The 57671-nt window shown below is 40.6% G+C and carries 51 protein-coding genes, 1 tRNA gene and 1 other annotated feature (1 of these 53 running past the window's edge); of the genes, 3 read left to right on the forward strand and 49 right to left on the reverse strand.

Going from position 1 to position 57671, the window contains the following annotated elements:
* Positions 1-172: 172 nt before the first annotated feature.
* The 16 genes from DWX96_RS02640 to DWX96_RS02715 all read right to left on the reverse strand — a co-directional run bounded on the left by DWX96_RS02640 (position 173) and on the right by DWX96_RS02715 (position 15721).
* Positions 173-946, reverse strand: a complete 774-nt coding sequence (locus DWX96_RS02640; protein ID WP_022243737.1) for a CheR family methyltransferase — start codon at positions 944-946, stop codon at positions 173-175.
* A gap of 20 nt (positions 947-966) precedes the next feature.
* Positions 967-2073 (reverse strand): 30S ribosomal protein S1, encoded by a 1107-nt coding sequence (gene rpsA, locus DWX96_RS02645; RefSeq protein ID WP_118056731.1) that lies wholly within the window; start codon positions 2071-2073, stop codon positions 967-969.
* Complete coding sequence (gene ispH, locus DWX96_RS02650) at positions 2054-2932, reverse strand: 4-hydroxy-3-methylbut-2-enyl diphosphate reductase (RefSeq protein ID WP_118056732.1); 879 nt, start codon at positions 2930-2932, stop codon at positions 2054-2056. The genes rpsA and ispH overlap by 20 nt, the downstream gene beginning before the upstream one ends.
* A gap of 1 nt (position 2933) precedes the next feature.
* Positions 2934-3599 (reverse strand): (d)CMP kinase, encoded by a 666-nt coding sequence (gene cmk, locus DWX96_RS02655; protein WP_118056733.1) that lies wholly within the window; start codon positions 3597-3599, stop codon positions 2934-2936.
* Between the two features lie 36 nt (positions 3600-3635).
* Complete coding sequence (locus tag DWX96_RS02660; RefSeq protein ID WP_117697191.1) at positions 3636-4871, reverse strand: NAD(P)/FAD-dependent oxidoreductase; 1236 nt, start codon at positions 4869-4871, stop codon at positions 3636-3638.
* On the reverse strand, positions 4864-5793 hold the full coding sequence (locus DWX96_RS02665) for a MurR/RpiR family transcriptional regulator (RefSeq protein WP_022243732.1): 930 nt from the start codon (positions 5791-5793) through the stop codon (positions 4864-4866). Before DWX96_RS02665 ends, DWX96_RS02660 begins: the two co-directional genes overlap by 8 nt.
* Positions 5794-5866: 73 nt before the next feature.
* Entirely contained in the window at positions 5867-6508 is a 642-nt protein-coding gene (locus tag DWX96_RS02670) for a hypothetical protein (protein WP_118056734.1), read from the reverse strand.
* 240 nt (positions 6509-6748) lie between these two features.
* Positions 6749-8167 (reverse strand): oxaloacetate decarboxylase subunit alpha, encoded by a 1419-nt coding sequence (locus DWX96_RS02675; protein ID WP_022243730.1) that lies wholly within the window; start codon positions 8165-8167, stop codon positions 6749-6751.
* A gap of 10 nt (positions 8168-8177) precedes the next feature.
* Positions 8178-9329 carry a sodium ion-translocating decarboxylase subunit beta gene (locus tag DWX96_RS02680; protein ID WP_022243729.1) on the reverse strand — a complete coding sequence of 384 codons (1152 nt, stop codon included), beginning with the start codon at positions 9327-9329 and terminating at the stop codon, positions 8178-8180.
* Positions 9330-9339: 10 nt separating this feature from the next.
* The gene (locus DWX96_RS02685) at positions 9340-9705 is read right to left on the reverse strand and encodes a biotin/lipoyl-containing protein (RefSeq protein WP_022243728.1); all 366 of its coding nucleotides are present in this window, start codon (positions 9703-9705) and stop codon (positions 9340-9342) included.
* 28 nt (positions 9706-9733) lie between these two features.
* Positions 9734-10468 (reverse strand): OadG family protein, encoded by a 735-nt coding sequence (locus DWX96_RS02690; protein WP_117697185.1) that lies wholly within the window; start codon positions 10466-10468, stop codon positions 9734-9736.
* A 13-nt stretch (positions 10469-10481) separates the two neighbouring features.
* Positions 10482-11918: an acyl-CoA carboxylase subunit beta gene (locus DWX96_RS02695; protein ID WP_117697184.1), complete on the reverse strand. Its 1437-nt coding sequence runs from the start codon at positions 11916-11918 to the stop codon at positions 10482-10484.
* A 141-nt stretch (positions 11919-12059) separates the two neighbouring features.
* The gene (locus DWX96_RS02700) at positions 12060-13322 is read right to left on the reverse strand and encodes a D-alanyl-D-alanine carboxypeptidase family protein (protein WP_242988714.1); all 1263 of its coding nucleotides are present in this window, start codon (positions 13320-13322) and stop codon (positions 12060-12062) included.
* Positions 13323-13413: 91 nt separating this feature from the next.
* Positions 13414-13983, reverse strand: a complete 570-nt coding sequence (gene scpB / locus DWX96_RS02705) for an SMC-Scp complex subunit ScpB (protein ID WP_022243724.1) — start codon at positions 13981-13983, stop codon at positions 13414-13416.
* Between the two features lie 23 nt (positions 13984-14006).
* A complete protein-coding gene (locus tag DWX96_RS02710) occupies positions 14007-14756 on the reverse strand; it encodes a segregation and condensation protein A (protein WP_118056735.1) in 750 nt (249 codons plus the stop codon).
* A gap of 107 nt (positions 14757-14863) precedes the next feature.
* Positions 14864-15721: a metallophosphoesterase gene (locus DWX96_RS02715; RefSeq protein WP_118056736.1), complete on the reverse strand. Its 858-nt coding sequence runs from the start codon at positions 15719-15721 to the stop codon at positions 14864-14866.
* 98 nt (positions 15722-15819) lie between these two features.
* Between DWX96_RS02715 and DWX96_RS02720 the strand changes: the two genes are divergently transcribed.
* Positions 15820-17082 carry a D-alanyl-D-alanine carboxypeptidase family protein gene (locus tag DWX96_RS02720; RefSeq protein ID WP_118056737.1) on the forward strand — a complete coding sequence of 421 codons (1263 nt, stop codon included), beginning with the start codon at positions 15820-15822 and terminating at the stop codon, positions 17080-17082.
* Positions 17083-17090: 8 nt separating this feature from the next.
* Here DWX96_RS02720 and cls read toward each other — a convergent pair whose 3' ends face one another.
* The 20 genes from cls to galE all read right to left on the reverse strand — a co-directional run bounded on the left by cls (position 17091) and on the right by galE (position 39980).
* A complete protein-coding gene (cls, locus tag DWX96_RS02725; RefSeq protein ID WP_118056738.1) occupies positions 17091-18626 on the reverse strand; it encodes a cardiolipin synthase in 1536 nt (511 codons plus the stop codon).
* Between the two features lie 153 nt (positions 18627-18779).
* A complete protein-coding gene (locus DWX96_RS02730) occupies positions 18780-19670 on the reverse strand; it encodes a S8 family peptidase (protein ID WP_118056739.1) in 891 nt (296 codons plus the stop codon).
* 239 nt (positions 19671-19909) lie between these two features.
* Positions 19910-22003, reverse strand: coding sequence for a polyribonucleotide nucleotidyltransferase (locus DWX96_RS02735; protein ID WP_117697175.1), 2094 nt, complete (start codon positions 22001-22003; stop codon positions 19910-19912).
* Between the two features lie 293 nt (positions 22004-22296).
* Positions 22297-22563, reverse strand: coding sequence for a 30S ribosomal protein S15 (gene rpsO, locus DWX96_RS02740; protein ID WP_118056740.1), 267 nt, complete (start codon positions 22561-22563; stop codon positions 22297-22299).
* 144 nt (positions 22564-22707) lie between these two features.
* Positions 22708-23826, reverse strand: a complete 1119-nt coding sequence (locus DWX96_RS02745; RefSeq protein WP_117946901.1) for a C40 family peptidase — start codon at positions 23824-23826, stop codon at positions 22708-22710.
* Between the two features lie 174 nt (positions 23827-24000).
* The gene (locus DWX96_RS02750) at positions 24001-24924 is read right to left on the reverse strand and encodes a bifunctional riboflavin kinase/FAD synthetase (protein WP_022242574.1); all 924 of its coding nucleotides are present in this window, start codon (positions 24922-24924) and stop codon (positions 24001-24003) included.
* Positions 24925-24956: 32 nt separating this feature from the next.
* Positions 24957-25889 carry a tRNA pseudouridine(55) synthase TruB gene (truB, locus tag DWX96_RS02755; protein WP_118056741.1) on the reverse strand — a complete coding sequence of 311 codons (933 nt, stop codon included), beginning with the start codon at positions 25887-25889 and terminating at the stop codon, positions 24957-24959.
* A gap of 12 nt (positions 25890-25901) precedes the next feature.
* Complete coding sequence (locus tag DWX96_RS02760; RefSeq protein ID WP_117841001.1) at positions 25902-26852, reverse strand: DHH family phosphoesterase; 951 nt, start codon at positions 26850-26852, stop codon at positions 25902-25904.
* 35 nt (positions 26853-26887) lie between these two features.
* A complete protein-coding gene (gene rbfA, locus DWX96_RS02765; RefSeq protein WP_022242577.1) occupies positions 26888-27250 on the reverse strand; it encodes a 30S ribosome-binding factor RbfA in 363 nt (120 codons plus the stop codon).
* Between the two features lie 23 nt (positions 27251-27273).
* The gene (gene infB / locus DWX96_RS02770) at positions 27274-30195 is read right to left on the reverse strand and encodes a translation initiation factor IF-2 (protein WP_118056742.1); all 2922 of its coding nucleotides are present in this window, start codon (positions 30193-30195) and stop codon (positions 27274-27276) included.
* Between the two features lie 15 nt (positions 30196-30210).
* A complete protein-coding gene (locus tag DWX96_RS02775; protein WP_022242579.1) occupies positions 30211-30528 on the reverse strand; it encodes a L7Ae/L30e/S12e/Gadd45 family ribosomal protein in 318 nt (105 codons plus the stop codon).
* Complete coding sequence (gene rnpM / locus DWX96_RS02780) at positions 30515-30793, reverse strand: RNase P modulator RnpM (RefSeq protein ID WP_022242580.1); 279 nt, start codon at positions 30791-30793, stop codon at positions 30515-30517. The genes DWX96_RS02775 and rnpM overlap by 14 nt, the downstream gene beginning before the upstream one ends.
* Positions 30780-31940 carry a transcription termination factor NusA gene (gene nusA, locus DWX96_RS02785; protein ID WP_117697162.1) on the reverse strand — a complete coding sequence of 387 codons (1161 nt, stop codon included), beginning with the start codon at positions 31938-31940 and terminating at the stop codon, positions 30780-30782. Before nusA ends, rnpM begins: the two co-directional genes overlap by 14 nt.
* Positions 31941-31991: 51 nt before the next feature.
* Complete coding sequence (rimP, locus tag DWX96_RS02790) at positions 31992-32459, reverse strand: ribosome maturation factor RimP (RefSeq protein WP_022242582.1); 468 nt, start codon at positions 32457-32459, stop codon at positions 31992-31994.
* Between the two features lie 144 nt (positions 32460-32603).
* Positions 32604-35321 carry a type I pullulanase gene (pulA, locus tag DWX96_RS02795; protein ID WP_118056743.1) on the reverse strand — a complete coding sequence of 906 codons (2718 nt, stop codon included), beginning with the start codon at positions 35319-35321 and terminating at the stop codon, positions 32604-32606.
* Between the two features lie 186 nt (positions 35322-35507).
* The gene (locus tag DWX96_RS02800; protein ID WP_118056744.1) at positions 35508-35687 is read right to left on the reverse strand and encodes a hypothetical protein; all 180 of its coding nucleotides are present in this window, start codon (positions 35685-35687) and stop codon (positions 35508-35510) included.
* Positions 35688-35690: 3 nt separating this feature from the next.
* Entirely contained in the window at positions 35691-36743 is a 1053-nt protein-coding gene (locus DWX96_RS02805) for a ribonuclease III family protein (RefSeq protein ID WP_118056745.1), read from the reverse strand.
* A 995-nt stretch (positions 36744-37738) separates the two neighbouring features.
* Positions 37739-38389 carry an SLATT domain-containing protein gene (locus DWX96_RS02810; protein WP_117946896.1) on the reverse strand — a complete coding sequence of 217 codons (651 nt, stop codon included), beginning with the start codon at positions 38387-38389 and terminating at the stop codon, positions 37739-37741.
* Positions 38390-38808: 419 nt separating this feature from the next.
* Positions 38809-38880: transfer RNA gene (locus DWX96_RS02815), tRNA-Glu, on the reverse strand.
* 83 nt (positions 38881-38963) lie between these two features.
* A complete protein-coding gene (galE, locus tag DWX96_RS02820; protein ID WP_022242586.1) occupies positions 38964-39980 on the reverse strand; it encodes a UDP-glucose 4-epimerase GalE in 1017 nt (338 codons plus the stop codon).
* Between the two features lie 184 nt (positions 39981-40164).
* On the opposite strand from galE, the gene DWX96_RS02825 reads away from it, so the two are divergent.
* Positions 40165-41007 (forward strand): AraC family transcriptional regulator, encoded by an 843-nt coding sequence (locus tag DWX96_RS02825; protein WP_117840997.1) that lies wholly within the window; start codon positions 40165-40167, stop codon positions 41005-41007.
* Here DWX96_RS02825 and spoIVA read toward each other — a convergent pair.
* From spoIVA to DWX96_RS02870, 9 genes are all read right to left on the reverse strand, one after another.
* A complete protein-coding gene (spoIVA, locus tag DWX96_RS02830; protein ID WP_117840996.1) occupies positions 40987-42474 on the reverse strand; it encodes a stage IV sporulation protein A in 1488 nt (495 codons plus the stop codon). The genes DWX96_RS02825 and spoIVA overlap by 21 nt on opposite strands.
* Before the next feature lie 52 nt (positions 42475-42526).
* Positions 42527-43456 (reverse strand): diacylglycerol/lipid kinase family protein, encoded by a 930-nt coding sequence (locus DWX96_RS02835; RefSeq protein WP_117840995.1) that lies wholly within the window; start codon positions 43454-43456, stop codon positions 42527-42529.
* Position 43457: 1 nt separating this feature from the next.
* Positions 43458-44975 carry a 4-alpha-glucanotransferase gene (malQ, locus tag DWX96_RS02840; protein WP_117840994.1) on the reverse strand — a complete coding sequence of 506 codons (1518 nt, stop codon included), beginning with the start codon at positions 44973-44975 and terminating at the stop codon, positions 43458-43460.
* 25 nt (positions 44976-45000) lie between these two features.
* The gene (locus tag DWX96_RS02845; protein ID WP_117697153.1) at positions 45001-46011 is read right to left on the reverse strand and encodes a LacI family DNA-binding transcriptional regulator; all 1011 of its coding nucleotides are present in this window, start codon (positions 46009-46011) and stop codon (positions 45001-45003) included.
* Between the two features lie 54 nt (positions 46012-46065).
* Positions 46066-46950: a carbohydrate ABC transporter permease gene (locus tag DWX96_RS02850; RefSeq protein ID WP_117840993.1), complete on the reverse strand. Its 885-nt coding sequence runs from the start codon at positions 46948-46950 to the stop codon at positions 46066-46068.
* A complete protein-coding gene (locus DWX96_RS02855) occupies positions 46950-47792 on the reverse strand; it encodes a carbohydrate ABC transporter permease (RefSeq protein ID WP_117697151.1) in 843 nt (280 codons plus the stop codon). Before DWX96_RS02855 ends, DWX96_RS02850 begins: the two co-directional genes overlap by 1 nt.
* 85 nt (positions 47793-47877) lie before the next feature.
* Complete coding sequence (locus tag DWX96_RS02860) at positions 47878-49272, reverse strand: ABC transporter substrate-binding protein (protein ID WP_117840992.1); 1395 nt, start codon at positions 49270-49272, stop codon at positions 47878-47880.
* 230 nt (positions 49273-49502) lie between these two features.
* Positions 49503-49913, reverse strand: a complete 411-nt coding sequence (locus DWX96_RS02865) for a C-GCAxxG-C-C family protein (RefSeq protein ID WP_117840991.1) — start codon at positions 49911-49913, stop codon at positions 49503-49505.
* Between the two features lie 90 nt (positions 49914-50003).
* Complete coding sequence (locus tag DWX96_RS02870) at positions 50004-50741, reverse strand: class II aldolase/adducin family protein (RefSeq protein ID WP_117697145.1); 738 nt, start codon at positions 50739-50741, stop codon at positions 50004-50006.
* A 228-nt stretch (positions 50742-50969) separates the two neighbouring features.
* On the opposite strand from DWX96_RS02870, the gene DWX96_RS02875 reads away from it, so the two are divergent.
* The gene (locus tag DWX96_RS02875) at positions 50970-52244 is read left to right on the forward strand and encodes a chloride channel protein (protein ID WP_117697143.1); all 1275 of its coding nucleotides are present in this window, start codon (positions 50970-50972) and stop codon (positions 52242-52244) included.
* Positions 52245-52415: 171 nt separating this feature from the next.
* Here the strand turns inward: DWX96_RS02875 and DWX96_RS02880 are convergent, their stop codons facing one another.
* The 4 genes from DWX96_RS02880 to DWX96_RS02895 all read right to left on the reverse strand — a co-directional run.
* Positions 52416-54119 carry a proline--tRNA ligase gene (locus DWX96_RS02880; RefSeq protein WP_117840990.1) on the reverse strand — a complete coding sequence of 568 codons (1704 nt, stop codon included), beginning with the start codon at positions 54117-54119 and terminating at the stop codon, positions 52416-52418.
* 72 nt (positions 54120-54191) lie between these two features.
* Positions 54192-54419 (reverse strand) — a binding site (T-box leader).
* A 38-nt stretch (positions 54420-54457) separates the two neighbouring features.
* A complete protein-coding gene (locus DWX96_RS02885) occupies positions 54458-55096 on the reverse strand; it encodes a DUF4340 domain-containing protein (protein ID WP_118056746.1) in 639 nt (212 codons plus the stop codon).
* The gene (locus tag DWX96_RS02890; RefSeq protein ID WP_118056747.1) at positions 55096-57201 is read right to left on the reverse strand and encodes a Gldg family protein; all 2106 of its coding nucleotides are present in this window, start codon (positions 57199-57201) and stop codon (positions 55096-55098) included. Before DWX96_RS02890 ends, DWX96_RS02885 begins: the two co-directional genes overlap by 1 nt.
* On the reverse strand, positions 57201-57671 hold the 3' portion of the coding sequence (locus DWX96_RS02895; protein ID WP_117840987.1) for an ABC transporter ATP-binding protein. The gene runs 471 nt beyond the window's last position; only the last 471 of its 942 coding nucleotides appear in the window; the start codon falls outside the window, past its right edge; the stop codon is at positions 57201-57203. The genes DWX96_RS02890 and DWX96_RS02895 overlap by 1 nt, the downstream gene beginning before the upstream one ends.

Below are 57671 nucleotides of genomic sequence, written 5' to 3' on the forward strand. Positions count from 1 at the left end.
ATTTTCAAGGCTTGAAAGCGGTTTTCATCAACACATTTTGTCCTATAACTCTACATTATACGCCGCAGTGTGCATCCTCGCGGAGCGTTTTTTTTACTTTACAGGAAAGCAATTTCCTGTAAAAAAAGACCTCTTTCCCAATTTTGAGAACGAGGTCTTTACTATGTCATTATTATTTCTGAAAGAAAAATGACTGATGCCTTTTTAAATTCAACTCACGATAATTCATAATCTGCTCTGTACTTCCGATAAATAACATTCCATCTTTTGCCAAAGAATCATAGAACTTGCGATAAATCTCGTCTTTTGCTTCTTCTGTAAAATAAATTACTACATTTCTGCAGACAATCAAATGGCAACCTGATGGATATGGATCCCGCAAAAGATTATGTTCCCGAAATTCTACATGCTTTTTGATTTCATCGGAAATCTTATAGGATTTTCCTACCTGTGTAAAATACTTACGCTTCAAATCATCCGGTACAGATTCAATGCTCTTTTCGTTATAAAGTCCAACTCTTGCTTTCTCAAGTACCTGTTTATCAATATCAGTAGCAATTATATGTATCTGGTTCAGCGGAACATGCTTTGATAAAGCCATTACAAGAGAGTATGGCTCATCTCCGGTAGAACACGCTGCACTCCAGATTTTCAAATTGCTGCCAAACTGTTTTATAAGTGCCGGGAAAACCTCTTCGTCCAAAAACTTCCACTGTTCCGGGTTCCGGTAAAATTCTGAAACATTAATAGTCAGGAAATTAATAAACTGGTCAAACTTCTCTTTATCTGTATGAAGCAGATGTACATACTCATCATAGGACTGAGCCTTATTCTTTACCAAAAGGCTGTCAATCCTACGACGCATCTGTTTCTCTTTGTAAGCATTTAAGTCAATCGTGGTCATTGCATATATATCTTTTTTAAACTTTTCATAGCCTTCAAACATATATGCTACCTCCTACCTTATTATTCTTCTGTAGGAACTTCTTCGCTATATACTTCTTCTGTATCTGTTTCCTCTTCTGGCAGAAGTGCTTTCATGCTTAAGCTGATTTTCTTGTCTTCTTCATTAAAGTCAACTACTTTAGCTTCTACTTCCTGACCTACTTTTAATACATCAGAAGGTTTCTCAACATGCTCTCTAGAAATCTGGGATACATGAAGTAATGCATCTACTCCAGGAGCTAATTCTACGAATGCACCAAAGTCTGTCATTCTTGCAACAACACCTGTTACCACATTACCTACTGCATATTTCTCTGCAGCATTATTCCAAGGATTCTCATCCTCAAATTTCATGCTCAGTGCAATCTTACTCTCATTGATATCTTTGATGAATACTTTTACAGTATCGCCAACTTTGAATACTTTCTTAGGACTTTCAACACGTCCCCAGGACATTTCAGAAATATGTAACAGTCCGTCTGCTCCACCAAGGTCGATGAATGCGCCAAAGTCTGTTACGTTCTTTACTGTACCTTCTACAACATCACCAACATGGATTCTCTCCATGAGTTCTTTCTGTTTTTCAGCTTTCTCTGCTACTAAAAGCTGTTTTCTGTCACCAATAATTCTTCTCTTTCTTGGGTTGAACTCAGTGATTACAAATGAAATTTCCTGTCCTTCATACTTAGATAAATCTTTCTCGTAAGTATCTGATACAAGGCTTGCAGGAATAAATACTCTTGCTTCGTCAACTACAACACTTAATCCACCGGATAATACCTGTGTAACCTTTGCGGTAAGCACTTCCTGATTGTTGAATGCTTCCTCTAAACGCTTGCTTCCTTTTTCAGCAGCAAGACGTTTGTAAGTAAGAAGTACCTGTCCCTCTCCATCATTTACCTTTAAAACTTTGGCTTCCATAGTGTCACCTACGGATACAACGGTGGTCAGGTCTACATTTGCTTCGTTCGTATATTCATTACGTGTAATAATTCCGTCTGACTTATATCCAATATTAAGGATGATCTCATCTGGCTTAACACCGATAACGACGCCTTCGACTACCTCTCCATTTCTTATTGTTTTAAAAGATTCTTCCAACATTTGTTCAAAACTCATTTCTGACATTATTTTGAACCTCCTCAATAATTTTATTTGGGGTAGATGCCCCTGCGGTAATACCTACGTTATCAATGGTCCGAAGTACTGCCGGATCCAAATCATCTATGGTTTGTATATAGTAAGTATTTGCACATTCGTTTTTACATATTTCAAATAACTTCTGTGTGTTGGAACTGCTCTTCCCACCAACCACAATCATTGCTTCAACTTCTTTTGCCAAAGCCCTCGACTGGGTCTGCCGCTCTTCCGTTGCATTACAGATTGTATTTAAAACAATTATATCATAACCTTTTTTATTTATAATTTCAACTAATTCTTGAAATTTATTGTAGTTAATTGTCGTTTGTGATACGATACAAACCTTTTTTCCTGCTGAAACCCGGAAATTTTCTGCTGCTTCCCTCGTTCCAATTACCGTAATTTCCTCTTCATTTCCCCATCCACGGATTCCTTCTACCTCCGGATGGCTGGCATTTCCGATAATTACAACATGATAACCGGCATCTCCATATTCCCGTACATGACGATGTATCTTCTTTACAAAAGGACAGGTGGCATCCACGATATGGTAACCGGCATTTTCTAATGTCTGATATATTTTTTCGCCTACACCATGGGAACGGATGACGATGGTTCCTTTTTCTGATTCTTCTATTTCTGAAATATCATGGATTACGGTTACGCCCTTTGCCTCTAAATCCTTTACCACTTCTTCATTATGAATAATCGGTCCGTAAGTATAAATCGGGTCTTTTATTCCATCCTTTGTTTCATCGTTTGTTTCAAGCTGTGCATAAACCATATCTACTGCACGCTTTACGCCAAAGCAGAAACCTGCACTTTTTGCAACTCTGACATTTTTCATATTAACATTTTTCCCTATAAATATTTTTGATGGTTTCTACCACTTCTTCAATTCCCATATCCGAAGAATCTACAAGAATGGCATCTTCTGCCTGCTTTAATGGTGAAATTTCCCGATGCATATCCTGATAATCACGGTCCGCAATATCTTTTTTAATCACTTCCAAGTCACAGGCAGCACCTTTTTCCTGCAATTCCTGATATCTTCTCTCGGCTCTTGTTTCAACACTTGCAGTAAGATAAATCTTTACCTGGGCATTCGGCAGCACACAGGTTCCGATATCTCTTCCATCCATGATAACATCTTTATCTGCTGCAAGCTTCTGCTGTAATTCAACCAGTTTTGTGCGGACTTCCTTATAAACACTGGTGGCAGATGCCATTTTTCCAACTTCTTCTTTCCGGATTTCTTTGCTGACATTCTCACCGTTTAAAAGCACCTGCTGTTCTCCGTTCTCATAGGCAATAGATACTTCCACGGTTTTACAGGCATCTGAAATTGCTGCCTCATCTTCCTTTGCAATGCCATTTCTCATAAAATACAATGCCATACTCCGATACATGGCTCCTGTATCTACATATATAAAAGAAAGTTCCTTTGCAAGCTGTTTTGCTATAGTGCTTTTTCCGGCTCCTGCCGGTCCGTCAATTGCTATATTAAAGCTCATTTTTTATCCTCCGATTTTTCTGCTTTTTTATTCTCTTTATTCATTTCCAATACTGCTTCCTGCCAGATATCCGGTAGACCAGGCAATCTGCAGATTAAAGCCGCCGGTAAATGCATCCAAATCCAATACCTCTCCGGCAAAATAAAGATGCTTTGTTAATTTTGATTCCATGGTCGATGGATTTACTTCTTTTACAGAAACACCGCCCTTTGTAATAATGGCTTCCGAAAAGCCCCGTAAACCAGTCAGTGTAACCGGGAACTTCTTTGTCAGTTCCACCAGGCGCTGCCGTTCCTCTTTGGTTACTTCATTGACACGCTTTTCTGCTGGAATCTTAGCAAGTCTTAAAATAATCGGCAGGAATTTGGACGGATATAATTTTTCAATTCCATGAATCACCTGCCGGTTCTTTGCCTCTTCAAAGTCCCTTAAAATTCTGTGATCTAACTGTTCTTCTGAAAGTGCGGGTTTCCAGTCAATGTATAATTGCAACGGCTGTTTTCTTACCGCATCATTTACCACGCTGCTGGCGCTTAACATCAGAGGTCCACTTACGCCAAAATGGGTAAATAACATTTCTCCAAAAGCTTCATACAAAAGCTTTTTGCCCTGATAAATGCTCGCCTTTACATTTTTCAACGATAGCCCCTGCAATTCTTTGACATATTCCTCTTCTGCGTTAAAAGGCACAAGGGATGGACTGCAGGTTTTTATGGTATGTCCGCAGGCTTCTGCGAAACGATAACCATCCCCGGTAGAACCGGTAGATGCATAAGAACAGCCGCCTGTTGCAATAACTACTGCATCTGCCGGCATTTTCTTTCCCTCTGCAGTAATTACTCCATGTACACAATTCTCCGATACCATAAGCTTTTCTACCGTTGTATGATACATAATCTTTACTTTATGTGCATCCAGGGAGCGTTTTAAGGCTGCAATGACATCCGACGAATGGTCTGATACCGGAAATACACGGTTTCCCCGTTCCACCTTTACCGGTGTTCCATTCTGTTCAAAGAAATCCATGACCCGGAAATTGTCATAAGAATAGATTGCGCTGTATAAGAACTTGGAATTCCTTGGAATGTTTGAAAATAGTTCTTCCGTATCACATGCATTGGTAAGGTTGCATCTTCCTTTTCCGGTAATGAATAATTTTTTCCCGATTTTCTCATTGCGTTCTAACAATACGACCTGATGTCCCTGTTCTGCTGCAGCAATTGCCGCAAAACAGCCCGCCGGTCCACCGCCGATTACAAGTACCTTACTCATCTGCATCTCCTAATTTGGCATATCTCATTTTGATTTTATCATCAATATAATTAATTTCATCATTTTCATATACCTGGTATTCATTCCAGATATCCTCCAGGGTCTCCAATGTCTTGGCAACCTCACCCTGCTTCTTCATACACAGAGCAACAATCAGTGCGTTGATAACACTAAGCGGTGCCACCAGAGAATCCACAATAGATGCCATATCACTTCTTGCAATCAGATTACAGGAAGAATATAAATTCATTGGGGAATGCACACTATCTGTTAATGTAATTACTTTTGCATTCCGGTTATTGGCAAATTCCATTGCCTTTAAGGTACGCATGGAATATCTTGGAAAACTGATTCCGATAATGACATCATCCTTACTGATTCGCACCATCTGTTCAAATAATTCACTGGAATTATTGGTCTGAAGCAATGTCACATTTTCAAACATCAGATTAAAGTAAAACGCCATAAAAGCTGCCAGTGGAGCGCAGCTTCGTATTCCAACAATATAAATATGTTTTGCTTTGATAATGGTATCTACTGCCAGTTCAAAAGCATGCTCATCAATATGTTCCAAGGTATCCTTAATTTTCTCCTGATCCGACTGCAATACCGTTTCTAATATATGCGACTGGCTGATTCTTCCATAAGTCACTTCCATACGCTGAATGGAGTTGAGCTTATTCCGAACCATCTCCTCTAAAGCCTTCTGAAATTCCGGATAACCCTTATAGCCTAAATGTGTAGCAAATCGTACTACAGTCGATTCGCTCACACCTACTACCTGTCCCATTTTTGCTGCCGTAAGAAATACAGCCTTATCATAATTATCCGTAATATAGGTTGCTAATATTTTCTGTCCTTTGCTTAAACTTCCATAACATTCGTTGATTCGACTGGTCAAATCATTAGTATTCCCATTCATAGTTCCTTCTTCTCGATTCTACAAATATTTTGCATTTTTTATGTCATTTTAACATTTTTTTGCAGGATTTTCGTCAGTTTCCATGTCGTCTGGCAATTTCCTGCTTCTGCTTGGAGGCGACATAAGTCCCCAAGTCGAGATTTGCCTGCTTTACCGTACATCCTACAATCACTTTCGTTTCATCTACCGGCTCCTGACGAACAGCCATACCGGATAACTGCACTTTAAGCCTGCTTGCTTTATCTTCAAACGTCAAATGAAACGGTCCCATGGAAAGATAATTCATATTCGGCTGTCCCACAAAGGACACTCCGGTTGCACTGATATCTTTTACAATCACAGAATAATTTGCTCTTGTACTGTCAATGGACAACATTCCATCCAGTCCCAGATACTGGCGGTATGCCTGTCTGCGGTTCCATCTCATTCCATCACGTTTACATACAATTGCGTGATATTTTTCTTTTCCTGCCTGGACGGTCTGCATTCTGCACCCCTCCCATATCAGCGGTTTGATTCCATCTTCCATATAAATCACACTGATATGCACCTTATCTCCGGAAAAGTTAATAATTTTCCCATCATAACGTATTGGCTCGATTAATAAAATGCCTCCTTTTCCAAAAGCAACTGTACTATCATATTCTGCTGAAGCATTCTCCACTTTCACCAGCACCTGCACCGGCTCCCCTGTCCCCAATTCATACAGTTTCATTGTCCTTCACCTTTTCCCTCTCAAAATACCGTGAAAGAACTGCCACAATATTTTCAAATGCTTTGCAATTAAAATTGTCTACCCCATGACAAATCATGACTTCATCATAGCAATCTTTTGTCCTCTTGTCCATAGAATTTTTATGTAATTCTGATATTCCATTATACCCATCAAAAGGAAAACAGCTACAGACATATTTGTCTGTAGCCGCTTCTTTACTGCTATAGATAGCAAGGTACCCTATACCGGATATGCTCCGTTCTTTGTATCTGCAATTGTTGTATCAACTTTCGTCTGCTGTGCCTGACGATATTTGAAGAACTCAGTAGCAACCTGTGGGAATAATGCATAGGATAATACATCTTCATCCTGCTGTTTGTACTGTTTCATTTCAGCTTCAATCTTATCTAATTCAGGCTCAAGTAAGTCTGCCGGACGGCAGGTAATTGCCTTATCTTTGTCAGCACCGAGAACCTTATCCACAACTTCCGGATTGAAAGGTTTTACAGTCTGACCATATTTTCCAAGAAGAATATCCTTGGTCTCTTTGGTAGCAACTTTGTAACGCTCACCCATTAATACGTTAAATACAGCCTGTGTACCAACAATCTGGGAAGAAGGTGTAACAAGTGGTGGCTCACCAAGGTCTTTACGAACACGAGGTACTTCAGCCAGTACTTCTTCGTATTTATCTTCCTGTCCCTGCTCTTTTAACTGGGAAATCAGGTTGGATAACATTCCACCCGGTACCTGATATAATAAAGTCTTGATATTAACACCAAGTACCTTTGGATTCATCAGACCGCTGTCTAATGCTTCCTCACGCATTGGGCGGAAGTAATCAGCGATTTCAGCCAGTTTGTTCTGGTCAAGACCGGTATCATACTGTGTTCCCTTGAATGCTTCTACCATAACTTCGGTTGCAGGCTGGCTGGTACCAAGTGCAAATGGTGACATTGCAGTATCGATAATATCACATCCAGCTTCTACAGCTTTCATGTATGTCATGGAAGCTACACCGGAAGTATAATGTGTATGCAGTTCGATTGGAAGGCTGGTTGAAGATTTCAGAGCCTGAATCAGTTCGGTTGCTTTCTGAGGAACTAAAAGTCCTGCCATATCCTTAATACATAAGGAATCAGCACCCATGTCTTCTACTCTCTTTGCCATTTCCATCCAGTAATCCAAGGTATAAGCATCTCCTAATGTATAGGATAATGCAACCTGAGCATGTCCTTTTTCTTTGTTACATGCTGTTACTGCTGTCTGAAGGTTACGAACATCATTTAAGCAGTCAAAAATACGGATAATATCAATTCCGTTTGCAATAGATTTCTGTACGAAATACTCAACCACATCATCTGCATATGGACGATATCCTAAGATATTCTGTCCACGAAACAGCATCTGAAGTTTAGTTTTCTTAAATCCATCTCTTAATTTACGAAGTCTCTCCCATGGATCTTCCTTTAAGAAACGAAGGCAGGCATCAAATGTTGCTCCACCCCAGCACTCTACTGCATAATATCCAACTTCATCCATTTTCGGGATAATTGGAAGCATCTGTTCTGTTGTCATTCTGGTTGCAATCAGAGACTGATGTGCATCACGAAGAACAGTTTCTGTAATTTTTAAAGGTTTTTTCATTTCTTCTGACATTTCTATCCTCCTATATACCAAAGATTGCCATAAATACACCGGCAGCTACTGCTGTACCGATAACACCGGCAACGTTTGGTCCCATTGCATGCATAAGTAAAAAGTTTGTCGGGTCTTCTTCTGCACCGACCTTCTGCGATACACGCGCAGCCATAGGCACGGCGGAAACTCCGGCAGAACCAATCAACGGATTAATTTTTCCTTTGGTAATCCAGCAAAGCAGTTTTCCAAAGAGGACTCCGGCTGCAGTACCAAACATAAATGCAATCAGTCCAAGAGCAACAATCTTAAGTGTGCTGACATTTAAGAATGCTTCTGCACTGGTAGATGCACCAACGGAAGTACCCAGAAGAATAACTACGATATACATCAAAGCATTGGATGCTGTATCTGTAAGCTGTCTGACTACACCAGACTCACGGAAGAGGTTACCAAGCATAAGCATACCAACCAACGGAGCGGTTGTCGGAAGAATCAGACATACAATTGTAGTAACTACGATTGGGAACAAAATCTTCTCCAGTTTGGATACCGGACGAAGGTTCTCCATCTTGATTGCACGTTCTTTCTTTGTTGTAAACAGTTTCATAATTGGCGGCTGAATAATCGGAACCAGAGACATATAAGAATATGCTGCCACCGCAATCGGTCCCATCAATGCAGCCTGTCCTAATTTACCGGCAAGGAAGATAGAAGTCGGACCATCTGCTCCACCGATAATAGATACGGCTGCTGCTCCCTTGTCATTGAATCCCATCAGAATTGCAAGCAGGTAAGCTCCGAAAATACCGAACTGTGCTGCTGCTCCTAAAAGGAAGCTGATTGGGTTTGCAATCAAAGGGCCAAAGTCTGTCATCGCACCAACTCCAAGGAAAATCAGAGAAGGTAAGATTGACCACTCATCCAGAGTATAGAAATAATAAAGTAAACCACCGACACCATTGCTGGTCTCTTCCGGACTTGCAATAATGTCCGGATAAATGTTAACCAGAAGCATACCAAATGCAATCGGAACCAAAAGAAGAGGTTCATAACCTTTCTTGATTGCCAGATATAAGAATACGCAGGCAATTACAATCATAAGGTAGTTACCCCAGGTCAGGTTAAAGAATGCAGTCTGATGCAGGAGGTTACTCATTGTGTCTCCAACATAACTTAACATAATTTTCCTCCTAGTTGTTCATTGTAGCAAGTAATGCTCCTGCTTCTACGCTGTCACCAACTGCAACTTCGATGCTTGCAACTGTTCCGTCTTCCGGTGCAACAACAGGAGTCTCCATTTTCATAATTTCAAGAATCAGAACTGCATCACCTTTCTTTACTGCTGTTCCAGGCTGAGCCTCAATCTTGAATACTTTTCCGGCTGCTCCGGCTTCAATCTTAATGCTTCCTGCTCCGGCTGCTGCCTTAGGTGCTGCTGCTTTTGCTGCAGGAGCTGCTGCTGCCTTTCTTGGTGCAGCTACAGGTGCAGATGCTCCGTTCTCTTCTACGGTAACATCATAAACATTTCCATTTACTGTAATTGTATAGTTTTTCATCTTTATATCCTCCTAATTATTCTTCAAACTATCTTCTCTTAATGGAACGTACTACAAATCCATCTGTAGAACTTCCTGTTGCTGCCGCAATTGCAGCAGAGATAACTGCAACAAGTTCCAAATCATCCTGAACCAGCTCTTCTTTCTGAGCAATCTGTTCTACTACTTTATCTTCTTTTGCAGCAGTTGCATCAGCCGCATTCTTTTTCTTATTCTGTAAATAAGGAATAATGCGGAATGCATAAATAATAATACTGATTAAAATTAAGATTACAAATACGGTACCCATGCCCATAAGTGTATTCATTCCGGCTTTGCCCATTTTCTCGCCAAGTGAATATACCTTGTCAAATGTCATACTGGTAAGTTCCGGTGTGTCTGTAGTTGTATCAAATACAACAGTAAAACTCAAATCACGGTTGGTATAATTCAATGTCTGTTCCATTACCATTGTCTTATTTGACTCTGTCATGGTAAAGTCACCAAATCCCTGGAAATCTCCTTCGTCAGCAACAGCTTCTTTCCAACTGCTATAGAAGTTGTAGTTTACTGCATCGCTCTTCTCTGAAATGGAAGAAAGAGCATTATCAATATCAGCTTCTGACACAGTAGTTATCTGCTGTACTGTCTGTTGTACTGTATCCTTCCACTGGTCATAGGTGCCTCCATTGAATGTTATTGAAGTCTGATCTGTCTTACCACAGGCCGTAACAGAAAATGCAAGCAGACAAACACATACAAGCATCCACAATTTTTTCTTCATAAGATTCACCTTTCTATTTTGTTCCATGTTTCTTATATGGAGTATCCATACGTTTTGTAAACAGCATTTCAAAAGCTGCTACAAGATATTTTCTGGTATCAGCAGGCTCAATAATCAAGTCTACATATCCTCTCTTAGCTGCAGTTACAACGTTAGACTGTAATGCCTCATATTCTTTTGCTTTCTCAGCAAGCTTGTCCGCATCAGCGTCTGCATACATAATCTCTGCTGCAAGACGTGCATCCATCATACCGGTCTTAACATCCGGCCATGCGTATACAAGGTCAGCACCGATTGCTTTGGAGTTCATCATTACTGCTGCACTTCCGTAAGCATTACCGGTAAGAAGGCTAACCTTAGGAACGGTAGCATTTGCAAATGCATATGTAAGTTTAGCCAGAGCTTTTGCAAGTCTTCTTTCGCTGCATTTTGTTGCTGTAAATCCAGCCACATTGGTAAGAGATAATACAGGAATATCAAATGCATCACAGAACTGGATGAATTCAGAAGCTTTTTCACAGCCTTTTGCACAAAGTGCTGCATCATGCTCTGCGACTTTCTTTCCTTCTTCATCATATTCTTCTGTGCAGTTAGCAACAGCACCGACAGTCAGTCCGTTTAACTGGATGAATCCGGTTACCATGCTCTTTGCATAATCCTTCTTTGTCTCTAAGAAATTGTGATTATCAGAAATCTCGCTTAATACGAAACGAGGATCGCCTTTCATGGTATCTACATTTTCGCATGCACGGTTCAAATCATCTTCACAGTCTTCCATATAACCATTCTCTGTGTTATCTGCCGGAAGCATGCAGACCAGTTCACGAATCTGTGCAAAGATTTCTTCTTCAGAACCTGCCATATCAATGACGCCGGTCTCTGTGCTCTGGAAATCTGCAGAAGAAGTATCACATTTTCCAACGTAATTTCCTTCGATTGCGTTTGGTGCATTTACAAACATTTTGGCTTTATCAGCTTCCATATATGCAAAATCACATAATCCAGGTACTACGGTAAGTCCGCCGCCACAGTTGCCAAATACAGCACAAATCTGTGGAATTACTCCGGATGCCATAACCTGTTTTTCATAAATCATTCCTAATGCATTCAAAGCATCTACTGATTCCTGAAGACGAACTCCGGCACAATCCAAAAGTCCGATTACCGGTGCACCCATCTTCATCGCCCTGTCATAAACAGCTGCAATTTTCTTTGCATGCATCTCGCCAATTGTTCCATTTAATACGGAAGAATCCTGACTGTAGACAAATACCAGATTACCATCAATCAGACCATGTCCGGTAATGACACCATCTGATGGCGTAGCTTCATCTGCCAGATTAAAATCCGTATTTCTTGCGGTTACCAGAGAACCGATTTCCATAAAGCTGTTTTCATCCAGCAAACGGCAAATTCTCTGTTCTGCTAAGTTATTACTTCTGTTGCTCATCTCTTAGTCCTCCATCTATTTTAGAAAAAATAAAATTTTTCGCTAGGGTAATTGTAGTACATTGACCAAAACTTTTCAATAGCAAATTGTTAATTTTTTCACAGATTTTACATATCGCATTTTATGGCTGATTTTCTGACTTTATAAAGAAAAAAGGTCAACCATTCTGAGGCAGCTGTAGCGGTAATCCCATGCCGGAACACTGTCTTTTAAGACAAGTTCTTCCTCTCTCACCACCTGCCCGTTCAGTATATACTTAAGGGTTCCAACAGTAGTTCCTGCTTCCACCGGAGCCTCAAGTCTCTGCTTTCTCTCCAATTTAAATTCAATGGATTCATCCTTACGAAGCAGTATATTTTCTATCTGTTTTTCCTCTGTCCTGTTCTGAACCTCTGTCATCTTAATTCTGCTACAGTCTTCTGTCTTTGCCCCACTTATCTCAAGGGGACATTCTGCTTCCTTGGGGATTTCCAACTCCAGAAGATTTACCTTTTCAAAAGAATCGATTCCATACTGCATCAGCTGTTTTGTATCTGCCCATTTATAGTTCTTATTGTTTGGCCAGCCGCAGCCCAAAAGTGCCACCACATAGGTACGGTCATCCCGCCGCAATGCTCCCACATAACAGTATCCGGCATTGCCCGTAAAACCGGTTTTACCACTGATTGCTCCGTCCATCATCGTAAGGAAACGGTTATGATTATTGCAGCTGTAGTTTCGTGTTCCTTCTATATTAGAAAAGGAATAGGACGGTGTCTGCGTAATTTCAAGAAAAGTCTCTTTCATGGGAGACTCATTGATGCAATAGCTCATAATCCGGGCAAGGTCGGCTGCTGTCGTTCCATGGAATCCGTTTTCATCTTCCTTATCCAGTCCGTTTGGCGTAAGGAAATAGGTATCCATGCAGCCAAGCTCCGCCGCCTTCTCATTCATCAAGCCAGCAAATGCCTCCACACTTCCTGCCACATGTTCCGCAATTGCCACTGCCGAATCATTGTGGGATTCTAACATCAGAGAGAAACAAAGGTCTTTTAATAAAAACTGTTCCCCACTTGCTCCATTCAGCTGCACATCCGGCTGGGAGGCTGCATAATCAGAAAATGTAACCACGTCATTTAAATCTGCATGCTCTAAGGTTACAATCAATGTCATAATCTTTGTCGTACTGGCATTTGCCCGGCGCACATCCTCTTCTTTTCCAAACAAAATACGCCCTGAATCCGCATCCATTAAGCATGCAGACAGCGCGTACAAATTCTTTGGTTCTTCGATTTCTATTTCATTTTCTTCCTGCGTTTCATCCGGATTATCCTGTGGCAGCGGTTCTGCCGGAATATGATTGGAACTAAAAAATATAAAAAGCAGAGATAATGCTGTCATTTTCTTCCACCGTCTCTTTTTCATGACCGCTCCGAAATACATTTTCTCTGCATTCTATTCATTTCTTTCTATGATTATACTTCGATTATACTTCCGCTTACTACATTCCCTGTTGCTATACTTCAAGCTTCATTTCTGCTTCCTGTTCAGCCTGATGCTTGAATTCTTCCACCTGGTCTTCATTCAGCACCGGGAGTTCATCGATGGAATGCACCCCAAAGCTCCGTAAGAATTCCTCTGTTGTGCCAAATAGCATCGGTCTGCCCGGAGCATCCAATCTTCCCACTTCATTGACCAGATTATATTCCACCAGTTTGCTTACTGCATGGTCGCAGGATACGCCACGGATTTTTTCAATCTCCGCCTTAGTGATTGGCTGCTTATAAGCAATGATGGATAAGGTCTCCAACAGTACGTCTGTAAGGACACGCTTCTTTGGCTGTTTTGCAATCCGAATCAGATATTCATACATTTCATTCTTCGTACACATCTGATAAGCGCCGTCCAGTTCGATAATCTGGATACCTCTTTCTTCCTGCTCATATTTCTGCCGGAGTGCTTCTATTTTCTTTTTGGTTTCCTGTTTGTCTAATTCAATTGCATTGGCAATTTTATCCAATTCTACCGATTCCCCCATGGTAAATAAAATTGCTTCTATAATTGCTTCATAATTCTTTTCTTCCATTACTACCCTCATATAATAAGAGCCTAGGCTGCAACCTTGGACTCTATTCTGATATCATCAAATATTTTATCCTGATAAATGGTTATCTTGCCCATTTTCATCAGCTCAAGCACTGCAAGGAAGGTCACGATAATCTCCATCTTGCCACACTGTGCTTCTAAAAGACTGCGGAAGCTGAAATGTGGATGTGCCATTGCATACTGCTCTAAATATACCATTTTATCGGACAGTGATACTTCTTCTTTCTCAATCTTGCCAAATTTGGAACGAACCGGGTCAATCTTATCTTCCTGCTTACGCATGATGGATTTGAAAATATCATTCAATTTCTTCAATGTGACATCTGCCATCAGTTCCTCTAAATCCACCGGCTCTTCATAGGCAGCTACCTCGTCCGGAATCGTCGGCTCCTTAAACATCACCTTTTCCGCATCCATCTGACGGTCTTTTAATTCATAGGAAATGCATTTATACATCTTATATTCCAAAAGCTGTTCTACCAGTTCTGCTCTCGGGTCTTCTGCTTCCTCTTCTTCTGTCTCTTTTGCCGGAAGAAGCATCTTTGATTTAATATCAATCAGTGTGGCTGCCATGACTAAGAACTCACTCATAACATTTAAATCCTGCCGCTTCATTTCCCGGATATATTCCATATACTGATTGGTAATCTCCACAATTGGGATATCATAGATATTTACTTTATTCTTATCCAGCAGATGAAGGAGCAAATCTAATGGTCCTTCGAACACCTGCAGCTTTACTGTTAATTCCATTTCAAAACCTCTCCATTCTTTCCTAGCACATCTATTTTAACGGTATCTAAGAAAAAACGCAAGTGTTTTCACAAGATTTAGTGTTTTTCACAACTTTATACCACAAATCAAGCAATATCTTGTGGTTTTATAACCATAAACACAAGTTCCGCCCGGTTAAAGATTCTGATATGAAAGGTATGGGTTCCAAGCCCCCGGCTTACGATTACTTTCTTTCCCTCAAAATCAAAGGCTCCTGCATCATATTTCGGGAACCACTGAAACTGCGGAGAAATCAGGCTTCCAACACCCGGAATCCGTATCAGTCCTCCATGATTATGTCCGCAAAGAGTCAAATCCGCTCCCCAGTCTGCATATTCCTTCGCGTATCTTGGATTGTGTGCTAACAGCACCTGAAATGTATCTTCCGTCTGCTCCGGAAGCGTTTTCTCAAGATAATCCTGTGGAAGTGGCACATCCACTCCTTTTTTATAACAGGACAATGGAATTTCAAGCCCGGTAACCGCCAGTTCTCCAAAAGCTTCTGTTTCATTATGCAGTACATGGATGCCAAGCTCTTTTACCTTATTTTCAAAAGCGAAAAATTTCTCCTGATACTTACTTTTTCTTATGTGGGCACGGGATTCATGATTTCCGTAAGAATAATAAACCGGTGCAATCCTGCACAGCTCTTCCAATATCTTTAACGCTGTCTCATAGGTGTCACTTTTCCTGCTGACCACCATATCTCCTGGAATCAGAATCAGATCCGGCTGTCCACTTCTAATTGCATCTAAAAGCGGGATGTTGTCTTTTCCATACTGAAAACCATGCAAATCTGCCAGTACTGCTGCCTTATATTCTCTTTGCACTTTACCACTTTTTATCTCATAATCCGTTCTTGCAAATTTTTTTAATTCCTGCCACTGCCAGATTATGTAAACCAAAATCACACATGCTATTACAATAATGATTTTTAATAACATCTTTCACCTCTTTGCATCAACAAAATAAACCATGCTTTATCTGCATATTTTTTTCTCTTCTCTATTAAAATGTAATAGAACATACCGGAGGTATTCTTATGCATACCATTCTTTCCATTTTCATAAGCCTGTCTCTTCTCAGCCCGGCCTTTTTACCAATGGCATCACAATTTTCTGTTCTTGCAGAAAACGAAAGTTCTACAGAATCCGGCAATCCGTCCCCGGATGCTTCCATGCCAGATTCTTCCAATCCGGATGCTGCTTCCGATGCATCTGCTCCGGTCGCATTGTCCGCTCCCAGCGCTCTTTTAATGGAAGCATCTACCGGAACCATCATCTATGAAAAGGATGCTCATTCCATCCTGCATCCTGCCAGCATTACGAAAATCATGACACTGATTCTGATTTTCGATGCTCTGGACGCACAAAAAATTTCCCTGGATGATGTTGTCACAGTTTCGGAACATGCTGCAAGCATGGGCGGTTCCCAGGTCTTCTTAGAGCCGGGTGAAACCCAGACCGTTGATACCATGATAAAGTGTATCAGTGTTGCCAGTGCCAATGACGCCTGCGTTGCCATGGCAGAATTCATTGCCGGTTCGGAAGATGCCTTCGTTGCCCAGATGAATGAGCGGGCTGCCGGACTTGGTATGAAGGATACCAACTTTGTTAACTGCTGCGGTCTTGACGTTGACAATCATATGACCAGTGCCTATGATGTTGCTCTAATGTCCCGGGAATTAATCACAAAATATCCGCAGATACATAATTATTCCACCATCTGGATGGAAAATATTACCCATGTCACGAAAAAAGGGTCTTCCGAATTTGGTTTAACCAACACCAATAAGCTCATCAAACAATACGCCTATGCCACTGGATTAAAAACCGGTTCCACCGGTCTTGCCAAGTACTGTGTCTCAGCCACTGCTGAAAAAGATAACATTAAACTCATCGCAGTCATTATGGCTGCACCGGATTATAAAGTGCGTTTTGCTGATGCGTCCGCCCTTTTAGACTATGGTTTTTCCGTATGCCGGCTCTATCAGGATACCACACCGCCCGCTCTGCCGGAATTATCAGTACGGGGTGGCACTGATAAAAAGGTCAGTCTTTCCTATGAAGGAACCTTTTCATATCTTGATACTGCAGGAAATGACTTAAATCTTATTGAAAAAAAGCTTTCTCTTCCAGAAGAAATAAAAGCTCCGGTAACACAGGGAAAAGAAGCCGGCACACTTTACTATACATTAAATGAAAAAGAAATCGGCTCCATCCGTGTCTTATATGATACTACAATTCCAAAAGCTACCTATCAGGATTATTTTCGTAAGACGCTTACTTATTTCTTCTCCCTGTAAAACCTTTTCTACAAAAGCGGGGCCAGCAGACGCAGACAGGTCTGTATCATCCGTACTCCTACAAATCTGTGTTTGCAGAATTCCAGATCAATCTGCTGTGACTGTCCGATTACCGCAAGTGCATCTTCTTTTAACTGCAGCACTGCCTCGGTCTTATAGCACCAGACTCCGCATTCAAAATGCAGATACATACTGCGGTAATCCAGATTGATACTGCCTACGGTAGCAATTTTATCATCACAGACAAAACTCTTTGCATGAATAAATCCCGGTGTATACTGATAAATCTTTACACCACTTTCAATAAGAACACCATAATCTGCCTGTGTCAGAAGATAAACAAATTTCTTATCCGGAATTCCAGGTGTTACAATCCGCACATCCACACCACGTTTTGCCGCATTCTGAAGGCTTACCAGCATTTCATGGTCAATAATCAGATACGGGGTGAAAATGTAGACATACTTTTGTGCTGAATTAATAATGTTCATGTATACATTCTCGCCGGTATTTTCGTGATCTAACGGTGTATCACTATACGGCTGCACATATCCAACGGATGGAATCTTTGCCACATAGTCTGCATCCGGCCGGAACTTCTCATAATCCTCCGTGGAATTTATTATATAATTCCACATTTCAAGAAACATACAGGTAAAGCTCCATACCGCTGCACCTTTCATACGGATTCCGGTATCCTTCCAGTATCCAAACCGCTCAATTTCATTGATATATTCATCTGCAATATTAATTCCGCCAGTAAATGCAACATTTCCATCAATAACGAGGATTTTTCTGTGGTCACGGTTATTCATAATAACAGCCAGTCTCGCCCGCAACGGATTAAACGCCGCACATTTAATTCCGATTTTCTGCAATTCCTTATAGAAATTATTCGGCAGTGTCGTAATGCAGCCAACATCATCATAAATCAGACGTACTTCTACGCCCTCTTCCACTTTTTCCTTCAAAAGCTGAATCAGCTCCCGGAACATCTTTCCATCATCTAAAATAAAATATTCCAGAAAAACAAACTTTTTCGCTTTCCGGATTTCTTCTAACATAACTGGAAACATTTCTTCTCCGGACGGATAATAATTTGTTGCTGTATGTTCATAAACTGGAAAATGCGCCCAGTCACTGATATATGCAGACTGTCCAGCGGCAACCGAATCTTCTTCTGCCAGCCGTTCTCTGCACGCTCTATCTTCTGTAAGAAGCGGTTCTACTTCCTCATTTACACGGTTCATTTTCTCTCTTGCCTTTCTGGTGAGTTCCGGTCTTCCAAATACCACGTACAGCAATAATCCGAGCAATGGAAACATCAGAATAATAAATACCCATGCCAGCCGGTATGCCGGATTCATTCTTCGATTTACAACGAATAAAGCTACGATAAATGCAAGTATATTGAGAATCAGGTTGATGTAAGTAGACATTTTACCAACTTCCAGCAGCAGATAAAATAAATATCCAAACTGAAGTAAAATAAGTAAAACTGTGATAAAAAGTCTGCTGATTAAAACTTTAACTATTTTCTTCACCTTATTCCCTCCTCTTTCTTTTTCTACCCCTTATTTTATGCGTATTTTTCATTTTACCGCATTTTCTCCCAGAAATCAAATGTCCGGCGTATTCCTTTCCCTCTGTCTCTGTCTCTTTCTTTCTGCTTTTTATCTCTTCCAGGCTATTTTCTTTTATCGAATCAGCCGCATGACATCCAGCCTCCCCCAGCCCTGTGCATGCTTGGATTTTCCAGTATCTACACTCGTCTCATAAAGCCGCAGTTTTACTTCTGCCGGTTTTAGATTTGGATAACGGCTTAAAAGCACCGCGACCGCCCCGGCCACCACCGGTGTTGCCATAGAGGTTCCACTTTTCATCTCATAACCATTTCCCATCCGCTTACAGCTGACAATCGCTGTTCCAGGAGCCACTACTTCTGGTTTCATAATGCAGGCTTCCGTCGGACCCCTCCCACTATACCCACGCATCAGACCCAGATTTTTTACTTCTCCTTCCTCATCATCACTGCTGCCCACCGTTATAATCTTCCGGCATAGCCCCGGTATCGTAATACTCTTATCCTTTGGCCCGTTATTTCCTGCAGCAGCAACCACTACGATTCCTGCGTCCCAGACTGCTTCAATTGCTGCTAACAATTCCTCCTGTTCTTCCCTTCTGGCCGAAGCAAGCATTCCTACGGAAATATTTAAGATTCTTATATTCATTTTCCCATAATTTGCAATCAGCCATTTTAATGCAGATACCACCAGTCTGGTATTACCTTTTCCCATGCGGTCTAATACTTTTATCGAAAATATCTGTGCTCCCGGAGCCATTCCCCGGTAACGTCCATGGGAAGCGAAACCAGAACCTGCAATAATTCCGGAAACATGGGTTCCATGACCGTTATCATCATAAAGTATCTTCTTATCACCTACATAATCACGAAATCCTCTGATTCTTTGTCCAAAATCAATATGAGTTCCAATTCCTGTATCCATCACGGCTACCGTGACATTATTTCCAATATATCCTAGTTTATGAGCTTCATTCACCCTTGTAATCTGTCTGACCCGTTCCATACTGCACCATTTTATGTTTTCTTATAATATATGCAGTGCAGCATTTTTGACCACCGGCAGAGCTTTCCGGATACCCGAAAAGGAAGTTTACTCAGCAAACTCGGCTCTTTTTTTCTGCCAGACTTTTTCTTCGCTACTTACGTAAAAAGGCGTATACCCTTGTGGATTTTCATCCGCAAAAGCATACGCCTTATTTTATTTATGTGAGTATTGAAAAATCACATGCCACGAATCTGCAATTAGTTCTGAGCAGGAACATCCTTGATGGAGAAGCTGATTCTTCCCATTCTGTCTTTGCCCATGCAGATACAGGTTACTGTATCACCAAGAGTCAGAACATCTTCTACATGTTCGATTCTCTCTTTCGCAATCTTGGAAATGTGAACCATTCCCTCTTTGCCCGGTGCAAATTCGATGAATGCACCAAATTCTTTGATGCTTACTACTTTACCAGTGAAAATCTGACCTTCTTCGAAATCAGTTGTAATGATACGGATCATGTCAGCAGCTTTCTCAAGCATTGCTTTATCGGTACCACAGATGCTTACTGCACCTTCATCATTGATGTCAATCTTAACACCAGTGCGGTCGATAATCTCGTTGATTGTCTTACCCTTCTGACCTACTACATCACCAATCTTAGCCGGGTCAATCTGAACCTGAAGAATCTTTGGAGCATACTGTCCAACTTCTTTTCTTGGCTCAGCAATTGCTTTAGACATAACTTCGTCCATGATATAAAGTCTTGCTTCCCTGGTTCTTCTGATTGCTTCTTCTACGATAGGTCTTGTTAATCCGTGAATCTTAATATCCATCTGGATTGCAGTAATACCGTCATGTGTACCAGTTACCTTGAAGTCCATATCTCCGAAGAAGTCCTCAAGTCCCTGAATATCGGTTAATACGATGTAATCATCATCTGTCTCACCAGTTACCAGACCACAGGAAATACCTGCAACCATTTTCTTAATCGGAACACCTGCAGCCATAAGCGCCATACAGGATGCGCAGGTAGATGCCATAGAGGTAGAACCATTAGATTCAAAGGTCTCGGATACGGCACGGATTGCATATGGGAATTCTTCTTCAGAAGGAAGAACCGGAACCAATGCTTTCTCAGCCAGTGCTCCATGTCCGATTTCACGACGTCCCGGTCCTCTGGAAGGTTTTGTTTCTCCAACAGAGTAGGATGGGAAATTGTAATGGTGCATATATCTCTTGGTGGTAATATTCTCATCTAATCCATCGATTTTCTGAACTTCAGATAATGGAGCTAATGTTACAACATCACAAATCTGAGTCTGTCCACGGGTAAACATAGCAGAACCATGTACTCTAGGAATAATATCAACCTCAGATGCCAGCGGACGAATCTGGTTGATTGCTCTTCCATCCGGACGTTTGTGGTCTTTTAAAATCATCTTACGAACGGTCTTCTTCTGATACTGATATACAGCCTCACCAACTAATGGAAGCCACTCTTCGTTATCTGCAAATGCCTCTTCCATTTTCTCTGTTACTTTACGGATATTTTCTTCTCTGGTCTGTTTGTCGTCAGAGAATACTGCTACTTCCATCTCATCCGGTGTAACAATCTCACGCATAGCTGCAAACATTTCCTCTGGAACTGCACAGCTTGTATATTCATGTTTTGGTTTACCAACTTCGTTTACCAGTTTCATAATGAAATCATTAATGGTCTGGTTGATGTCGTGTGCCATGTAAATTGCTTCAATCATTTTATCTTCCGGAATCTCATTTGCTCCGGCTTCAATCATGATTACTTTCTCTCTGGTAGAAGCAACCGTCAACTGTAAATCACCATTGTCCCAAACTTCCTGGGATGGGTTGATTACAAATTCACCATCTTTCATTCCGACCTGTGTCATAGCACATGGTCCGTCAAATGGGATGTCCGAAATGCAGGTTGCAATCGCAGAACCAAGCATTGCTACGATTTCCGGACGGCATTCCGGGTCAACGCTCATAACGAGGTTGTTTAATGTTACATCATTACGATAATCCTTTGGGAATAACGGACGCATAGGTCTGTCAATTACACGGGAAGTAAGAATTGCATTCTCAGATGCTTTTCCTTCTCTCTTATTAAATCCACCTGGGATTTTTCCTACTGCATAAGATTTCTCTTCGAACTCTACGCTAAGAGGGAAAAAGTCGATTCCGTCTCTTGGCTTTTCAGATGCTGTTGCAGTAGATAATACAGTGGTATCACCGTAGTGCATGAATGCACATCCATTTGCCTGTTTACCCACACGGTTAATATCAACCGTAAGAGTTCTTCCGGCAAGTTCCATTGAATAACTCTGGTACATATCATTTCTCCTTTTTTGTATACAGGATATTCCTGCTTATTATGGCAGAAGTTCCGAAATGGTGCTGTTTGCAGCCATCCGGAGGTGTATCGACCGAAACTACTGATTAACACAATCTGTAATTGCACTAATCAGTGGTCTCGGAATCGTCCTTCTGCCGTTCTTACATTGTCATCCATAAGACTCTGTACTTGCAGTTCCTTACGGATATCCGGCAACCTGTGGAAGCCTAGCAACCGAAAAATAGAGCGGACAACTCCGCTCTATTCTATACGGTTTCCTTTTACAAGAAATTACTTTCTTAAACCTAAACGTTCGATTAAAGAACGATATCTTTCAATATCAACTTTCTTTAAGTAAGCCAGTAAACGACGTCTCTGACCAACCATCTTTAAAAGTCCTCTTCTGGAATGATGATCCTTCTGATTTACTTTTAAGTGCTCATTCAGCTCATTGATTCTGGCTGTTAAAAGTGCAACCTGTACCTCTGGTGAACCTGTGTCTGTAGCAGTTTTACCATATTCTGCGATGATTTCTTCTTTTCTTTCTTTTGATAACATTTACGTTTCCTCCTTATATTTTCTTATCGCCTGATAATCAGCAAAAGGTCGGAGTGTCCATCTACCGAATATCGGCTAAATCATACCTAACAAATATAACATACTACTTATTATTTGTAAACAAAATTCTGTTAGTTTCCTTATCTAGTTTCCTAATACACGGACAACACATACTGGTGAACGATAATATGCATTGGAAATCTTGATTCCGGTAGAAGGTGAACTTGCATGAACAATCTGACCATTTCCGATATAGATTGCCACATGGTTGATGCCCTTACCGCTACCATAGAAGAACAAATCTCCCGGCTGTGCTTCGGATGCACTGATTCTGGTTCCGCATCCTGCCTGTGCTCTGGATGAGTGTGGCAGATATACGCCATAATTTGCATATACGGATAATACGAATCCGGAACAGTCCGCTCCTCTGGTAAGGCTGGTTCCGCCCCATACATATGGATTACCGACAAACTGTGTTGCATAAGCCACCAGTGATACTCTTGTATCTGAAACACCCTGACCATATTTTAATTCTGTCATGGTCTGTGCCTTTGGCAGCTGCTGTGAAATCTCTACATAGTCGGTGCTTGCATATCCTACATCACCATCTAAGTCTACTTCCACCCAGCCATCATACTGATTTAAAACCTCTAATTCTTCTCCTTCCGGCATCAATGCCAGTTTGGTACAATCGGTATTCATCTCAGCACGTACATTTAAAGTCTGTGTTGTAACGGTTGCAATGGTCTTCATTACTTCCTGGGCTTTTGCTACAGCTGCCTCTCCGGTAATGATATATTCTGCTTTTACATATCCGGTTACCTGACCAGATTCAATTTTAAGCCACTCGCCATCGTCCTCTAAAATTTCACATCCGGCATCACTCTGCATCTTTCCTACGATATCAGAATTGGTATCCGGCTGTTCCCTTACATTTAAACTGCTGTCAACCTGTGCAATACCAAGATTGGTATATCCACAGATTGTTGTATCTACAGGTACCGCTGTATCGGTTGCTGCTGTATCTGCAGGTACCGTTGTATCAGTTGCTGCAGCATCCTCAGACTGTCCTTCCATCGTTGTAACAGTATTGGTTGCTGAAACAACAATATCTGTATTATAATAGGAATCCATTGTAGCAAATATTCCTGCATTTAAGCCGGAACCTGCTGATGTCTGTGCAGCTGCGCCACCCTCAAGCGCCACTGTAAGTCCACAGGTAAGAATAAATGCTGTTGTCTTCCACTTTCTATTGTTCTTCATAAAAATATGCCTCCTGACATTGTAACGATGCAAAATGCACCCTGCATTTCCGCATCTGTTCGAATCAATATGCTTCTCCATATTTTAAGATTATAGCAACGTGATTTCATAATGTCAACATAAATATGTAACAATTATGTAACAATTGTTCGAAATTTTACGAAATTCATATATTTAATGCTGCTGTACATAAAATCTGCCATAGGCAATATCCTGTTCGAGTTGTTGCTTTAAAGCCTCTAAGGATTCAAACTTCATCTCGCTGCGCTCTCTGCTCCGGAAGCAGACACGCACTTTCTTTCCATAGAGATTCTCATTAAAATCAAAAATATTGGTTTCCACTGCTACCGGATTAACCCCTTCGATAGTCGGCTTACATCCCACATCTGCGATTCCATGATACGTCTTATCCCCTACTACAACATCACAAACATAGACGCCAAACGGCGGAAGCAGTTTGTTTTCAGGCGGTATGATATTTATGGTCGGGATTCCAAGTACCTTCGCGCCCATTTCTCTGCCATGTATTACAACACCTTCCACAAAATAATCATAGCCAAGAAGGTATTTTACTTTTTCCATATTGCCCTTTTCTACTTCTTCCCGGATAAAGGTACTGCTGATATCCCGATTCTCATACTGAACCTTATCTATTACCTTAAGTTCATAATGCAGCTTCTTCGCATATATTTCCAGCAGATGGTAATCTCCTCGGCGGTTATGTCCGAAATGAAAATCTGTTCCAACCACAATGCCACGGATTTTCATGGAAGAAGCCAGCATTTCAATAAATGCTTCCGGTTCCATGGTCATGACTTCTTTGGTAAAAGGATATTCAATCAGATAATCAATGCCCTGCTCTTCACAGATTGCAACCTTCTCTTCATTCGTCGTAAGCACCTTCTGGACTTCATTTATCCTGCCCGGTCTCGGCGGAATGGCAAAGGTAAACAGTACCGTTGCACAGCCTTTATTCTTCTGCTCCATCATATGTTCTAATAAAGTCTCATGTCCTCTGTGCAGACCGTCAAATTTGCCAAGGGAAAGCACGCATTCTTCTTCAATATGAAATTCTGTTGTTCCATGTATATACTTCATTTTTTATACCTGCTTAAATGTCTTTTTCCTTCTCATTGCTGTGTAAAGAAAAGTTTTACCGGCTTAAACAGCCTGTCCGCTGTACGGTATTCATATATTCCAACAAAATGATTTGCATTGTCATACACTCTGACTTTTTTGCAGTCATCTTCTTTATAAAAAGAAGCAAGCGTATGCTCTATCGTCTCTGCCTCTGCTATCACGGGCAGCGGCAGCTTATTTCCATTATATAAAAGTGCCGTACTATCTTTGCGGCTGTGAATCTGTGGCAGATTTTTAAATACGGTATCAATGGGATATAAAATCTCTTCTATCTTACCACTTTTCATTATTGTCTCAATTTCCTGCAGTGTTTTTGCATCTTCTATTTGAAAATCTGAAACGCTTGTCCGTACCAGGTACTCCATACAGGCTCCACAACCTAATTTTTCTCCGATGTCGTGGCACAATGTACGGATATAAGTTCCTTTGGAACAGTGCACCCGCATGGTCACTCGCGGCAAGTCGATTGATAAAATTGCAATATCTAATATCTGAACCTTCCTTGCCTTGCGTTCTACTTCCACACCGTTTCTTGCTAAGTCACATAATTTCTTTCCATTGACCTTCAGTGCAGAATACATCGGCGGAATCTGTGCATATTCTCCCACAAAACTTTCAATACACTGCTTTACTTCTTCTACGGAAAGATTTACCTCGGATTCCTTTAATATGGTTCCTGTCATATCCTGGGTATCCGTTTCTTTTCCCAAAAGCATGACTGCCTCGTATACCTTGTCCTTATCAGTTAAAAGGTCACAGACTCTGGTTGCTTTTCCTATACATACAGGAAGTACGCCCTCCGCATCCGGATCAAGCGTACCTGTATGTCCAATCTTTTTCATTTTTAAAATTCCACGCAGCTTTGCAACTACGTCAAAGGACGTAAATCCTTTTTCTTTTCTTACATTAATAATTCCGTCCATACGTTATCCTGTCTATTTCAAAAGCTGTTTTTCAACGTCCTTTACGATTCCCTCAAGAATCTCTTTGGCATTGCCTTCTATGGTTGCTCCGGCTGCCCGTATATGACCGCCTCCACCATAGGACATCATAATAACTGCCACATCTACCTTACCACTGGAACGCATGCTTGCTTTAAAGCTTCCATCCTCATTTTCGTAAAGAAAGATTGCAGCTTCCACATCTTTAGTAGCACGAAGCTGCTGTACGATTCCTTCTAAATGTTTCGGAAGAACCTGGTATTTTTCCATTTCTTCTTTTGTTACGATAGATGCAATGCATTTTCCATCTAAAAAGAGCTGGCTGTCCACCAATGCCTGACCCAAAATCCGGTTCTGCTCGTAAGTTTTCTCATAATAAGTCTTATCCACGATACGGCTGAAATCAATTCCCATTTCCATCAGCCTGCCGGCAATGTTCATGGTCTTTGCGGAAGTACAGGAATACTGGAACACACCGGTATCATGCACAATTCCCACATAAATACATTCTGCAATTTCCTTTGTAATCTTCTCTTCATCTATGAGTTCATATACAAGCTCACAGGTTGAACTTGCCTCCGGGAAAATGTAGTTTGCATCTGCAAAGCTCTGATTGCTGATATGATGGTCAACACAGAAGGTGCGTTTTGCTGCATGAAAATATTTCACTGCATTTCCCAGTCGTTTCTCATCACCGCAGTCCAATGCAATAAATAAATCGTATGGCTCTTTTTCTATATAAGAGCTGTCAATTTTATCTGCATTTGCAAGGAATTTGAAAATGTTTGGAATCGGTTCCAGATGGAGTTCCACTTCCATTTCCGGATGATATTTTCTGATATAGTTATATACTGCTAACGTGGAACCTACACAGTCTCCGTCAGGTTTTACATGACCGGCTATTGCTACACGCTTCACATCATAAAGCTGTTCCTCTAATTTCATTGGCAACACCTGCTCTCTTTCTCTTCGGATGAGGCTTAGGACTCTTCCTGTCCAATCACCTCATCAATTTTCTTTGACATGTTTACACCATACTCAATGGACTGATCCAGGATAAACCGAATCTCCGGAGTATTTCTTAAATTGATACTTTTTGCGAGGGCATGACGAATATACCCTTCTGCACTATTAAGACCTTTGATTGTATTATTCTGAGCTTCTTCGTCTCCGAATACACTGATATACGCCTTACAGGTTTTTAAATCCGGTGCCACTTCTACGGCAACCACGCTGGTCATCGGCGCAATACGCGGGTCTTTTACTTCACTCCGGATAATGTTGGAGAGTTCTCTTTGAACTTCTCCATTTATCCGCATATTTTTCATACTATTTTTTTGCATAATTTTCCTGTCCTTCTATCAGATTATCTGGCAACCTCTACCATCTTATATGCCTCTACCTGATCCAGTTCTGCAATATCATTAAATCCTTCGAATACAAGACCACACTCATATCCGGCTTTTACTTCCTTCACATCGTCCTTGAAACGTTTCAGGGAAGCAAGATTTCCTTCAAATATCTGTGTTCCCTCACGGGTAATACGGACTTTACATCCACGCTCAAAGTTACCATCCAATACATAAGAACCTGCAATGTTACCAACACCGGATGCTTTGAAAATCTGACGAACTTCTGCATGGCCGATTACTTTTTCTTCGTATACAGGATCTAACATTCCCTTCATAGCAGCTTCTACGTCTTCAATTGCGTTATAGATAACTTTATACAGACGGATATCTACACCTTCATTTTCAGCAGTAACCTTTGCTGTAGGGTCCGGTCTTACGTTAAATCCAATGATGATTGCGTTAGATGCAGATGCTAAAGTAACATCAGATTCGTTGATTGCACCAACACCACCATGGATAATCTTAACCACAACTTCGTCGTTGGAAAGTTTTACAAGACTCTGTTTTACGGCTTCTACAGAACCCTGGACGTCTGCTTTAACGATGATATCCAGCTCTTTTACATCTCCGGACTGAATCTGTGAGAACAGATCATCTAAAGACATTCTGGAACGGGTCTCCTCTAACAGTTTTGCCTTTCCTTCGGAAATATATGTCTCTGCAAAGTTTCTTGCATCTTTTTCACTGTCACATGCTACGAATGTTTCTCCTGCATCCGGTACACTGGAAAGTCCTAAAATCTCTACCGGCATGGATGGTCCGGCTTCTTTTACTCTTCTTCCTTTATCGTCAATCATGGCACGCACTTTACCATATGCACTACCACAGGCAATCGGCTCACCAACTGTAAGGGTTCCCTTCTGTACTAAAACAGTTGCTACAGCTCCTCTTCCTTTATCCAGCTGTGCCTCAATGATAACACCACGGGCTTTACGTTTTGGATTTGCCTTTAATTCGCTGACTTCTGCTGTTAATAATAACATTTCCAATAACTGGTCAATACCTTCGTGGGTATGAGCAGATACCGGTACAAAGATGGTGCTTCCACCCCAGTCTTCCGGAATCAGTTCGTATTCGGATAACTCCTGTTTTACTCGGTCGATATTGGCATTTGGCTTATCAATCTTATTGATTGCTACTACGATTTCAATTCCGGCTGCTTTAGCATGGTTAATTGCTTCTACCGTCTGTGGCATGACACCATCATCTGCTGCAACTACAAGAATTGCGATGTCGGTAGATTTTGCTCCACGCAGACGCATTGCGGTAAATGCTTCATGTCCCGGTGTATCTAAGAAGGTAATCTTCTGTCCGTTGATACTTACCACATATGCTCCGATATGCTGTGTGATACCACCAGCCTCACGGTCTGTTACATGTGTATTACGGATTGCATCCAGAAGGGATGTTTTACCATGGTCAACGTGACCCATTACACAGACAACAGGTGGTCTTGGAACTAAATCTTCTTCTCTTTCTTCATCCTCTTTTAAAAGCTCTGCAATTACGTCTACCTTTTCTTCCGGCTCTGCAATACAGTTAAATTCCAGTGCAATTTCTTCTGCACTGTCATAGTCGATTTCCTGGTTTACGGTAACCATCTGTCCCTTCATAAAGAGCTTCTTGATGATTTCAGAAGCCTGAACCTTCATCTTATCTGCCAGTTCCTTAATCGTCATACGCTCCGGCAGGGATACGCTGCGGATGGTATCTTCTTCCTTTGGTTTCGGCTGTGCAGGACGTTTCTTCTTACCGCCGTTTTTCTCAAGATTTACATATCTTTCCTGTTTCTTGCTTCCTAACTTATCGTGCTCCTGCACCTGTTTCTTACGGGTATTGTCACGGTCACGGTTCTCACGGCTTTCTTTTCTTAAATCGTCCGGTCCTGCCTGGATTGCTTCTTTATTGAAACGGTTTAATTCCTGATCGAATCTTCCACCATTTCTTCCGCCTCTTCCATTTCTGTCGCCTTGTGGACGGTTATTATTGTATGGTCTGTCTCCCTGTGGGCGGTTATTGTTGTACGGTCTGTCTCCCTGCTGACGGTTGTTATTGTACGGTCTGTCTCCCTGCGGGCGGTTGTTATTATACGGTCTGTCTCCCTGCTGACGGTTATTATATGGTCTGTCCCCCTGCGGGCGGTTATTGTTGTACGGTCTGTCTCCCTGCTGACGGTTATTATACGGTCTGTCTCCCTGTGGGCGGTTGTTATTATACGGTCTGTCTCCCTGTGGACGGTTATTGTTGTATGGTCTGTCTCCCTGCTGACGGTTATTGTTAAAGTTTCTTGTCTCCGTCTTCTTCTCTTCTGTTTTCACTACCGGTTTCTCCTGAACAGTTTTTGTTTCCGTAGTCTTTACTTCTGCAGTTTTCGTTTCTGCTGGTTTTACTTCTGCAGCCTTAACTTCTGTTGCTTTTACCTCTGCCGGCTTAACTTCTGCAGTTTTTACTTCTGCAGGCTTTGGTGCTGCCGTTTTTGCAGGCTGAGCTGGTCTTGCAGCCGGTGCCGGCCTTCTTGCTTCTCCGGTCTTGGCATTGGTGTGATAAGCCTGACGTCTGCTTCCCGGATTGGTCTTGCTGTTCTGTGGGTTAAATACAGCAGAAATACTTGCTTTTTTCTTCGGTCGAGCCGGTGCCTCTGTTGATTTTGCCTCGCCTGCAGCTTTTGCTTCGCCTGCCGGCTTTGTCTCTGCTGCTGGCTTTGCTGCCGGTTTTGCTGCTCCTTTTACTTTAGAACGTACCAGTTTCTGTGCATCTTCATCTATACTATTACTGGATGTCTTTACTTCATACTGGGTTCCTTTTAAGGAATCCAAAACATCCTGCGGCTTTATATTTAATTCTTTTGCGAGTTCATATACTCTGAGTTTTGACATATATAACTACCTCCGTTATTCAGTTGTTAACAGTTTCAATTGCTTTATGACGGCTTTGGCAAGACCTTCGTTGGTAACTGCCAATGATGCCCGAAATTCTTTTCCAATATGATGTCCGAGACTCTCCTTATCAGCATAAGCATAAAATGGCACTTCATAAAAGCTGCACATATCACGGAAATGTTTCTTCGTATTATCTGAAGCATCTCCTGCGACAATGACCAGATGAGCCTTTCCTTCTTTTACCGCTTTCTCTGTTGAAAATTCTCCGCTTGCAACATTTCCTGCCTTGGCAGAAAGTCCAAGCATGGATAACACCTTATCTTGTTTCAATATTCTGCATCTCCTTTTGCAATTCCTCATATATTTCTTCCGGAATCGCCATTTTCAAAGATCTTTCCAAGCCCTTTGTCTTTTTTGCTGCCAAAAAGCAATCCATATTCGGACAGATATATGCGCCTCTTCCATTCTTCCTTCCAGTGGAGTCCACTACAAGTTCATCTTCCGGCGTATGAATAATCCGAATCAGTTCTTTCTTGCTTTTCATTTCCTGGCATCCTACACATTTCCGCATAGGAATCTTCTTATTCGTTGCCATCTATGAACTCACCATCTCCTGCGTTTTCTTCTTCATAACCTTCCTCATAACCCTCTTCATACTCCTCATCATAGTCCTCGTAATCATTTTCATAATCCATGAATTCACCGGACTCTCTTGCCTGTGTCTCACTCTTGATATCAATCTTGAATCCGGTCAGTCTTGCAGCAAGTCTTGCATTCTGTCCTTCTTTACCGATAGCAAGGGATAACTGATAATCCGGAACAACAACCTTTGCGCTCTTCTCTTCGCCATCTGCGATTACGGAAATAACTTTTGCTGGGCTTAATGCGTTCTCGATTAACATAGCAGGATTCTCATTCCAGTTAATGATATCAATTTTCTCACCGCGTAATTCACTTACGATAGCATTTACCCTGGCTCCGTTCATACCTACACATGCTCCTACCGGATCTACATCAGGGTCATTGGAGTAAACAGCAATCTTTGTTCTGCTTCCTGCTTCACGGGCAATACTCTTAATCTCTACAATACCATCCTTTACTTCAGTAACTTCTGCTTCAAACAGACGTTTTACTAATTCCGGATGTGTTCTTGAAACCATAATCTTTGGTCCCTTTGGTGTAGATTTTACTTCCAGAATATATACCTTGATACGTTCGGTCGGTTTGAATACTTCACCCTTTACCTGCTCATTTTCAGTAAGAATGGCATCTGCTTTACCAAGATTAATGGAAATATTTTTTCCAACATATCTCTGTACAATTCCGGTTACAACGTCTTTTTCCATGCTATAATATTCGCTGTAAATTGCTTTTCTTTCTTCCTCACGAATCTTCTGTAAAATTACGTTCTTTGCATTCTGTGTTGCAATACGTCCAAATTCTTTGGATTTAACTTCTACATTTACCACATCACCAAGATTGTACTCAGAATCAATCATGCGTGCATTTGCAAGGCTGATTTCTGTTACATCATCTTCTACTTTTTCCACTACGGTCTTCTCAGCAAGCACATGGAACTCGCATGTTTCCGGGTCAATATTTACTTTAATATTATCTGCCTTTCCAAAATGGTTTTTGCATGCAGTCAGCAGAGAATTCTCAATTGCCTCAAGTAAAGTCTCTTTGCTGATATTTTTTTCCTGCTCCAGTATTGTCAATGCTTCCAACAACTCGTTATTCATTTCTTTATCCTCCTATATACTTATTTTCTAAGTTGTATGCTATGTTAATGATTAAAAATCGATGGCAAGACGGATTAATGCAATATCCTTCTTATCAAATACCTTCTGTCCATAAGATTCGTCTTCAATTGTTACGGTATTCTCATCATATGCACTTAAGACTCCACAAAATTCCTTTTCATGATCTATGGCACGATACAGACGTATCTCCACTTCTTTTCCCATAGAACGGACATAGTCCTTTTCTTTCTTCAACGGTCTGCCAAGTCCCGGCGAACTCACTTCAAAAATATAAGAGTCTTCCACATAATCTTCCCGATCCAGAATCTCATTCATTTCCCGTGCTACCATTTCACAGTCATTGACGGTAATTCCGCCTTCCTTATCAATGTAAGCCCGTAAGTACCAGTCGGAACCTTCCTTGACATATTCCACATCTACCAGTTCAAAATGATACTTATCAACGATTGGCTGAATGAAGCTTTCTGTCTTCTGTTCATAAATTTCTTTTCTGGACATGTAACCACCTTTCCATCTGCTTAAATTTTGTTCTAAACATGAATTGAGAGTGGACGCAACGCCCACTCTCAAAGCCTAAATCATCATGTACTGTATTATTATAGCACTATTTTCTTAAATTGCAAGATTTTATTTCCAAATTATCTACTTTCTGCCGGCTTTTCCTGCCTTTTTCTGTGACCAGACAGAACATGCTCCAATCACTACGGCAACCAGAATTGTAAATACATATGCCATCCATGCTGGTAATGTTCCTGCAGATACTACTGCTGTGCTGCCGTTTCCATCACCTTTTACTAAAATCAATGCAGAAACCGGAGCTACTTCTGCTGTTCCAGAAATTGTTTCAATCGTATCTGTTCCTGCTAAGGTATCATTAATGCATACATTCCAGTTTCCTTCCGGAAGAGTTACTTCTTTTTTCTCATTATTGGCATTGAAGATCACATACATTCCATCTGCTGTCTCTCCGTCAACATCACCGGTAATTGCAAACGCTACTACATTATCATCTAAATCTTCTACCGGAGTCACATGTGCTTTTACATCCTCTGCATTGTCAAGGCGAAGCACCGGATGTGCCTTACGGAATGCAATCAGTCCTTTATAATACTGGTAAACATTCTGATACTGTTCATCTTCCAGATTGCTCCATTTTAAGCTGTTTACTGAATCTGGTGAGGCATAGCTGTTTTCATCAAGACCACCATCTGCTTTCACTTTGCTTCTTAAGAATTCTTCTCCTGCCTGCATAAACGGAACACCCTCTGCCGTCATATAAATGGCTGCTGCAAGATTGTTCATGCGGATTCGCTCCTCCACGGAAGCTTCCGGAGTAGAACGGATAATACGATCCATCAGGGAAAGATTATCGTGACAGGATGCGTAGTTAACGGACTGGGAAGGTGTAGTACACCATTCCGGTGATAATCCCATAAAGCATTTCTGTAAGGTCTTCTCTTTGCCATTTGCTCCGGATACAAAACCCTTTTCTGTAGTTGAAAATGTATTTCCTTTTAACAAATCTCTTAAAGTATCACTGAAAAAAGCCATTTCCGGTACTTCTGTGGAATTGGTCTGTGTTGTCATGGAATATCCTTCTTTGGTAAGGCTTGTCTGCATCGACCATCCTTCTCCGTAGAAGATAACATCCGGGTGGTCTTTGTGCACTTCCTCGATTACCTCGTTCATGGTTTCCGTATCCAAAAGTCCTACCAGGTCAAAACGGAAGCCATCAATATGATATTCATCTGCCCAGTATTTCACAGAGTCCACAATATATTTCTTCACCATGGAACGCTCGGATGCTGTGTCATTTCCACAGCCGGAACCATTAGAATAAGTCCCATTATCATTTACTCTTGAGAAATACTCCGGCACAATTACGTTAAAACAGAATTCCCCTGCATTGTATACATGATTGTAAACCACGTCCATAACGACACTGATATCGTTATCATGTAATGTTTTTACCATTTCTTTAGCTTCTTTCACCCGGACTTCTCCATGATATGGATCCGTGGAATAAGAGCCTTCCGGTACGTTGTAGTTGACCGGATCATATCCCCAGTCAAACTGCGGTGTATCCAGCTTTGTTTCATCTACGGAACCATAATCATAAAACGGAAGTAAATGTAAATGTGTGATTCCCAAATCCTTGATATGGTCAAGTCCGGTCGGAACACCATTTTCAGTTGTGGTTCCGGTCTCTGTCAGTCCTAAATATTTTCCAACGTTTTCAATTCCGGAACTGGAATCTGAAGAGACGTCACGGATATGCATTTCATAAATAACAGCATCATTAATACCCTCTCCGGCATGTGGGTTACCGTCACTGTCCCACCCTTCCGGATTGGTGGATTCCAAATCAATTATCATGGCACGTTTTCCGTTGACACCTGTGGTTCTTGCATATGGGTCATTGGCTTCTTTTTCCTCACCATTAATGGTAACGGTATAAGTATAATATGTACCATTTAAATCTCCATCCTTTGATGCCACCCAGGTTCCGTTTATATCTGCAGTCATTGGAATGGATTCGATTAAATCATCGGTTCCTTCTGTTCCTGATTCATAGAGATTTACAGAAACAGCCTGTGCGGTTGGTGCCCAGAGACGGAACGCTGTGCTGTCTTTTGTCCAGGTTGCACCAAGGTCATCTCCGTCATAAGTATATTCTTCTTCAAATTCTTTGGTGGAATATACGCTCGGCATCACTACTTTATATTCAGTTCCTTCGTATGTAATCTGATAGCTCTTATAAGCATCTAATGGTTCTTCCACAACTACCTGATATACGAAATCATCATCTTGTGTTACTTCTTTGATAGTAACCGCCACACCATCGGCACTCTTAATGGAAAATGCCTGCATCAGATCCCCTTCAATTGCTCCGGTCATCTGAACGGTTACTGCGCTTTCCCCATCATATTTGGCTCCGGATAATTTAGTTCCGGTTACAGCATCATCACCATATTCTTTGGTATATCCTTTCACACCGGACTCCACATAAATATCCACAGTGCCGGATACCATCTCGGAAATATCAATAAACTGGTCTTCATCAACATCCTTGGTCCAGTCTGCTGTACGCACAATAAATCCAACAGAGGTTGTACCCGGTGTTACTTCCATGGTTGCCACATGGTCACCATCTTCCTCTGCCAGTTCATAAGCTGCACCATCCGCACCTTCTCCCCACATCCAGACATCCCATCCATCGTAATTGTCGTCTGCTCTGTGGTAATGCAGCTTAATCAAAAGTTCGTCAGCCTTTACCATTGCCGCATCTGAGACTACTGAAAAAACAGTCATCATGATAAGCAGCAATGCCATCCCCAATGCTTTTCCTCTTCTCTTCATGTCACCCTCCATCATACATTTGTTAGATTTGCTTATTTTTTCCTTGTTTGTTACCGGAAACATAGTAAATTGTAACATAATGTTTGATGATTTAGAAGAGAAATTTTCGTAAATTTTAGTATTTTTACATTTTTTAGTTATAAAAAAACATACCAAATCCTATTTTGATATGTTTCTTTCATTTACTTATTCATCTTCTTCATCACTTCTCCAGGATGAAATCAGATGTATTTCTCCAGTATCTAAATCCAGTGCCATGTTGTCTGACACTCTTGACATCAAATGTCCCTCCATATCCATTGCGATATTATCTGATGTCTGACAGAGCATATCTCCATCATTGTAATCAAGCATATTTCTATACATATTCTATTTCTCCTCTAAAACCATCTTTAACATTTTAAATGCAGCTCTCTTTTTTGCTTCTTTTTTTGCTGTTGCATCTGCCATGCAAATACTATCATATTCTTTAATTACACACTCACAATGCCAGATTGGATTACCATTCGAATCATATTTCTCCGCAAAGTTATATTGCGGAATGGAAAAATAGCCTCTCCTTGCAAGAATTTCAAGTTGATTAATAGAATCTTGTTTATTTGGGTGTTCTATTTCATCCCTAATAGTAAACAATAAGTTATTCTTTTCCAGGTACTGGTATACATATTTTGCTGCAGCCTTTCTGGCTTCTTTCTGCGAGTCACCAAACCCAAGAATAATATTGTCAAATTCTTCAATTTTTAGATACGCCTTATATAGTGGCCTTTTTCCGTTTATCGGCCACTCACTACACACATAATCCCCCATATACCAATGTGCAGTATTGTATTTTTCCACATGATATAATGGCAAAATTTCATATTTTCGTAATGACCACTCCTGCAAAAGTTGAATATAATTGTCATCTTCATTCTCTAAATCAGGTTCCAGCATCTGCTCAATCACCTGTTTAAGAATTTTCATATTCCAATTACAATCCAATACTACTGCCCCAATGATTGCTTCAAACAAATCTTCTTTTACAGCATCTTTTTCTTCCGCATGTCCGTTAATATCACTTTTTCCCATAATAAGAAAATCAGCGAACCCCAGCATATCAATTCTTTCTGCCAGATTCTTCCTTTGAACAAGTTTGCTCTTAATTTCTGTCAATTCACCTTCATCACATTCAGAATAAAATTCATTACACTCATCCCTGTTGAAATCATCGCACTCAGATGCCATATAACCGTACTCTTCTGTAAGCAATTGAACCACAACAAAATCAAGAGCCTTATCACCAATGAACTCTAAAACTTCGTTATTTGCCCCGCCATTTTCTGCAGAATACGACCTGCGAACAAATGCCTGTTGTAACAAGTCCCGGTTTTTAAATTTGTAATCAATTTGGTTTTCGATACCAATTAAATCATTTGTATCCATATGATACCTCCTAGTTTATTTTTACTAGAAGACATAAAGAGTCCAATAATAAACAATCCATTCTTATAATGCATTGCTAAATTGAACAAGATAAGATAAATTTGAATCTTTGTTTTTCTATGTTTACATCATTTCACTTTCATAAAATGAAATAAACCTATGAAAACAATGGTTTTAATTTATAATATTATGCCTTCTGTTTTTAATATAACAGAAAGCATGCTGTTTTTCAATTCTTATTTTTCATATTCCTACCAATCAAAATCGAAATTGATTTGAATTCAAGTATTCTCCCCCCTTAATCATTTTGTACAAATTCAAGCATTTTAATTGTGTATACATTTCCACAAATTTACCTTTTCTTTTTTTGTAGAATCTCCTTTATTTTTTAATTTTTAAACATATTGCTTTTATCCAATATTTTAAGGAGGTAACGATATGTTGCAGTTTTTAACAGCGGTTCTATATGTATTCTTCAACATTGCAAATTATTATTTTGATAATTTTTTAACATCTTCTTACTAATATTTTTGAAGAGCACTATGAAAAAATAACACAATTACTTTTACAAAGCATCAAACACTATAGGGACATCCACTTTATTTTTCTCCGCCTGCAGCTAGCCTTCTCCATTTGTGATGCAATCAATATTCAAGGCAAACCTCTTTTTATTCCATTGCATTTTCATGCAAACTAGAAAGCTGTCAGCATACCTATAAAAAGGTTATTGGCACTGTCACTAGAATTACTGTGTCAACTAATAATGCCTTACATAACTTTCAACTGTTGCAGACTACTATGCAGCTGCGTCCTCCACCACTGCTACATTACACGAATAATACGAATCCAATTAAATATCATCTCAGCTTTTCAACTGTCCCAGCTACACTTATAGCTCATAAACTATCCATATCCTTATCAACTCAGCAATCCGGAGTAGCATAATAAAACGATTGCTTCATTCCTTTTTAATACACACACCACAACTTTCTCGCTTAAATCAGAAAGCAAATTATAAAAATCAAAATTGGCATAAGAACTATTACCCCATAAAGAATATTGATACAAACAACTTTTATTTGCTGTAAAAAGGGATTATTTTCGCTTAGATAATTGTTTAACTTATCCAATTGTCTTATTCTTTCTTTTTCCAATGTACATCTTTTTGCTTCTATTATATCATTCTTATAACAGTACCATCTTATGCTATACTCTTTGCATCTTTGCTTAAGCGTATTAAAAAAGTCTACCTCCGCCCGATATTCCATTCTGTCAATCACTTCGTTATATTCGGACTTTTTATCAGAAAGATTTTCATCAGTAAGTTCTCTTTTTAACACTTTGATTGCATTCAACGTCGATTCTGTTGCTTTAATTCTTTCAGAGTATTTTGAATTTCCATTTATAATAGAAAATGCCAAGATTACAACAGAAATGATTATGCTAAAATATCCAGACAATATTTCATCATAATATTTAGGAAAATACAATGAAGTTAACGAATAAATAATCAAGACTATACTGTAATAAATAAGCACAAAACTTGAAAATTTTGAGTTCTTATCTAATCGCTTCAACATATTGGCTTGATTGCATTGAGTCACATTCATGATATCATATATTCTATCTCTCGTATATTCTTCCATAATTCTCCTCTTTTCCTCTGTATAAAACAATTATATTTCATATCGGTATAAACTGCAACTACACTTATGACATACCATATACTCTTTTATTTAAGGTCAAAAACTAAACCGATTTGTGGTCGATTTATCTTGGGTAAGCACTTTTGCAGGACTCTCCTTTCCTGCGTATTTTATCAATCGAACATATGTTAGAATACCTTTTTGAATACCTCGCACTTTTAGCAATGTATTTTTAAGGCTTTTTAGAACAACTACGAGATACAAACTTTGCGAGTTTCCCGAGTTATCGCAGTGCTTGCCAAATATGCATGCAAGCATGCGATTTTTCTCGCTACTCGCGTAAATAAAAAATGCTGTAAAACCATTATCTGGCTTTCAGCATCTTCTATGGGTTGGGCTATTAAATTATTAATAGTGAGCAGTTCATAGGGGAATCGAACCCCTGTTTCCGCCGTGAGAGGGCGGCGTCTTAACCGCTTGACCAATGAACCGGACAAGTGATACTATAACACGACGCCCTCTAAATTGCAAGCACTTTTTTAATTTTTTTGCAATTTTTTTCTTCAGCTTCTTTCTAGTCCTCATATCCATTCGGATTATTCTTCTGCCATCTCCAGGAATCGGCACACATTTCACGAATGCCAAACTCTGCTTTCCAGCCAAGCTCCCGCTCTGCCTTTGAAGGGTCGCAATAACAGGTCGCAATGTCGCCGGCACGACGTGGCTTAATGGAATAAGGAATCTTTACGCCTGTTGCTTCTTCAAAATTCTTTACAATATCAAGTACACTATAACCATGTCCGGTACCAAGATTGTAAATACTTAATCCGGCATTTTCCTCAATCTTCTTTAATGCCTTTACATGTCCCTTTGCCAGGTCTACTACATGAATGTAGTCTCTTACCCCGGTTCCGTCCGGTGTATCATAATCATTTCCAAATACGCCAAGCTCTTTTAACTTTCCAACTGCCACCTGGGTAATATATGGCATCAGATTGTTCGGAATTCCATTCGGGTTTTCTCCCATAGTTCCGCTCTGATGTGCTCCGATTGGGTTAAAATATCTTAATAAGATAACATTCCATTCCGGATCAGCTTTCTGCATATCCATAAGAATCTGCTCTAACATGGATTTCGTCCAGCCATATGGATTGGTACACTGTCCCTTCGGGCATTCCTCTGTGATTGGAATCTGTGCCGGATCACCATATACGGTCGCGGAGGAAGAAAAGATAATATTCTTGCAGCCGTGCTGGCGCATCACATCTACTAAAGTCAATGTTCCTGCAATGTTGTTATTATAATATTCCCATGGCTTTACCACAGATTCTCCAACTGCTTTTAATCCTGCAAAATGAATGCAGCAGTCAATCTTCTCTTTTTCCATGATTTCATTTAAGATATCACGGTCTAATATATCTCCACGGTAAAATGTAACTTCTTTTCCAGTAAGCGCTTTTACACGCTCCAATGATTTTTCGCTGGCATTGGACAAATTATCCAGCACTACTACGTCATAGCCTGCCTGCTGTAATTCCACGCAGGTATGACTTCCGATATAACCTGCTCCACCTGTAACTAAAATAGACATATTCTCCACTCCTTTGTACTAAAATATGTATTTTCGTGTTCCTTACAAATAATAGTATACCTTATATTCCTGTATTTGAACAGTATCTATTGTATAAACAATATGTATTTTTGTTGCATCTGCAAAGGACAGCCTCTATAATATATCTATAATCTATCTGCAAATTCCAGAAGGGAGGCATACGATGGACCCAAAATATAAGAATTCTTATAAAGTAAATAAAAAAGAACTGGTTTCCCTTTCCGTCTATAATGTCGGTTTCCAGAAATGTGAACCTCTTTACCAGTGGGGACCGGGAATCCGTGACCATTATCTGATTCATCACATTCTATCCGGCAAAGGATATTATTCTGTTGGTGGTAAAGTTTATGCCCTTTCCACCGGAGATACCTTCCTTGTCTACCCTCAGACCGAAATCACCTATTATGCAGACGAAAAAGACCCGTGGGAATATGCCTGGGTAGGCTTTAATGGCAGTGACGCTGCCATTATTTTGAATGCCACAGATTTTTCCAGGGAGTTTCCACTGATTCACCAGACGCCGCTTTCCGAATCCATCCGGGAACACCTTCTCGGTATCTATGAAGCCTGCGGAAATGATTTCATGGATTCTGTAGAAATGACCGGACGGCTCTATCAGACGCTGGCTCTTTTTATGAAACATGCCAGCAATAATGAACAGTATAACAGTTCCAGCAACTATGTCCAGAAAGGAATTGCCTATATTTCCGCCAACTATTCCTACCCGATTCACGTAGAAGATATTGCTGATTATGTAGGCGTAAGCCGGAGCCATCTGTACCGCTCTTTTGAAACCATACTGGGTCAGTCGCCGAAAAATTATCTGACCCAGTTTCGTTTAAAACAGGCATGCTATCTCTTAGAACACTCCAGCCTATCCATTACTGCTGTAGCTAATTCCGTAGGCTTTGACAATGGGCTGCATTTTTCCAAGACGTTCCATAAGCTGAAAGGAATATCGCCCCGGGATTACCGGCTTGCATCCTTAAATAATAATACAGACTAATCCGCCATTATTATCATTTACAACTTTCTGCATGGTATCCTGCAGTTTCATCTGGCTTTCATCATCCATCATGCCAATCTTGCTGCGGATACCGTCTTCCATCAGTTCTCCAATGGATTTTCCAAAAATGCTGGTTCCCCAGACTCCATCTTCTGTGCTCTGTCCCTCTTTGATATAATGAATCAGGTCGTTTGCCTGCTCTTCACTTCCTACAATCGGTGCAATCTCCGTTTCAATATTTGCCCGGATCATATGAACAGACGGTGCTACTGCCTTGATTTTTACACCAAACTTATTGCCATGTTTAATCAGCACCGGATCATCCATTTTAATATCTGAAAGCTTCGGACTCACCACTCCATATCCTTTCATTTCTACCGATTGTACCGCATCCGCTACCTTCTCATATTCCTTACGTTTCTCAGAAAGCTCTTTTATCATGGAAATAAGCTGGTATTCCCCAGTCACTTCTGTTCCGGTCAGTTCACTGATATTTTCATAATAATACTGATCTGCAATATCCAGCCGGATATCTGCTGTGCCATTTTCCAGATTCACCGCCTGCATCATCATATTGGAAATGTAATCTCCCTCCGGAGCCATCTTGTAATCCATCAAATCTTTAATCAGAGTTACTTCCGACAGCATTTTTCCAGCATTTGCAACCACATTTTCTTTGATTGGATGACTCATTTCCAACATTTCTACCCATTTCGGAAGAAAGAAATTCATCTTCACCACCGGGAATTCATAGAGGATACCCTTCAGCACTGCATAGACATCTTCTTTTCGAAGCTGCTCACAATTCAGTGGAAATACACTGACTTCATATTTTTCTTCTAATTCTTTTGCCAGTTGTGCCGTTTCCTCGCTGTATGGTTTTACGGAATTCAGTACCATAACAAAGGGTTTTCCGATTCTCTGCAGCTCTTTTATGGTTTCTTCCTCACCTTTCACATAATTCTCCCGCGGGATATCTGTGAAACTGCCATCTGCAGTTACTACAATTCCAATGGTTGCATGGTCATTAATAACCTTTCTGGTCCCGACCTCTGCTGCCTTTGTAAAAGGAATTTCCTCTTCAAACCAAGGCGTCTTTACCATTCGCTCCACACCATTTTCCAGATGTCCGGTGGCACCCTCTACCATATAACCCACACAGTCAATCAGCCTCACTTTTACTTCGGCATCTTCGCCAAGCCGGATTTTTGCAGCATCTTTTGGAATAAACTTCGGCTCTGTTGTCATAATGGTTTTCCCCTGGGCCGCCTGTGGCATTTCATCCACCGCACGCTGGCGGCTGTTTTCATCCTCCATAAACGGAAGTACCATCAGCTCCATGAAACGTTTGATAAAAGATGACTTTCCGGTCCGCACAGCTCCAATCACACCTATGTAAATTTCCCCATTTGTCCTTGCACTGATATCTTTATACATATCATAAGTGCCTGTATTAAAATTTTCCATATAAATTCCTCCTGCCTATACTGTTATATGTATATGCAGGAGGAAGTCACCTTTATAACAAAATATTCAGTTTTCCAGAAAGACATCTAAACTCTGCGTGCGTCACATCCCCACAATATTCTCCGTCAGCATGCAATACCATTGGTTTTTCCAAATCCACGCTGAATTTTCTGCAATTATGGATATCAAAGCACTTAAATCCTGTATGTTTTCCCTTTACCAGAAATGGCAGCAGAAAAAAGGTACGCCACCTTGCCACTCCATAGCCACAGCAGACCGAAAATTCTCCGTCCGTAGCCACTGCATCCGGAGCCATCGGCACTCCGCCGCCTTCACAATACTGATTCATTCCAGCAATAAAAATCATCCGGGAAATCGGCTCTTCCACTTCATCATCAAATACTATCTTCGCCTCTGCTGTCGGCATGGTAAACAGGGATTTTATCGTAAGACAGACGTAGGTTAATGAACCAAGTCCCAGTTTATTTAATGCTTTCTTTAATCCGGAATGCAGTGCCTGTTTACATACATCCGCATCCAGTCCAAGACCGGAACTAATTGCAAAAATCTTCTGTTCCTTCTGTCCTTCTTCCACCCAGCTGACACAACCTAAGTCAATCGGCGTTGTCTCTTCCGCCTGAAGTATCCGCTCTAAATTTTCTGTAGGTGTTCCATTGATTTTCATACCTCTTGCGAAATCATTCCCGGAGCCGGTCGGTATGTAGCCAAACCGGATTTTTTCAAAATCATGCATCCCGTTCAGTACTTCATTTAACGTACCATCACCACCGACCACAATAAGATACACTTTTTCTCTATCAATATCACATACACGGTCTGCAAGCTTCTTCGCATGGCCCTCATACTCTGTAAAATGTGCTTTATACCTTATTTCATGCTCCAGAAGGTAATTCTGCAGTTCCTCCCAGACCCGTTTGGACCTGCCGCCTCCCGAGGTATTGTTTACTATAAAATGATACATTTTATTCTGCTGTTTCTAAAGCTTCCAGCTCTTCTTTTGTTTTTCTCTTTCTACAGTAGATTTCCATATTTTTGCAGACTTTCTTTGCAAGTGCCGAAGTAATCTGTCCATCTACTGCACGCCATTTCCAGTTCATGCCAAGTGTAGATGGTGTATTCATACGTCCTTCACTGCCAATTCCAAGAATATCCTGCATCGGAACAATAGCCATATCACCAACACAGCCCCATACTGCTTTCATGGTGCCCCAGTTATATCCTTCTTCTTTGTTTAATCTTAAATATTCTTTGGCATATTTAACGCTTTCCTTTGGAGCCGTCTTGAACCATCCCATAATGGTATCATTATCATGAGTTCCAGTATAAACAACACAATTCTTTTGATATGTATGTGGAAGGTAATCACTCTCTTCTCTGCTGTCAAAAGCAAACTGGATTAACTTCATTCCAGGGAAACCGGTATCCTTTAACAACTGTTTTACGGACGGTGTTAAATAACCCAGATCTTCTACAATAATATTTAATCTGCCAAGTTTCTTTTCCAGAGCATTGAACAGGTCCATACCAGGACCTTCTCTCCACTCTCCATTTCTTGCTGTCTTATCCTTTGCAGGAATTGCGTAATATGAATCAAAACCTCTGAAGTGGTCAATACGAACAACATCATACAATTCAGACATTGCTTTGATACGTTTTGTCCACCAGGTATAACCATCCTTCTTCATAGCATCCCAACGGAATAACGGGTTACCCCATAACTGTCCATCATCGGAGAATGCATCTGGAGGACATCCGGATACATCAATCGGATCCAGGTTCTCATCTAAATAGAACTGTCCCGGATTTGCCCATACATCTGCGCTGTCACCAGCAACATAAATAGGTACATCACCGATAATCTGAATGCCTTTTTCATTAGCATATGCTTTCAGCTCTGTCCACTGTTTGAAGAACAGATACTGCAGCATTTTCCAGAATTCAACATCATCTGCAAATTCTTCTTTCGCATTTTCAATTGCTGATGGTTTGCGGAGTTTTAAATCTTTCTTCCATTCAAACCATGCAACCCCGCCATTTGCATCCTTCAATGCCATAAACAGTGCATAGTCCTCTAACCAGTCACTGTTTTTCTCACAAAAGTCCGCAAAATCATCCGGTAATGCTTTTTTAAAGCGCTGATATGCTTTTTTCAATAAAGGAAAACGGTTTTCATAAAGTGTTCCATACTCTACAAATTCCGGATTTTCTCCCCATTCATAGCTTAAACATTCCTTTTTTGTCAGTAACTTATCCTTACAAAGATAATCTAAGTCAATAAAATATGGATTCCCCGCAAAGCTTGAAAATGACTGATACGGAGAATCTCCATAACTGGTTGGGCATATCGGTAATATCTGCCAGTAAGTCTGTCCTGCTTTATCCAAAAAGTCTACAAATTTTCTGGCTTCCTTTCCCATTGTACCAATTCCGTATGGTGACGGAAGTGAAGATATATGCATTAATATCCCACTTGTTCTCATAATTAAATTCCTCCTGCAAACTAGATTATTTTCCTATCTCACGAACACTTTCCCCCAGTGCAAGTTCAAAAGGTATTATCTCATGTACTGCCTTGGTTTTCAAGTCAATTGTACGAAATAGTATTTCAAGACTGCGTTGTGCCATCGTCTGGTACCGCTGTCTTATAGTGGTCAGCTTTGGATTATAGTAATCCGCCATTGGTATTCCGTCAAACCCCACAACGGAAATATCATCCGGTACCAACAGACCTCTGTCTCGTATCGCACGAATTGCTCCAATTGCCATGACATCACTCATCGCAAATATAGCAGTCACATCCTTTGCCTTCTCCAAAAGTTTTTCCGTAGCCCGATATGCACTTCCAAAGTCAAATCTTGCTTTCACAAAATATTTATCGTAATCAAATATTCTTCCCTTTTCACCAAAGCATTTCTCGCACCCGATATAACGCTGTTCACTGACATAAGAGGAACTTAAATTTCCTCCAATTACCCCAATATGAACATGCCCCTGATTCACCAGATAATTCATGGCACATTTCGCTGCTTCCACATCATCTGTTGCTACACTGGACAGGTTCGGAAAGCCAAGATCTTTTCCTGCTGTAGACACTAATACCGATGGAACTTTTACTTCATGAAACTTTTCCCTGAAAAATGCAGGATTACCTCCGAGGAATAAAATCCCCAGAGGTTTTCTTTCACGACACTGAATAATTGCCTGTTCTACTTCATTTTCTTCTTCATCCAGATATATCATATTCAATGTATAACTGGTCTTATTTACAATCGTCTGAATTTCTTCTGCTATCCCTGAAAAAACCATATTTGACGTACCTTTTACCAGTACGCAGATGGTTTTAGAGGCAATCTGTTTCAAATGTTTGGCATTTCCATTTGGAACAAAATTGTGTTCTGCAACAATCCGCCGAATCTTCTTTTCTGCTTCCGGACTCACATCATCCCTGTTATTCAGAACCCTCGACACAGTACTTACTGAATATCCGGATTCTTTTGCAATATCTTTTATTGTCATGTTTTGTCCTGCCTTTACACTATATCTATAGCGAAATACTTATTATATAAATGCTTAACCTTTTACAGCTCCTGCAACAACGCCTTCGATAATATATTTCTGGCAGATTCCATAGAAAATGATAATTGGAAGAATTGCCAGTACCAGCATAGCCATCATTGCACCCCAGTCGATAGAGCCATATCCACCTTTCAAATACTGAATTGCAATCGGAATCGTTTTCCATTTTCTGATATCGAGTACCAGATATGGAAGAAGGTAGTCATTCCAAATCCACATTACCTGAAGAATTGCAACTGTAATTGCCGTAGGCTTTAAAATCGGGAATACAACCTGGAAATATGTCTGAATCGGGCTGCATCCATCAATCATTGCTGCTTCTTCGATTTCAAGCGGGATACTCTTTACAAAGCCGGTAAACATGAATACCGCAAGTCCTGCTCCAAATCCAAGATATACTAAAATGATTCCAACCGGATTTCCAAGATGTAACATATTGGACAGCTTGGATAATGTAAACATTACCATCTGGAAAGGTACAATCATGGAAAACAGGCAAAGGCAATATAAACCTTTTGAAAACTTATCATTCACGCGGATGATATACCATGCACACATAGATGTGCAGAGAATAATTACTGCAACAGAACATACTGTGATAAATAATGATGTTCCAAACGCATTAAAGAAGTTAATCTTGCGGATACCTTCTGCATAGTTGGTTAATCCAACAAATGCCTTCTGTACTCCGGCAACAAATCTGTCCCATCCGTCAGTCATTTTAAACGGTCCTAACTGGAACGGGAATCGGTTAATATATGCCTTTAATTTAAAGGAGTTCATAAATACGATTACAATTGGAAGTACCCACAGTACACTTAAAATAGTAAATATAATGGTAAAAATCCAGCCATGTTTTGCTTTTCTTACATTACTCATTACTGCTGCACCTCCTTACGTCTGGTCAGATAGTTCTGTCCAAGTGCAATTATTGCTACCAGAATAAAGAATACAACTGCTTTTGCCTGACCAACGCCTTCCCATCCGTTTCTACCATAGAAAGTATCATAGATGTTCAATGCTAAAAGCTGTGATCTCTTTGCAGGTTCACCTGCTGTCAATGCTAAGTTCTGGTCGAATAATTTAAATCCGTTGGTCAGTGTTAAAAATGTACATACGGTAATAGATGGCATTACCATCGGTAAGGTTACATTTTTAAGTACCTGCCAGGAAGTTGCCCCGTCGATTTCTGCAGCTTCAATCAAATCTCCAGGAATATTCTGGATACCTGCGATATAGATAATCATCATATAACCTATCTGCTGCCAGCACATCAGGATAATCATACCCCAGAAACCATATTTTTCATTATATACCAATGTTCTGCTGTAATTTGCGAGAATACCATTGAAAATCAACTGCCAGATATATCCTAATACAATACCACCAATCAGGTTCGGCATGAAGAAAATGGTACGGAACGCATTTGTTCCTCTAATACCCTTTGTTAAAAGCATCGCAATTACGAATGCAAAAAAGTTAATGGCAAGCACAGAAACAATTGTAAAGAGTGCTGTATACCATAATGAGTGAACAAATGTCTCATCTCCAAAGATTTTGGTATAGTTAGATAGTCCTACAAACTTTGCATCCGTAACAGTTGTGAATTTACAAAAAGAAAGATAGATACCCATAGCAAAAGGAATTATAAAACCAATTGTAAATGCAACTAACGTTGGAAGTGCAAAAAGAGGAAAATATTTTTTAATTGATTTGTTCATAATATTTTTCCTTTCCCTTTATAAAGGGCAGGCGATATCCGCCCGCCCTTTTTTCACATATTGTTCTGATTATATGTGATAAGTCTTACTCGTTTGCTGCTGCGTACTCAGAAGCCCAGCCATCAACGAATGCAGTTACAACATCATCCCAGGAACCTGTTCCAGCAGCATAAGCTGTTAATGCAGAACCTACGCCATCTTTCCAAGCCTCAGAAGGCATTGTTGTAAAGCACCAAGCTACAGAAGTCTTACCATCTGCAATGTACTGGTTAGCTGCATCCATGAATGCATTGCTTGCCTGATATCCATCATCAAATGAATCAAATGGTGTTGTGAAGCCCATCTGGTTAGCAACAACGTCACGTCCTGTGTCACTTGTAATAACCCAGTTCAAGAAATCTTCTGTTGCTTTGATGTTTTCTTCAGAAGCATTAGCATTAATACACCAGTAGTTCTCAGATCCTGTACAAAGTCCCTGATTCTCTTCTCCATCAACTCCGATGTAGATAGGCATCATTCCAAGGTCATCATCTGTTAATACACCAGCATTGATAATATCATTGTATGCCCATGTACCATTCTGATAGAATACAGCTTCGCCTAAGCCAAATTCAGCTGTTGCATCATCACCAGTCTTGCTTGCTAACATAGAGCCTTCGCAAGTAGAATCTGTTGTGTATAAATCCCAGATCTGTTTGTAGTTATCAAGGTAAGTTCCTTTGATAGCATCTGTAGATCCGATTCCATCTGCTTTGTATTCATAGTAGATTGGAAGGTTTGCTAAATGGGTTTTGAATCTCCAGTCAGAAGATGAATCCATACCAGCTGAAGTAAATGCACCCTTAAGGTCATATTCAGGACCAGCTGCTTCACTTACTTCTGCAAGTCTTGACTGAATATCATCTGCTACTTCTTTTAATTTTGCAAAGCTGTTGATTTCATCGATAGAAGTAACTTTAGCTCCGTCCATTCCGCAATATGCGTTTAATACGGTTTTGTTGTAAATAAGACCATAAGTCTCAAGTACATATGCGATACCTTTTACTTCGTCTCCATCTTTCAGTACAAAGTCATCACTCTTAACATGTGAATAAACATCTGTTCCTGATAAGTCTGCGCAGTAATCTTTCCATGTTGCAAGACCAACCGGTCCGTTTACCTGGAAAAGTGTAGGTGCATCAGATTTAGCCATCTCAGACTTTAAAGTCTCTTCATATGTACCAGATGCTGCTGTAACAACTTCAACTGGGACACCAGTCTCATCTGTGTAAGCTTTTGCAAGATCCTGCCACTGCTGATCCTGTTCTGGTTTGAAGTTCAAGTAGTAAACAGAACCACTTGCTGCTTCTTTGCTGTCATCTGTCTTCTCTGTTCCTGCTGCATTATTGTCAGCTGCTTTCTTGTCGTCGCTTCCACATCCAGCAACCATAGCTGCTGTCATAGATACAACTAACATAAGAGATACTAATTTTCTTTTCATAGTACATCCTCCTAAAATATAATATGCTGTCCTTCCTGAAAACCTCTTCCCCAATCTGTATACCGACTTGTCTGGAACCTAGTTGGTTACGTTCTCGGTAACGTTTTCAGTGGATGTATATAATATAACCCCATTACTCAAAAATAGCAATGGGGTTTTCAACATTTTGTACACTTATATAATTTTGACATTCTGTTTTTGTGCACTTTTACCATAAAATTGTGTTTTTTCTATGAAAACAAGTGCTCTGCTATACGGACTGCATCTTCAATACAGCCATCGCAGCTCCGCAAAACCTTTCCGGTTTCAATTCCTTTCAATTCTTTACAGATATGAGAGCCGTTTTTTTCATCAAATGCTGCTGTCAGTCCCTTTACCGTCTGATATGTTCTGCCTTTGGTCATGCCCTTTTCAATTGCTCCCGAGCTTCCCAGTGCTCCTGCAATCATATACATGCCGGTTACTGCTCCACAGGTTCCCTGCATATCTGCCATTCCTGCGCCGAATCCTTCGGACAGACGGAATAAAGTTTCCTCGTCAATTCCAAGCTTATCACTGTAACTGCATAATACTGCCTGCGCACAGTTATAACCACTGTGATGTTTTTCTTCTGCTAATTTTACTCTTTCTTCTATTGTCATCTTCTAATCTCCTTTTTCTGTTTCCCGCTATTCTCTGTAATAACTTTTTCTTGCTTATAAAATGCTGCCTTCTGCCAAACGTTTTCTTTTCTATCCATCTGGCAAAAGATTTTTCCTGCGGATACACTCACGGCAGCTTTCAAATAATAATTTCTTACTGCCACAGACTGTTTCCGGATTCTTCATTCCTGCCTTTTCCCGCATCAGGCACAATTTGTGTACCGTATCTGCATCCAGCTCCCGGTCCATTTCCATCATTTTACTCTGGTAAAGAAGTCTTGCATATAATTCTACCGACTCCATCCGGTAATAAGCTTCCGTCAGGTCCTTTCCATAAGTCAGTGCCCCATGATGCGCTAAGAGCAACGCATCAAAATAGTCAAGATATGGTGCAATGGCATCCGGTATTTCCTGCGTAGACGGCAGCCCATATTCTGCTACCGGCACACAGCCAAGACTTACAATGGATTCTGATATGATTGCACGATTTAATGCCTGACCGCCAATCGCAAAGGTTGTGGCATATGGCGGATGCGCATGTACAACTGCTCTTACATCCGGACGTTTTTCATATACTTTCAAATGCATCTTCATTTCAGAAGACGGGCGGAACCCATCCTGACAGGATAAGACTTCTCCCTGCAGATTTATCTTACATAAACATTCTTCCGTCATATATCCTTTAGATATTCCGGTTGGCGTACACAAAATTTCATTCTCTGATATACGCACAGAAAGATTACCATCATTGGCAGCCACCATTCCACTCTGATAAATTCTTTTTCCAATCTCTATCATCTGCCGGCGTATCCTGATTTCTGATTCCATCTTTCTTCCTCCATTGCCTGTAATTTCCAGATTTTATAGAAAGCCTTCACTTATTATAGTCACCCCGGTTATTTTTTGCAAATAAAATTCTCTTCATTTATCTCTTCATTCATCTTGTAAATTTATTTCCAGAATGCTACTATTTCTTATAGAATATATATTTTTCAAAAAATACAAACAATTTCTGCTTATAATATTTACTTTATATAAAAAAGGAGTTACTACATCATGAACGAACCAGTTACCAAAGAACTTGTGATACATAAAATCAAACACAATCTGCGTCGTCTGCGTACCGCCATAAAATGGATTATTTTTTCTATTCTGTCCGGTCTTCTCATCGGTATGGTGGGAATTGCCTTTTACTTTGGCATGACATGGGTCACCGATACAAGAACTGCTTATCCATGGCTCATCTTCTTTCTTCCGCTGGGTGGAATCGTGATTGTACTGCTCTATCATCTTCTCCATGATGAAAAGGATACTGGAACCAACCTGGTGCTTTCCGCCATCCACTCTGGGGATGAAATTCCACTGCGTATGGCTCCGCTTATTTTTATCTCCACCTTAATCACACACCTCTTTGGTGGTTCTGCCGGCCGGGAAGGTGCAGCACTTCAGCTTGGCGGAAGCATCGGAAATTCTCTCGGAAGACTTTTCCGTTTTGATGAAAAAGATAAACATATTATGATTATGTGCGGCATGAGTGCTGCTTTTTCCGCCTTATTCGGAACACCGATGGCTGCAGCTATTTTTCCGCTGGAAGTAGTCAGTGTCGGCATCATGCACTATTCTGCATTAGTGCCATGCGTTATCTCTGCTTTAGTAGCACATGGTCTGGCATTACACTTTCAGATTGCGCCGCCGTCCTTTGCTATTTCAGACATTCCGGAATTCGGAATTTCTTCTGCAGTTACCGTAACGATTCTTGCCGTTTTATGTGCATTGGTCAGTATCCTGTTCTGTATTTCCTTACATTACAGTGAAACCATTTACCGTAAATTTATCAAAAATCCTTACCTTCGTGCTGCGGCAGGCGGCTGCATCATTATTCTCCTCACCCTTCTGGCAGGTAATCAGGATTACAACGGAACCGGCGTTAATATTATTTCCAAATGCTTTGACGGCACAGTGGCACCGGAAGCTTTTCTTTTAAAAATTATTTTTACTGCCCTGACTCTTGGTGCCGGCTTCAAAGGTGGCGAAATTGTTCCTACTTTCTTTATCGGTGCAAGCTTCGGCTGTCTCTTTGGAACGTTGACCGGTTTCTCCCCAACCTTATGTGCCGCCATCGGTATGGCCGCCATTTTCTGTGGTGTCACCAACAGCCCGATTACTTCTTTGCTGATCAGCTTTGAAATGTTCGGCTTTGCTGCAATGCCGTTCCTGCTTCTTGCGATTGCATTCAGTTATATGCTCTCCGGCTATTACGGACTGTACCGCAGCCAGAAGATTATGTATTCAAAATTTAAGACAAGCTATATTAATAAACAGACGCACTAACTACGAGAAACACGCTTTGCGAGTTTCTCGAGTTATCGCGGTGCTTGCCAAATCTGCATGCAGGCATGCGATTTTTCTCGCTATTCGCACAAAAAGAACTTCTGCTGATTGTTTTCCAACCGGCAGGAGTTCTTCTCATATCATTCACAATATGCTATTTTTAATCTCTTCTTATAAGTACTTCTGAATCTCTTCAAATACGTTTTCTACCGGAACCTGTTCCTTTAAAGTCTTATCACGGGATGTCACTTCAATGATTCCCTGCTTCATATTTCTTGGGCTTACGATAACACGAAGCGGAATTCCAAGAAGGTCTGCATCGGCAAACATAACGCCGGCACTTACGGTACGGTCATCATAGATAACTTCAATACCAGCATTCTGCATTTTCTCATATAAATCATCAGCAAAAGCCTTTACTTCTTCATTGTCCGGTCTTACTGCACAAAGGTGGACCTGCCATGGAGCAATTTCCTTTGGCCAGATTGGACCATACTCATCATGATGTGCTTCACATACAGCAGCAGCAAGTCTTCCGACACCGATTCCATAGCAGCCCATGATTGGAGTCTGTCTCTCACCATCTTTATCTACATAAGTCATCTTCATGGACTTGGTATATTTGGTTCCAAGCTGGAAGATATTTCCCACTTCAATACCTTTAGAAATACGGACGGTCTTCTTACCACATTTCGGGCAGATTCCGCCTTCGTATACCTTAGCAAAATCATGATATTCTGCGTCTTTTACATCACGCTCCATATCAAGTCCTTTGAAGTGGTATTCCTCTTCATTTGCTCCGCAGGATAAGTTATTTCTTCCTTCCAGAGACTTATCATATAAAACCACATGAGGTGCATTGATATGTAAGCCAACTGGTCCGATATAGCCTGCATTTAATCCGCATTCTTCTGTAATAACAGCAGCATGAATCTGATCACCAAGATAATTAACAAGCTTGGTCTCATTGATTTCCAGATCGCCACGGATAAATACAACCACATAGCTGTCATCTGAATTTTTCTGATAAACAACTGCTTTACAGGAGTTGTTTGTCTTATCGCCAAAGAATTCACAGATATCTTCAATAGTATGGATATTTGGTGTATGAACCTTTTCCAGTTCTGCTGATTCTGCGGCTCTTGGAATATCAGAAATATTTTCTGCAGCTTCCATATTTGCTTTGTATCCACAATCATCACAAAGTACAATGGAATCTTCTCCAATCGGAGTAAGAAGCATGAACTCATGGGAAAGGCTTCCGCCCATCATACCGGAATCAGATGCAACGGATACCACTTCCGGAATACCGGCTCTTTCAAAAATACGCTCATATGCCTTGTGTACTCTCTGATAATACTGCTCCAAATCTTCCTGGCTGGTATGGAAGGAATATGCATCCTTCATGGTAAACTCTCTTACACGGATTAATCCGGCACGAGGTCTTGCTTCATCACGGAATTTGGTCTGAATCTGATAAATCATAAAAGGATATTTGGTATAGCTCTGTGCATACTCACGAACCAACTGTACGGCTGCTTCTTCGTGGGTCATGCCAAGTACCATCCTGGCACCGTTTCTGTCTGTAAAACGAAGCAGCTCGTCTCCGATGCTTTCATATCTTCCGGATTCTTCCCAGATAGATGCAGGCATAACAACCGGGAACTGTACTTCCTGTCCGTCTACCTTGTCCATCTCTTCACGAAGAATCTGCTCAATCTTACGTGTAATTCTCTTTAATGGTAGGAATGAAGAATAGATACCATTTGCCACATATTTGATGTATCCACCTTTTACCATAAGTGCATGACTGTCAATCACACAATCTGCCGGTCTCTCTTTAAACCGGTCACCAACTAATTTTTCCAGTTTCATTTTCTTATCTCCTTTTTCTATTCTTGCAACTCATCTGCTTAAAGCAATATAAAAGCCCTAAGCTATGATTTAGCTTAGGGCGAATGTTTCATCCGTGGTACCACCTAAATTCAGGACTGCTCCTGCACTCCGGCACATCTTCTTATGCCTTCTCTCTGTAACGGGAGAACCCGACATACCTTCACTTCTGCTTGGATATGCAGCTCCAAGACTGGTTCATCATCTTCCGTCAAAAACTCTCACCTGCCGTTTTCTCTCTGAAGGCTTCCAATGATTACTATTTCTCTTCCACACTTTCTCATATATTTTACCAACGGATATTTTACTTGTCAATCCTTTTATTCCGCAATTTCGGTTGTGCTTTCCGTATCCCCGTCTTGTAGAGTATCAGCTTCTTCTGTCTCTTCCGGCTGTTCAGTCGCCGATTCCTCAGTACTCTCCGTTACTGTAAGATCCGCGATTCCTTTCTGATAAGTGGTATATACTGCACTTCCTGCCAGATAAATACTATTAGACTGATCCGTCTTTACATAATACTGGCTCAGCATGTCATTTTTATTTCCGATCAGAAGTGTTGTTGTTCCATCCCCTGTCGTCAGGGTAATGGTATTTGACGGCGTTTCAAGCCCATACTCTGATAAGTCCTCATAATCCTTGATTTCCTGCTCTGCCGTAAGCTGTGCTGCGGTGGTAACCAATGTTTCCACGGCATCCTGGTCTAATGCAATGCTTTTATCTGCCTCATAATACCATGTATCATCTTCTTTTACAAAAGACAGTGTCTCATTATTATATTGATAAGAAAATGCATTTACATCTTCTGTGTTAACATCTGTCACCATAACTTTGGATGCTTCTTCCTCTTCCTGTTTTTTCTGTTCCTGGCTCTTATTCCACTTCGTCAGGCCAACCCATGCAACAATACAGATAAGAAGCAGGATGCATAAAGCAATCAACTGTTTTTTCTGTTTCTTCATTACTTCTTTCTCCTTCTCATCCAGATTACGATACCGATTGCAAGAAGCAATAACGGAATTACTGCAATGCCGATTACAGCTGATGCAATGACAACCGAAGCCGGTACGGTCAGAGTACTGCTGTCATATTCTTTGACCGGAATCACAACTGCTGAACCGCTGTCTTCCGGAATATAGCTTGCAATGGATTTTGAAAATACGGATAAATTATTTCCGGATACCATACTGTCTGCATCATCCGTAAACATACTCATGGAAGAATATACAAGAATATCTGCGATTGTATCATCCATGGTTTTTTCCGCCTTTAATCCTACCGTAAACGGTCCTGTAATATCATCCTCCGTCTGCTCTAAGGAGCTTGTAGCATCTGTCTTACTGTACGCTGCATCCGAAGTGGTAAGTAAAGGTGTATAGGTTACATTTTCGGTATCGGTATTATAGGTAAGACCTACTGCATACGGTGTAAATACATAGCCATCCACACCGGAAGTCAGTGCACTGCTTTCTACATTTGGTAAAAGATAATATGGTGCCTGATAATAAGAACCGGTATTGCTCTCCATCACCATTCCATCTACTGCAGTAATGCCAAACTCATTTAAAACCGAATAAAAATTACTCATATCAGCATCTGTATAAGATAGCGTTACAAAAAGTTTTCCACCTTTATTGATATAATCAATTACTTTTGACGCATCATCGGATGAAAAATCAGAGGTCGGTCCATTGATAATAAGTGCCTGTGCATCTTCCGGAATGCTGTCTGCCTGCATCAGGTTGAGGCTGTTTAAAGTGACATTTGCTTTCTCAACAGCATCTTTAAAATTACCGTTCAATGCTGTCTCACCATGTCCCTGCAGTTCGTACATAACCGGCATTTCATCCGATGTGACATAGGAAATGGCACTGGTAAGCTGTCCCTCTCCATCATAACCTGTAGTCTGGCTGCTATAAGTACTGTAATCTATACTGGTCTCATAAATATTGCTGTAATTAATTACTTTGGAACGTTTACTGCTTTCTACAATCAGACTCTTTCTGGTGATAGATGTATCATCCGTATAATCCCGGTAAAAATTCGGATAAACGGAGGGGTCTTTATATTCTACCGAAATATGGGAAGATTCGCCTTCATAACGCTTTAATGTCGTTGCAAGAGTATCATCCATATTTCCTTCCGCTTCCAGAACATAAATTGTGACATCCTCATCCAGATTATGAAGAATCTCTTTTGTATCATCAGAAATGGAATACATCTTCTGTGCTGTCAAATCAATAGACGTAATGGAAGATGGCAATGCATTTACTACAAGGTTTACTGCGACTGTAACCACGATTCCGATCACAACCATGGCAGAACTGAATACGCCAAGCTTTAATTTCTTACTGCTCATACTCCAGCGACGCTTCTGTATGGACTGTACCGTCAGGAACAAAAACAGGATAATCATGGAAATATAATATACAATGCCGGATACATCAAGAATTCCCTGCATCAGCATATCCATGTGTTTTGTCAAATCATAACAGCCTAAAATCTTTGTAATCATATTTCCATTCTGTGAAATCAGATTGGTAATTCCGGTCATCAGATATCCCACAAAGAGAAATACAAAGGTTAATACTGCAGAAATTACAATACTTTCTGTCAGTGAAGATACAAAGGTTCCAATGGCAATACAAGTCATACCATATAACCAGAAGCCCAGTACTCCCACATAGCTCTTTACAAAAGCAACACTTCCATATGCTGACATAATTAACGGTGCCAGACACATAACCGCTGCACTAATGGTAAATACAGTTCCGGTGGCGAGATATTTTGCCAGAACCACTTTTTCTACTGATACCGGCGAAGTTAAAATCAGCTGGTCTGTCTTATTCTTCCGCTCCTCTGCCAGGGTACGCATCGTAAGAATCGGCACAGTAACCAGAAACAGAAACGTTACTGCTGATAAAGTACTGCTGATGTCTGTCGAACCATAATACATATTGTATACATAAAAATAAAGGCCAAACAGTGCCAGTGTTGCTGCAATAAAAAGCCATCCTGTCACCGTCTGAAAATAAGATTTTAATTCTCTTTTCCATATTGCACGCATTATTCTTCCTCCTTTGATGTAAGTTCAAGAAAGATATCTTCCAGTGATTTACCACCGTTTATCATTTCCAAAATCGGCATATCACTTTCTGCACAAATATGAAAAATCTCTTCTCTGACATCTTTATTTTTTTCTGCCGTTACAGTCACCTCAGTAACTCCATCCTCCGGCAGTTCTTTCGTTTCTACTGCAGTAATATGTTCTGCATCTGCAAAAACTTCTTTTACTTTTTCTTCTTCAGCTTTTAACTTAAGCTCTATTACCTGTCCACCGGACATCCGCTCTACCAGTTCTTCTGTTTCTTCCGATGCAACTAATTTTCCATGGGAAATAATAAATATGTAATCACATACTGCCCGGACTTCCGAAAGAATATGGGAACTTAAAATTACAGTGTGCTTCTTGCCAAGACTCTGAATCAGATCACGGATTTCAATAATCTGTTTCGGGTCTAAGCCTACTGTAGGCTC

Origin of the sequence: Roseburia sp. AF22-2LB (genome assembly GCF_003461125.1) — a bacterium.
In the GTDB taxonomy this organism is placed as follows: Bacteria; Bacillota; Clostridia; order Lachnospirales; family Lachnospiraceae; genus Roseburia_C; species Roseburia_C amylophila.

Coding starts and splice junctions, on each gene's coding strand:
- DWX96_RS02640 (WP_022243737.1), bottom strand. CDS start 946: ATGTTTGAAGGCTATGAAAAGTTTAAAAAAGATATATATGCAATGACC.
- rpsA (WP_118056731.1), bottom strand. CDS start 2,073: ATGTCAGAAATGAGTTTTGAACAAATGTTGGAAGAATCTTTTAAAACA.
- ispH (WP_118056732.1), bottom strand. CDS start 2,932: ATGAAAAATGTCAGAGTTGCAAAAAGTGCAGGTTTCTGCTTTGGCGTA.
- cmk (WP_118056733.1), bottom strand. CDS start 3,599: ATGAGCTTTAATATAGCAATTGACGGACCGGCAGGAGCCGGAAAAAGC.
- DWX96_RS02660 (WP_117697191.1), bottom strand. CDS start 4,871: ATGAGTAAGGTACTTGTAATCGGCGGTGGACCGGCGGGCTGTTTTGCG.
- DWX96_RS02665 (WP_022243732.1), bottom strand. CDS start 5,793: ATGAATGGGAATACTAATGATTTGACCAGTCGAATCAACGAATGTTAT.
- DWX96_RS02670 (WP_118056734.1), bottom strand. CDS start 6,508: ATGAAACTGTATGAATTGGGGACAGGGGAGCCGGTGCAGGTGCTGGTG.
- DWX96_RS02675 (WP_022243730.1), bottom strand. CDS start 8,167: ATGTCAGAAGAAATGAAAAAACCTTTAAAAATTACAGAAACTGTTCTT.
- DWX96_RS02680 (WP_022243729.1), bottom strand. CDS start 9,329: ATGTTAAGTTATGTTGGAGACACAATGAGTAACCTCCTGCATCAGACT.
- DWX96_RS02685 (WP_022243728.1), bottom strand. CDS start 9,705: ATGAAAAACTATACAATTACAGTAAATGGAAATGTTTATGATGTTACC.
- DWX96_RS02690 (WP_117697185.1), bottom strand. CDS start 10,468: ATGAAGAAAAAATTGTGGATGCTTGTATGTGTTTGTCTGCTTGCATTT.
- DWX96_RS02695 (WP_117697184.1), bottom strand. CDS start 11,918: ATGAGCAACAGAAGTAATAACTTAGCAGAACAGAGAATTTGCCGTTTG.
- DWX96_RS02700 (WP_242988714.1), bottom strand. CDS start 13,322: ATGAAAAAGAGACGGTGGAAGAAAATGACAGCATTATCTCTGCTTTTT.
- scpB (WP_022243724.1), bottom strand. CDS start 13,983: ATGGAAGAAAAGAATTATGAAGCAATTATAGAAGCAATTTTATTTACC.
- DWX96_RS02710 (WP_118056735.1), bottom strand. CDS start 14,756: ATGGAATTAACAGTAAAGCTGCAGGTGTTCGAAGGACCATTAGATTTG.
- DWX96_RS02715 (WP_118056736.1), bottom strand. CDS start 15,721: ATGTTATTAAAAATCATTATTGTAATAGCATGTGTGATTTTGGTTTAC.
- DWX96_RS02720 (WP_118056737.1), top strand. CDS start 15,820: ATGCATACCATTCTTTCCATTTTCATAAGCCTGTCTCTTCTCAGCCCG.
- DWX96_RS02730 (WP_118056739.1), bottom strand. CDS start 19,670: ATGGAACGGGTCAGACAGATTACAAGGGTGAATGAAGCTCATAAACTA.
- DWX96_RS02735 (WP_117697175.1), bottom strand. CDS start 22,003: ATGTACCAGAGTTATTCAATGGAACTTGCCGGAAGAACTCTTACGGTT.
- rpsO (WP_118056740.1), bottom strand. CDS start 22,563: ATGTTATCAAAAGAAAGAAAAGAAGAAATCATCGCAGAATATGGTAAA.
- DWX96_RS02745 (WP_117946901.1), bottom strand. CDS start 23,826: ATGAAGAACAATAGAAAGTGGAAGACAACAGCATTTATTCTTACCTGT.
- DWX96_RS02750 (WP_022242574.1), bottom strand. CDS start 24,924: ATGAAGTATATACATGGAACAACAGAATTTCATATTGAAGAAGAATGC.
- truB (WP_118056741.1), bottom strand. CDS start 25,889: ATGGACGGAATTATTAATGTAAGAAAAGAAAAAGGATTTACGTCCTTT.
- DWX96_RS02760 (WP_117841001.1), bottom strand. CDS start 26,852: ATGAAATTAGAGGAACAGCTTTATGATGTGAAGCGTGTAGCAATAGCC.
- rbfA (WP_022242577.1), bottom strand. CDS start 27,250: ATGCAAAAAAATAGTATGAAAAATATGCGGATAAATGGAGAAGTTCAA.
- infB (WP_118056742.1), bottom strand. CDS start 30,195: ATGTCAAAACTCAGAGTATATGAACTCGCAAAAGAATTAAATATAAAG.
- rnpM (WP_022242580.1), bottom strand. CDS start 30,793: ATGGCAACGAATAAGAAGATTCCTATGCGGAAATGTGTAGGATGCCAG.
- nusA (WP_117697162.1), bottom strand. CDS start 31,940: ATGAATAACGAGTTGTTGGAAGCATTGACAATACTGGAGCAGGAAAAA.
- rimP (WP_022242582.1), bottom strand. CDS start 32,459: ATGTCCAGAAAAGAAATTTATGAACAGAAGACAGAAAGCTTCATTCAG.
- pulA (WP_118056743.1), bottom strand. CDS start 35,321: ATGAAGAGAAGAGGAAAAGCATTGGGGATGGCATTGCTGCTTATCATG.
- DWX96_RS02800 (WP_118056744.1), bottom strand. CDS start 35,687: ATGTATAGAAATATGCTTGATTACAATGATGGAGATATGCTCTGTCAG.
- DWX96_RS02805 (WP_118056745.1), bottom strand. CDS start 36,743: ATGGATACAAATGATTTAATTGGTATCGAAAACCAAATTGATTACAAA.
- DWX96_RS02810 (WP_117946896.1), bottom strand. CDS start 38,389: ATGGAAGAATATACGAGAGATAGAATATATGATATCATGAATGTGACT.
- galE (WP_022242586.1), bottom strand. CDS start 39,980: ATGTCTATTTTAGTTACAGGTGGAGCAGGTTATATCGGAAGTCATACC.
- DWX96_RS02825 (WP_117840997.1), top strand. CDS start 40,165: ATGGACCCAAAATATAAGAATTCTTATAAAGTAAATAAAAAAGAACTG.
- spoIVA (WP_117840996.1), bottom strand. CDS start 42,474: ATGGAAAATTTTAATACAGGCACTTATGATATGTATAAAGATATCAGT.
- DWX96_RS02835 (WP_117840995.1), bottom strand. CDS start 43,456: ATGTATCATTTTATAGTAAACAATACCTCGGGAGGCGGCAGGTCCAAA.
- malQ (WP_117840994.1), bottom strand. CDS start 44,975: ATGAGAACAAGTGGGATATTAATGCATATATCTTCACTTCCGTCACCA.
- DWX96_RS02845 (WP_117697153.1), bottom strand. CDS start 46,011: ATGACAATAAAAGATATTGCAAAAGAATCCGGATATTCAGTAAGTACT.
- DWX96_RS02850 (WP_117840993.1), bottom strand. CDS start 46,950: ATGAGTAATGTAAGAAAAGCAAAACATGGCTGGATTTTTACCATTATA.
- DWX96_RS02855 (WP_117697151.1), bottom strand. CDS start 47,792: ATGAACAAATCAATTAAAAAATATTTTCCTCTTTTTGCACTTCCAACG.
- DWX96_RS02860 (WP_117840992.1), bottom strand. CDS start 49,272: ATGAAAAGAAAATTAGTATCTCTTATGTTAGTTGTATCTATGACAGCA.
- DWX96_RS02865 (WP_117840991.1), bottom strand. CDS start 49,913: ATGACAATAGAAGAAAGAGTAAAATTAGCAGAAGAAAAACATCACAGT.
- DWX96_RS02870 (WP_117697145.1), bottom strand. CDS start 50,741: ATGGAATCAGAAATCAGGATACGCCGGCAGATGATAGAGATTGGAAAA.
- DWX96_RS02875 (WP_117697143.1), top strand. CDS start 50,970: ATGAACGAACCAGTTACCAAAGAACTTGTGATACATAAAATCAAACAC.
- DWX96_RS02880 (WP_117840990.1), bottom strand. CDS start 54,119: ATGAAACTGGAAAAATTAGTTGGTGACCGGTTTAAAGAGAGACCGGCA.
- DWX96_RS02885 (WP_118056746.1), bottom strand. CDS start 55,096: ATGAAGAAACAGAAAAAACAGTTGATTGCTTTATGCATCCTGCTTCTT.
- DWX96_RS02890 (WP_118056747.1), bottom strand. CDS start 57,201: ATGCGTGCAATATGGAAAAGAGAATTAAAATCTTATTTTCAGACGGTG.